General features: G+C 66.9%; 54 protein-coding genes, 1 tRNA gene and 1 pseudogene. 28 read left to right on the top strand and 28 right to left on the bottom strand.

Annotation, left to right across the window (positions count from 1 at the left end):
• Nucleotides 1–147 precede the first annotated feature (147 nt).
• Nucleotides 148–918 carry a diphthine synthase gene (gene dph5, locus D3261_RS14815; protein ID WP_120073661.1) on the bottom strand — a complete coding sequence of 257 codons (771 nt, stop codon included), beginning with the start codon at nt 916–918 and terminating at the stop codon, nt 148–150.
• Between the two features lie 37 nt (nt 919–955).
• A complete protein-coding gene (locus D3261_RS14810) occupies nt 956–1447 on the bottom strand; it encodes a pyridoxamine 5'-phosphate oxidase family protein (protein ID WP_120073659.1) in 492 nt (163 codons plus the stop codon).
• Between the two features lie 87 nt (nt 1448–1534).
• Between D3261_RS14810 and D3261_RS14805 the strand changes: the two genes are divergently transcribed.
• Nucleotides 1535–2512, top strand: coding sequence for a class I SAM-dependent methyltransferase family protein (locus D3261_RS14805; protein ID WP_120073657.1), 978 nt, complete (start codon nt 1535–1537; stop codon nt 2510–2512).
• 67 nt (nt 2513–2579) lie between these two features.
• Nucleotides 2580–2654: transfer RNA gene (locus D3261_RS14800), tRNA-Thr, on the top strand.
• A gap of 437 nt (nt 2655–3091) precedes the next feature.
• Here D3261_RS14800 and D3261_RS14795 read toward each other — a convergent pair.
• From D3261_RS14795 to D3261_RS14775, 5 genes are all read right to left on the bottom strand, one after another.
• Entirely contained in the window at nt 3092–4552 is a 1461-nt protein-coding gene (locus tag D3261_RS14795) for an HPP family protein (protein WP_120073656.1), read from the bottom strand.
• A 62-nt stretch (nt 4553–4614) separates the two neighbouring features.
• Nucleotides 4615–6627, bottom strand: coding sequence for a DUF2079 domain-containing protein (locus D3261_RS14790; protein ID WP_120073654.1), 2013 nt, complete (start codon nt 6625–6627; stop codon nt 4615–4617).
• 13 nt (nt 6628–6640) lie between these two features.
• A complete protein-coding gene (locus D3261_RS14785) occupies nt 6641–8677 on the bottom strand; it encodes a DUF2079 domain-containing protein (RefSeq protein ID WP_120073652.1) in 2037 nt (678 codons plus the stop codon).
• Complete coding sequence (locus D3261_RS14780) at nt 8670–9158, bottom strand: GtrA family protein (protein ID WP_120073650.1); 489 nt, start codon at nt 9156–9158, stop codon at nt 8670–8672. Before D3261_RS14780 ends, D3261_RS14785 begins: the two co-directional genes overlap by 8 nt.
• On the bottom strand, nt 9155–10198 hold the full coding sequence (locus D3261_RS14775; protein ID WP_120073648.1) for a glycosyltransferase family 4 protein: 1044 nt from the start codon (nt 10196–10198) through the stop codon (nt 9155–9157). The genes D3261_RS14780 and D3261_RS14775 overlap by 4 nt, the downstream gene beginning before the upstream one ends.
• 309 nt (nt 10199–10507) lie before the next feature.
• Between D3261_RS14775 and D3261_RS14770 the strand changes: the two genes are divergently transcribed.
• Nucleotides 10508–11854 carry a sulfatase gene (locus D3261_RS14770; protein WP_120073646.1) on the top strand — a complete coding sequence of 449 codons (1347 nt, stop codon included), beginning with the start codon at nt 10508–10510 and terminating at the stop codon, nt 11852–11854.
• 12 nt (nt 11855–11866) lie between these two features.
• Here the strand turns inward: D3261_RS14770 and D3261_RS14765 are convergent, their stop codons facing one another.
• The 4 genes from D3261_RS14765 to D3261_RS14750 form a co-directional block, all read right to left on the bottom strand.
• Entirely contained in the window at nt 11867–12052 is a 186-nt protein-coding gene (locus tag D3261_RS14765; RefSeq protein WP_120073644.1) for a hypothetical protein, read from the bottom strand.
• A gap of 139 nt (nt 12053–12191) precedes the next feature.
• Complete coding sequence (locus tag D3261_RS14760) at nt 12192–12587, bottom strand: hypothetical protein (RefSeq protein WP_120073642.1); 396 nt, start codon at nt 12585–12587, stop codon at nt 12192–12194.
• A gap of 87 nt (nt 12588–12674) precedes the next feature.
• Nucleotides 12675–14015 carry an arylsulfotransferase family protein gene (locus D3261_RS14755; protein ID WP_120073640.1) on the bottom strand — a complete coding sequence of 447 codons (1341 nt, stop codon included), beginning with the start codon at nt 14013–14015 and terminating at the stop codon, nt 12675–12677.
• A gap of 67 nt (nt 14016–14082) precedes the next feature.
• The gene (locus tag D3261_RS14750; protein WP_233554008.1) at nt 14083–14883 is read right to left on the bottom strand and encodes a polyprenol monophosphomannose synthase; all 801 of its coding nucleotides are present in this window, start codon (nt 14881–14883) and stop codon (nt 14083–14085) included.
• Between the two features lie 235 nt (nt 14884–15118).
• Between D3261_RS14750 and D3261_RS14745 the strand changes: the two genes are divergently transcribed.
• Entirely contained in the window at nt 15119–15655 is a 537-nt protein-coding gene (locus D3261_RS14745; protein WP_120073638.1) for a PH domain-containing protein, read from the top strand.
• Nucleotides 15656–15669: 14 nt separating this feature from the next.
• Here D3261_RS14745 and D3261_RS14740 read toward each other — a convergent pair whose 3' ends face one another.
• Nucleotides 15670–16482 (bottom strand): heme ABC transporter ATP-binding protein, encoded by an 813-nt coding sequence (locus D3261_RS14740; protein ID WP_120073636.1) that lies wholly within the window; start codon nt 16480–16482, stop codon nt 15670–15672.
• A complete protein-coding gene (gene btuC / locus D3261_RS14735; protein ID WP_120073634.1) occupies nt 16479–17543 on the bottom strand; it encodes a vitamin B12 ABC transporter permease BtuC in 1065 nt (354 codons plus the stop codon). The genes D3261_RS14740 and btuC overlap by 4 nt, the downstream gene beginning before the upstream one ends.
• Before the next feature lie 61 nt (nt 17544–17604).
• On the opposite strand from btuC, the gene D3261_RS14730 reads away from it, so the two are divergent.
• Entirely contained in the window at nt 17605–18861 is a 1257-nt protein-coding gene (locus D3261_RS14730) for a PGF-CTERM-anchored ABC transporter substrate-binding protein (RefSeq protein WP_233554007.1), read from the top strand.
• A gap of 147 nt (nt 18862–19008) precedes the next feature.
• Nucleotides 19009–19782 (top strand): hypothetical protein, encoded by a 774-nt coding sequence (locus tag D3261_RS19805; RefSeq protein WP_147464984.1) that lies wholly within the window; start codon nt 19009–19011, stop codon nt 19780–19782.
• Nucleotides 19783–19787: 5 nt separating this feature from the next.
• On the opposite strand, the gene sucD is transcribed toward D3261_RS19805, so the two are convergent.
• From sucD to D3261_RS14715, 3 genes are all read right to left on the bottom strand, one after another.
• Nucleotides 19788–20657 carry a succinate--CoA ligase subunit alpha gene (gene sucD / locus D3261_RS14725; protein ID WP_120073630.1) on the bottom strand — a complete coding sequence of 290 codons (870 nt, stop codon included), beginning with the start codon at nt 20655–20657 and terminating at the stop codon, nt 19788–19790.
• Nucleotides 20654–21814 (bottom strand): ADP-forming succinate--CoA ligase subunit beta, encoded by a 1161-nt coding sequence (gene sucC, locus D3261_RS14720; protein WP_120073628.1) that lies wholly within the window; start codon nt 21812–21814, stop codon nt 20654–20656. Before sucC ends, sucD begins: the two co-directional genes overlap by 4 nt.
• 79 nt (nt 21815–21893) lie before the next feature.
• The gene (locus tag D3261_RS14715) at nt 21894–22553 is read right to left on the bottom strand and encodes a glycerophosphodiester phosphodiesterase (protein ID WP_120073626.1); all 660 of its coding nucleotides are present in this window, start codon (nt 22551–22553) and stop codon (nt 21894–21896) included.
• An 88-nt stretch (nt 22554–22641) separates the two neighbouring features.
• Here D3261_RS14715 and D3261_RS14710 point away from each other — a divergent pair, with 88 nt between their 5' ends.
• A complete protein-coding gene (locus D3261_RS14710) occupies nt 22642–23622 on the top strand; it encodes an NADPH:quinone reductase (RefSeq protein ID WP_120073624.1) in 981 nt (326 codons plus the stop codon).
• Between the two features lie 90 nt (nt 23623–23712).
• Nucleotides 23713–25074 carry a sodium-dependent transporter gene (locus tag D3261_RS14705; RefSeq protein WP_120073622.1) on the top strand — a complete coding sequence of 454 codons (1362 nt, stop codon included), beginning with the start codon at nt 23713–23715 and terminating at the stop codon, nt 25072–25074.
• A gap of 10 nt (nt 25075–25084) precedes the next feature.
• Here D3261_RS14705 and D3261_RS14700 read toward each other — a convergent pair whose 3' ends face one another.
• Entirely contained in the window at nt 25085–25696 is a 612-nt protein-coding gene (locus tag D3261_RS14700) for a hypothetical protein (RefSeq protein WP_120073621.1), read from the bottom strand.
• A 124-nt stretch (nt 25697–25820) separates the two neighbouring features.
• Here D3261_RS14700 and D3261_RS14695 point away from each other — a divergent pair, with 124 nt between their 5' ends.
• The 5 genes and pseudogenes from D3261_RS14695 (at nt 25821) to D3261_RS14680 (ending at nt 32517) form a co-directional block, all read left to right on the top strand.
• Entirely contained in the window at nt 25821–27383 is a 1563-nt protein-coding gene (locus tag D3261_RS14695) for an acyl-CoA carboxylase subunit beta (RefSeq protein ID WP_120073619.1), read from the top strand.
• Nucleotides 27383–27652: an acc operon protein gene (locus D3261_RS14690; protein WP_120073617.1), complete on the top strand. Its 270-nt coding sequence runs from the start codon at nt 27383–27385 to the stop codon at nt 27650–27652. The genes D3261_RS14695 and D3261_RS14690 overlap by 1 nt, the downstream gene beginning before the upstream one ends.
• A gap of 117 nt (nt 27653–27769) precedes the next feature.
• A pseudogene (locus D3261_RS14685) lies at nt 27770–29709 on the top strand (PQQ-dependent sugar dehydrogenase).
• A 267-nt stretch (nt 29710–29976) separates the two neighbouring features.
• Nucleotides 29977–30576: a hypothetical protein gene (locus tag D3261_RS19800; RefSeq protein WP_147464983.1), complete on the top strand. Its 600-nt coding sequence runs from the start codon at nt 29977–29979 to the stop codon at nt 30574–30576.
• Between the two features lie 111 nt (nt 30577–30687).
• Nucleotides 30688–32517 carry an acetyl-CoA carboxylase biotin carboxylase subunit gene (locus D3261_RS14680; protein WP_120073615.1) on the top strand — a complete coding sequence of 610 codons (1830 nt, stop codon included), beginning with the start codon at nt 30688–30690 and terminating at the stop codon, nt 32515–32517.
• Between the two features lie 34 nt (nt 32518–32551).
• Here D3261_RS14680 and D3261_RS14675 read toward each other — a convergent pair whose 3' ends face one another.
• The 3 genes from D3261_RS14675 to gatD form a co-directional block, all read right to left on the bottom strand.
• The gene (locus tag D3261_RS14675; protein ID WP_120073665.1) at nt 32552–32794 is read right to left on the bottom strand and encodes a glycerol ABC transporter substrate-binding protein; all 243 of its coding nucleotides are present in this window, start codon (nt 32792–32794) and stop codon (nt 32552–32554) included.
• Between the two features lie 75 nt (nt 32795–32869).
• Entirely contained in the window at nt 32870–33778 is a 909-nt protein-coding gene (locus tag D3261_RS14670; protein ID WP_120073613.1) for a GNAT family N-acetyltransferase, read from the bottom strand.
• Entirely contained in the window at nt 33775–35037 is a 1263-nt protein-coding gene (gene gatD / locus D3261_RS14665) for a Glu-tRNA(Gln) amidotransferase subunit GatD (protein ID WP_120073611.1), read from the bottom strand. The genes D3261_RS14670 and gatD overlap by 4 nt, the downstream gene beginning before the upstream one ends.
• A 97-nt stretch (nt 35038–35134) precedes the next feature.
• Between gatD and D3261_RS20400 the strand changes: the two genes are divergently transcribed.
• A complete protein-coding gene (locus tag D3261_RS20400; protein WP_007692799.1) occupies nt 35135–35272 on the top strand; it encodes a hypothetical protein in 138 nt (45 codons plus the stop codon).
• Here D3261_RS20400 and D3261_RS14660 read toward each other — a convergent pair.
• Entirely contained in the window at nt 35248–36582 is a 1335-nt protein-coding gene (locus D3261_RS14660; protein ID WP_120073609.1) for an NADH:flavin oxidoreductase, read from the bottom strand. The genes D3261_RS20400 and D3261_RS14660 overlap by 25 nt on opposite strands.
• Nucleotides 36583–36824: 242 nt before the next feature.
• Here D3261_RS14660 and D3261_RS14655 point away from each other — a divergent pair, with 242 nt between their 5' ends.
• The gene (locus D3261_RS14655) at nt 36825–37892 is read left to right on the top strand and encodes a zinc-dependent alcohol dehydrogenase family protein (protein ID WP_120073607.1); all 1068 of its coding nucleotides are present in this window, start codon (nt 36825–36827) and stop codon (nt 37890–37892) included.
• Nucleotides 37893–37983: 91 nt separating this feature from the next.
• Nucleotides 37984–38556: a hypothetical protein gene (locus D3261_RS14650; RefSeq protein WP_120073605.1), complete on the top strand. Its 573-nt coding sequence runs from the start codon at nt 37984–37986 to the stop codon at nt 38554–38556.
• A gap of 33 nt (nt 38557–38589) precedes the next feature.
• Here D3261_RS14650 and D3261_RS14645 read toward each other — a convergent pair whose 3' ends face one another.
• Together D3261_RS14645 and D3261_RS14640 are read right to left on the bottom strand one after the other, a co-directional pair.
• The gene (locus D3261_RS14645; RefSeq protein ID WP_120073603.1) at nt 38590–39276 is read right to left on the bottom strand and encodes a metalloregulator ArsR/SmtB family transcription factor; all 687 of its coding nucleotides are present in this window, start codon (nt 39274–39276) and stop codon (nt 38590–38592) included.
• 75 nt (nt 39277–39351) lie between these two features.
• Nucleotides 39352–39972, bottom strand: a complete 621-nt coding sequence (locus D3261_RS14640; RefSeq protein WP_233554006.1) for a transposase — start codon at nt 39970–39972, stop codon at nt 39352–39354.
• A gap of 119 nt (nt 39973–40091) precedes the next feature.
• Here D3261_RS14640 and D3261_RS14635 point away from each other — a divergent pair, with 119 nt between their 5' ends.
• The 5 genes from D3261_RS14635 to D3261_RS20395 all read left to right on the top strand — a co-directional run bounded on the left by D3261_RS14635 (nt 40092) and on the right by D3261_RS20395 (nt 44184).
• The gene (locus D3261_RS14635) at nt 40092–40442 is read left to right on the top strand and encodes a DUF5802 family protein (protein WP_120073599.1); all 351 of its coding nucleotides are present in this window, start codon (nt 40092–40094) and stop codon (nt 40440–40442) included.
• A gap of 50 nt (nt 40443–40492) precedes the next feature.
• Entirely contained in the window at nt 40493–42415 is a 1923-nt protein-coding gene (gene thrS / locus D3261_RS14630; RefSeq protein ID WP_120073597.1) for a threonine--tRNA ligase, read from the top strand.
• Between the two features lie 78 nt (nt 42416–42493).
• Entirely contained in the window at nt 42494–42772 is a 279-nt protein-coding gene (locus D3261_RS14625; protein ID WP_120073596.1) for a hypothetical protein, read from the top strand.
• Between the two features lie 68 nt (nt 42773–42840).
• A complete protein-coding gene (locus D3261_RS14620; RefSeq protein ID WP_120073594.1) occupies nt 42841–43935 on the top strand; it encodes an aminopeptidase in 1095 nt (364 codons plus the stop codon).
• An 84-nt stretch (nt 43936–44019) separates the two neighbouring features.
• Nucleotides 44020–44184: a hypothetical protein gene (locus D3261_RS20395; RefSeq protein WP_199694022.1), complete on the top strand. Its 165-nt coding sequence runs from the start codon at nt 44020–44022 to the stop codon at nt 44182–44184.
• Here D3261_RS20395 and D3261_RS14615 read toward each other — a convergent pair whose 3' ends face one another.
• Complete coding sequence (locus D3261_RS14615; protein ID WP_120073592.1) at nt 44185–45171, bottom strand: M57 family metalloprotease; 987 nt, start codon at nt 45169–45171, stop codon at nt 44185–44187.
• Between the two features lie 173 nt (nt 45172–45344).
• Here D3261_RS14615 and D3261_RS14610 point away from each other — a divergent pair, with 173 nt between their 5' ends.
• The 3 genes from D3261_RS14610 to D3261_RS14600 all read left to right on the top strand — a co-directional run bounded on the left by D3261_RS14610 (nt 45345) and on the right by D3261_RS14600 (nt 47514).
• Nucleotides 45345–46016, top strand: coding sequence for a DUF4166 domain-containing protein (locus D3261_RS14610; protein ID WP_120073590.1), 672 nt, complete (start codon nt 45345–45347; stop codon nt 46014–46016).
• Nucleotides 46013–46996: a YndJ family protein gene (locus D3261_RS14605; protein ID WP_120073589.1), complete on the top strand. Its 984-nt coding sequence runs from the start codon at nt 46013–46015 to the stop codon at nt 46994–46996. Before D3261_RS14610 ends, D3261_RS14605 begins: the two co-directional genes overlap by 4 nt.
• Nucleotides 46997–47058: 62 nt before the next feature.
• A complete protein-coding gene (locus tag D3261_RS14600) occupies nt 47059–47514 on the top strand; it encodes a ferritin-like domain-containing protein (RefSeq protein ID WP_120073587.1) in 456 nt (151 codons plus the stop codon).
• Nucleotides 47515–47578: 64 nt separating this feature from the next.
• Here D3261_RS14600 and sod read toward each other — a convergent pair whose 3' ends face one another.
• On the bottom strand, nt 47579–48190 hold the full coding sequence (sod, locus tag D3261_RS14595; RefSeq protein WP_120073585.1) for a superoxide dismutase: 612 nt from the start codon (nt 48188–48190) through the stop codon (nt 47579–47581).
• A gap of 354 nt (nt 48191–48544) precedes the next feature.
• Nucleotides 48545–49951: a deoxyribodipyrimidine photo-lyase gene (locus D3261_RS14590; RefSeq protein ID WP_120073583.1), complete on the bottom strand. Its 1407-nt coding sequence runs from the start codon at nt 49949–49951 to the stop codon at nt 48545–48547.
• A 282-nt stretch (nt 49952–50233) separates the two neighbouring features.
• Between D3261_RS14590 and D3261_RS14585 the strand changes: the two genes are divergently transcribed.
• The gene (locus tag D3261_RS14585; RefSeq protein WP_120073581.1) at nt 50234–51808 is read left to right on the top strand and encodes a long-chain fatty acid--CoA ligase; all 1575 of its coding nucleotides are present in this window, start codon (nt 50234–50236) and stop codon (nt 51806–51808) included.
• On the top strand, nt 51805–52425 hold the full coding sequence (locus D3261_RS14580) for an enoyl-CoA hydratase/isomerase family protein (protein WP_120073579.1): 621 nt from the start codon (nt 51805–51807) through the stop codon (nt 52423–52425). Before D3261_RS14585 ends, D3261_RS14580 begins: the two co-directional genes overlap by 4 nt.
• Before the next feature lie 324 nt (nt 52426–52749).
• Here the strand turns inward: D3261_RS14580 and D3261_RS14575 are convergent, their stop codons facing one another.
• Nucleotides 52750–53070 (bottom strand): transcription factor S, encoded by a 321-nt coding sequence (locus tag D3261_RS14575; protein WP_120073577.1) that lies wholly within the window; start codon nt 53068–53070, stop codon nt 52750–52752.
• 50 nt (nt 53071–53120) lie between these two features.
• Complete coding sequence (locus D3261_RS14570) at nt 53121–53888, bottom strand: enoyl-CoA hydratase/isomerase family protein (RefSeq protein ID WP_120073663.1); 768 nt, start codon at nt 53886–53888, stop codon at nt 53121–53123.
• A 194-nt stretch (nt 53889–54082) separates the two neighbouring features.
• On the opposite strand from D3261_RS14570, the gene D3261_RS14565 reads away from it, so the two are divergent.
• Both D3261_RS14565 and D3261_RS14560 read left to right on the top strand, forming a co-directional pair.
• Nucleotides 54083–55054, top strand: coding sequence for an ABC transporter ATP-binding protein (locus D3261_RS14565; RefSeq protein ID WP_233554005.1), 972 nt, complete (start codon nt 54083–54085; stop codon nt 55052–55054).
• Nucleotides 55051–55754 (top strand): ABC transporter permease (locus D3261_RS14560; protein WP_147464982.1); only part of this gene is annotated, 704 nt, incomplete at its 3' end. The genes D3261_RS14565 and D3261_RS14560, both read left to right, overlap by 4 nt.

The raw sequence follows: 55754 nt of genomic DNA, 5'->3' as shown, positions 1-55754 counted from the left end.
CCCCGCCACCAGCAACGCGAGCAGCGATGCCAGCCGGAGGAGGACGCTCATACAACCACCGGGGCCGCTCGGCGAATTTGAAGGTTCGGGTTCACCTCACGGTCTGTACCGGTCGATACTGGACGATCGCTCCGGTCGAACCGATCGTTACGAGCCGTCGGCGAAGAGCCGGTCGGGCGCGTTCGCGAGCGCCGACAGCGCCTCGCGTTCGAGGTCGTGCAGGGCCCCCGGAACCACGAGGAGGTGGAGCGGGTCGCCGAACTCGCGGTCGGCGAGTCGGGCGAGCGTGTCGGCGGCGACCTGTGGCTCCGGGCTCCCGGCCCGCGCGACGACCACCCCGATGGCGTCTTCGAGGGCGGGCGCGAGGCGGTCGGCGGCGGCGCTCGCGGTCAGGTAGCGGTCTTCCGCGGCCTTGATATCGAGATAGCAGAGGGTGTGGAGCCCACGGTCGCGGTTGTCGTCGATCGTATCGACGACGCTCTCGGGGATCGGGCGGTCGCCGTAGGCGAACGGCACGGTTGTAGCCTTGCCGAAGCGGTAGTTCTGGAGACCCGTGAGCGAGCTCGCGGCGGTCTGGGCGGTCGTACCGTGGACGATCCGTGTCTCGATACCGCGGTCGTGGGCGCGGAGTCGGAGGTCGACGTGCGTGGTCGAGACCATCGGGTCGCCGACGACGAGGAAGGCGACGTCCTCGGTTTCGGCCGCGTCGAGGATCGCCGCCGGGTCGCGCTCGACGCCTGCGCGGTCCCGGGCCTCGATCTCGATATCGTGGTAGGCTTCGAGGTCGGCGACGCTGGCCCCGCCGAGGGTCGAGGTGTAGCGCTCGACGAACGCCCGGTCCGCGCCGCGAACGGCGTCGCGGCCCTCGATGGTTATCGAGCGCTCGTCGTAGAGTCCGAGGCCGACGAAGGTGAGCATGACCCGACTCGGGAGGCGGACGGATTAAGAAATCCGGTTACGCGAACGTCCATCGGGTCGCGTCGTCCGGGTAGTCGTGCCACGCCAGCACGCGCTCGGGACGGATGGCAAAGAAGGGCGTGCCGTGTTCGATGCCGTATTTCTCTCGATAGGCGGCGTTCAGTCGGTCGACGAGACCTGGGTTGCCGGTCCCGTCGTCGATCCGGTTGGCGGTGCCCTCGACGATGACGACCTCGTCGCCGCTCTCGCCGTGGACGACGGCCGCAGGGTTCGTGGCGAGGTTCCGCACCCACCACGTCCGCTCGCCACCGCCGCAGTAGAACGTCCCGTCGACGAACACGCCCCAGACGGGTCTGGCGTGTGGGGTGCCGTCCGGACGGGTCGTCGAGAGCCAGACGGTTCGGTGTTCTCGAAGCCGTGTCGCGACGAATTCCCACGGGAGGAGCCCGTCCTCGTCCTCGGGGATGCCGTAGCTGGATTCGGTGTGTGGTCGCTCGCGGGTGGCGTTCGTCGGTGGTTCGGGCTCCATCGTAGGGACCGGGAGGCGGGAACTGGGGATGACGTTTCCGGCGACGAAGCGCCACGCTTAGGCCCGCCCGCGGTCGAGTTTTACCGTATGGAGGTACCGTGTGTCCGGGTCGCGCGCGAGGCGGGCGAGGAGACCCGCGAACGCCTCGACGACCGCGGACTCCTCGACCACGACCACGAGATCACCGTCGCCGACGGCCGGATCTACCTCCCGGTGACGGACGCGACCGCGGTCGCGGACGAGTACGCGGTCGTCACCCACGACGTGCCCACCCGCGAAACACAGGTCATGCCCGCGGACCTGCTTGGGTTCGAACCGAGCTACGAACGCCTCGGGGAGATCGTCCTGCTCCACGAGGACGACGTCGAACGCGCGAGGCGGATCGCGACCGCGGTGATGGACTCCTCGCTCCCGGTCGCGACGGTCGCGAACCGCGCCTCGAAGGTCACCGGCGAGTTCCGGACCCGGGACTGGACGGTGCTCGCCGGCGACGGAACGACGACCGTCCACCGCGAGTACGGCTGTTCGTTCGCCCTCGACATCGCCGAGGTCTACTTCTCGCCGCGCCTCGCCACCGAGCGCCACCGCGTGACCCAGCAGGTCGACGCCGACGAGCGGGTCGTCGACATGTTCGCCGGCGTGGGCCCGTTCGCGATCCCCGCCGCGAAGCAGGGCGCGGATGTCGTCGGTATCGACCTGAATCCCGTCGCGGTCGAGTATCTCCGGGAGAACGCCCAACGAAACGACGTCACGGAGCGCGTGACCGCCATCGAGGGGGACGTACGGGAGGTCGCCGGCGACGACACCGACCGGGCCGACCGGATCGTGATGAACCTCCCGCACTCCGCCGACGCGTTCCTCGACACCACGGTCGCGCTCGCGAGCGACGACTGTACGATCCACTACTACGACATCCAGCACGAGGACGACCCGTTCGGACCCGGCGAACGCGCCATCCGCGCGGCCGCCGAGGGTTACGAGGTCACTGTCGAAACCCGGCGAACGGTCCGGTCGTACGCCCCCCACGAACAGAACGTCTGCCTCGACGTCCGGCTTCGGGCGTGAGTCGCGGGGCCGGATCGTCGGTCGGATTCGCAACGATTATAGCCGTGGTGAGTCGAAGTTGAAACGCGCCGGTGTAGCTCAGACTGGCTAGAGCGAATCCTTCGTAAGGATTAGGCCGAGGGTTCAAATCCCCCCACCGGCTTCTCACCGCTTCTCATCGGAAAGCCACACTGGCTTGTTTGCACAAGCCGGTAGAAGGGCTATGTGACCACGACACGGAATCACCGAACATGGCAACCGTGACCTGCAGTGAGTGTGGGAACGAGACCGAATACGACGACTCCGGTGCTGCGGACCGGGTCCCCTGTACGCACTGCGAGAACGAGATACAGGTCTGAATCGGGCTCGGAACCACCCCGATTTTCCCGTCGGTGTTGCACGATTTTGCTCGGTAGAAGACCGCGAGCGCCGCCGGGTACGGGCCGCACGCGACGTTCAGCGGAACCGTACAGCGTTCTGCCATGACACGAAAGTGTTTATACCAGGGTGCTGAACAACGGGATGGAGGGTTCGACGGACTCTCCGAGATGCCACGCAGCGGACCACGTCCCTTGGTCCCCGCCTTTTGCGAGAAGGACGTCAGTTGTGGTCGAGCGGTCGGTACCGACGGTCGACGATCGCCACGTCACACTCGATGTCGTGGAGCCGTTCGAACGTCGCCGGCGCGAGCAACCGCGAGACGGTGCTCCGGTCGGTGCTGGCCCCGAGCATCACGAGGTCGGTGTGGGACGAGGCGGCCGCGAGGAAGTCCTCGGCGGGGCCGTGTGCCACCCGGGTCTCGATGCGGGTCGAGAAGGTCTCGACGAGGTCGGCGAGCATGCTCTCGGCGTCGCGGCGCTCGGCGGCCGTCGAGATACAGTGACAGACCCCGATCCGTCCCGACGAGCTCGCGAGCCGGCACGCGAAATCGAGCATACTTCGGGCGACGTCGCTGGCCCGCCGGACCGACACCAGGATCCGCCCCCACTCGGTCCGTCCATCGATCGACCGGTGGACCACCACGTCCATATCGGTCCGGAACAGGGAGGTCACGAACGACGACAGCCCCCCGTCGCCCTCCTCGTAGGGGGTGACGACCAGGTCGCAGTTCGACTCGCGTGCGGTCCTGAGCGTGGTCTTGGCGGGTGATTCCGAGCCACGCTGGGCGACGACGACCTCACACGGGATCCCGACGGTGGTCTCGACGGCGTCCGCACACCGTTCGAGCCGGCCAGCGTGGGGTTTCGTCGACGCCGGTGCGTCGGCGTTCGTCCCACCGTCGGTGGCGACGGTTCGTCCGTCGGAGTCCGGTTCCGCGGCACTCGCCCCGGTCTCGTCGGAGTCAACGAGGTCGAACAGCACCACCTTGCCGGCGTCGTGGGCGGCGGCGAGGCGACCGCCGAACATCGCGGTGGCGTCGGCGTGGTCGCCGCGCATCGGCACGAGGACGTGGTCGTCGCCCTTCGTCGACTGGTAGAGGTAGCGGGCCCGGTGGGAGTAGACGTGACGGTGCCAGACGAGGAACACGCCCGCGACGATCATGCTCGACACCGCAATGGAGACGACGTAGGTGAACCCCGAGGCCCGCTCGACGACCGCGAGGAGCGCGGTCGAGAACGCCGCCGGCTCCTCGATGTCGAACGCCCACGTCGCCGCCCCGGTCAGGAACATCGCGAGCGCCGCGCCACCGGCGTGGATCTCCTGGGCCGCCGAGGGCGCGTAGTAGAACTGCGAGAGGGTCGCGACCGCGATCCAGCCACACGCCGCACCGGCGGTCAACCCCGAGACGAACCGCCAGGGGGCGGCGTAGCGCTCCTCGGGGTGGGCGAACAGGAGATACGCGCCGGCGGCCAGCGGGGGAAAGAGGAGGAAAGAGAGGTCGGCGACGTTCGAGATCAGCGTCACGAGGCCAACTAAGAGCGGCACGAACAACAGGACGGAGAGGTGGATCAGGTTTCTAGAACTCTCGATCCACCGGCGGAAATCGTGGACCTCCCGGCGCTCGAATCGCCGGGACCGCGAAAGCGCGGCGCGGAGATACGCCCGCGCGTCATCGAACATACCAACTGAAGGCGGCGAAGCGGAAAATGTGTTCTCATCGCCCCGCCGTCGTCCGGGTCGAACTACCCGCGCGTCGCGGACGCGTTCGGGGTGTCGTTCCGGGCGGAGACGGTGACGTTCTCGAAGGCGAGCCGGCCCGTCCCGCCGGCCCGCTTCGCCCGGAGTTCCACGTTCGGTTCGACGCTGTCGAGCGAGAAGTCGACGGTGACGTTCGTGAGCCCGTCGGTGGTCGTCACGTTCTCGCTCGCGATCGGCCGGGGGGTCGCTCCGGTCGCGGCTTCGAGCGTGGCGACGGGCTGGTCGCCGGTGCTCGTGGCGTTGACCTGGAAGGTCGCGGTGTAGTCGCCGGGCGGGAGCATCGCCCCCGGACCGTACCAGTAGTAGGTCCCGTCCTGGCCGCCGGTGCCGACGAGCTGGCCGTCGATGATGATCGCCTCGTTCCGGACGATGTCCGAGAGCTCGTAGGTTTTGGGGTCGAACCCGTAGTCACCGCCGATACCGCGGGTCGTGCCGGTGTAGCCCTGCCTGAACACCCAGACGTCGTCGTCGTAGGCGTAGAGACCGTACTCGTCACCCAGCTGGCCCTCGAAGATCGTTCGCAACGGCTGTGACCACTCGATGCCCTGGGTTTCGAGGTCGGTGTCCATCAGGATGTACTCGGGCTGTGGCGGGGGGTTCTCGCGTTGGTACCGATAGTAGAGCGTGCGGTTCGCGGTGAAGGTGACGTTGTCGCGGGTAGCGACGTGCGGGAAGATGTCGTTCTGGGTGATCAGCGAGGCGTTCTCCGGGACCACCTCGATCGCCTCGTTGATCGTCTCGACGTCGTCGCCGCCGCGCGGGATGGCGTCCTTCTCGGCCCCCATCGCCACCCCGACGGCGAGGTTCACGACGAGGATCACCGCGAACAGCCCGGAGAGCATCCCACGGGTCGTGTTCCACCACGCGTCGGTGTCGAACTCGGGCCGTCGCGAGAGGTCGACCCGCGAGAGCACTCTGATGGCCCCGATGTAGACGAACGGCAGGAGGTAGAAGGGGTAGTGTGCGCCGAAGGTGTAGTAGACGTCGCGCCCGGCGAAGACCCACGCGAACCCGAGGAAGGGAACCAGCGAGAGCACCGTGACCTCGTCGGCCACGGCGAGGAACAACACCGGCAGGAGCAGGAGGACCAGGAAGACCACCTTGTCGAAGAGGTCGATCGCGACGGCGTCGACGAAGAGGGAAGGATTGGCGAACAGGATGCCGACGAGGTTGCCGATCGTGACCCGCGAGCCCGTGATGTAGGCCTGGAACGCCGGCGAGACGACGTCGGTCGGCAGACCCGAGGAGTCGGTGTAGACCCCGATCGCCCAGCCCGCGATGATCCGGGAGACGACGAGGATGACGGCGCTGACACCGAGCATGGGTGCCTCCTGTCGGAGGCGGTTCCCGCGGTAGGCGATGACCGCGAGCGCCACCAGGAAACCGCCGACGAGGATCGCGGTGAACTCGTTGGTGAACAACACCAGCGTGAGGAAGACCACGAACGTGACGTACCGGCGCTTGGTGTAGGCGTAGTAGCCGGCGAACAGGAGGATAGGCAGGAGGATCTGTTCCTGGAAGTCGAAGAGCCAGGCGTTCCAGAGGAAGGGGTTGAGGGCGTAGGAGGCGGTCACCAGCCCCGCGATCCACGTGCTATCGAGCTGGTCGCGCGCGAGCTTCCAGCACATCGGAACGCTGGCCGCGAGCACGAACGCCTTCGAGACGATGAGGGTGTACGGCGATTCCACGAGGGCGTACAGGGGGAGGAACCCGAGCAGGGTGGCGGTGAAGTGGCCGCCCCAGTACGAACTCTCGGGCCCGCGGGCGGTGTACTTGCCCTGTTCGAGGAACCCGTTCCCCCCGACCGTCTGTGCGAACATGTGGACGTAGGTCCCGAAGTCAGCGCCCGTGAGCCAGTAGCTCCGGTAGAGCAGCGACATGTAGACCGAGAACCCGACGAAGAGCAGGAGGGCGAACCCGAGGACGTACCACGCCGGGTCCCCCCGGTCGGGAACCCGGCGGTCGACGGCGGTCCTGACGCGGTCGGCGGTGCTCATGCCTGCTCCTCCATCACGCCCCACCCTCCGTGGTGTTTGCGGTTTCCGGGTAGGATATCTCCACCCGGTCCAACACGACCCGACCCTCGCCCCGTCTGACCCCGCGGTACTCGAGCTCCGAGGTGCTCTCGGTCAGGCGGAACGGCACCGAGACGTTCTGCCAGCCGTCGCCGGGAGCGACCGTGGTGTTCGCGATCTCCGCGTGGTCCTCGCCGCCGGCGACCTGCGTCAGCAGTACGGGGTCGTCGCCGTCGCCGGAGACGTTGACCCGGAAGGTCGCGGTGTACTCGCCCGGCGCGAGGGTGTCGTAGGGACCGAACCAGATGTAATCGCCCGAGGAGCCCTCCTCGCTCACGAGGGTGGCGTTCTCCTCGGTCCCGGCCTCGGTCGCGGATTCGCTCGCGAACTCGCTCGCGTCGTAGACCCGCGGGCTCGGGTCACGCTGTGTCACCCCGTAGGTCCGGCCCTCGTAGCCCCGCTGGTAGACTTGGACACCGTCCTGATAGCGAAGCAGTCCGTACTCGTCGCCGAGGCGCTCGCCGAAGCTCCGCTGGACGGTTCGCCCCCAGGACGCGTCCGGGTTGAGGTTCGTATCGATCAGGACGTACTCCGGCGAGACCGGCCCGTATCGCTGTTCGTAGGCCTCGAACGTCGGCTGGCTCACGATGAAGGTCGCGTTGGGACGGGTGGCCACGTGGGGGTAGATGTCGTTCTGTGCGAGCAGCGTCGCGTCCGCCGGTATCGAGTCGATGGCGGTCTGGAGGACGGCGTCGTGGTCCTCGTCCGCAGGCGGCGGGGCGCTGAAGTGACCGCCGCCGGAGGCGATGCCCGCCACGAGACAGAGCACCAACACACCGGTGGCGACCCCCGAGAACGCCGCCCGCGACGGTATCGAGACCCCGCCGAACCGGGTCGAGAGCCGCGCGAGGAGGTGGATGACCCCGATGTAGACGAACGGCAGGAGGTAGAGCGGGTAGTGGGCCCCGAACTCGAAGTAGACCGCCTTCGACGCGCCGGTGAAGATCCAGGCGAAGCCGAGGTACGGACCGAGCGCGAACAGCGAGAGTTCGTCGAACAGCGCGAGGAAGAGGACGGGGAGCATGAACGCCGCGAAGAAGAGGAGTTTGTCCTCGACCGCGAACGTCGCCGAATCGATCAGGACTGTGGGGTTCGTGAGCACGACGCCGAGGAGGTCGAGGATCGACACCCGCGTCGCGCCCTGGACGTACGCCTGAAGGGGTTCAGCGATCACGTAGACCGGGAGCCCGCTCGCCCGACTGAAGTGTTCGATCACGGTGCTGGAGACGAACCGCGCCACCCCGAGAGCGACCACCGCGCCGACGATGGCCGGGGCTTTCTCGCGTGCCCGACCCGCGAGGAGCGCCGCGACCGCGAGCCCTGCGGTGAAGCCGATCGCGGGGAAGATCACGAACTCGTTGGTGAACAGTACCAGCAGGAAGAGGACGAGGAAGGCGACGGTTCGGTCCTTCCGATAGCAGTAGTAGGCCGCGAAGAGGAGGGGCGGGATCAGGATCTGTTCCTGGAAGTCGAACGACCACGCCGACCAGAGGAACGGGTTGAACGCGTACGAGAGCGTCACGACCCCGCCGAGACGGGCACCGAGCCGGTCGCGGGCCAGCACCCAGAGCACCACGACGCTCGCGGCGAGCACGAAGCACTTCACGACCAGGAGAGTGTAGACCGAGGGCACCAGCGCGAACAGCGGGATGAAGGCGAGCAGCGTCAGCGAGAAGTGCGCGCCCCAGTACGACGACGAGAGGAGTTCGACGCGGTACTTGCCGTTGTCGAGCCAGCCCTCGCCGTTGAGCGTCGAACTGAACATGTGGGTGTAGGCCCCGAGGTCGGCCCCCGTGGTGGCGAAGCGGAAGTGCTGGAGCGAGGTGTAGATCGAGAAGCCGACGAACAGCGCCAGCGCGAGCAGGACGACCAGCCACGTCGGGTCGTTGCGGGCTGGCAGCGCGTCGGTCACGCGGTCGGTGAACGATCTCTCACCCGTCTCGCGGCCGATCGATTCCGAGAGCCTACTCACGTTTGTCCTCGCCGAAGTACTGCTTCACGGTGTCGAACGACCAGGAGGAGTCCTCCGTACTCCAGACCCACTTCTCGCTCGCACCGAAGCCCCAGAGCAGGCCGAGCGCCATCGAGAGGAGGTTCGCCCAGAACAGCGGGATACCGAAGATCTCATAGAAGACGAACAACCCAGCCGTCCCGATGGCGATCCCGACGAGCCGGGTCGCGACGTACTTCACGCCGCGCCAGCACCACTGACCGAAGCCCGCCGCTCCGCGACCGCGCCACGTCACGCTGTCGTTCATCACGTAGTTCGAGAGCGTACTCACGATACGTGCGATGAGTCCCGCGAGCACCGGGGCGATCCCGAACCTGGGCAAGCCGATGGTGATAGCCTGATTTATCACCATGCCAACGGCTCCGACACCGAGATACATCACGAGCCGTTTGTTCTGTGGGTCGAACAGCGAACGCTCGCGGACCTCGTCGAGCACGCTCACGCGTGGACCTCCGTTCGGTCACCGCCACGTTCGCGGGTCGGTGGCGAGAGCAGCAGGTCCTTGAGTTTGGGGTAGACCGCTTCGATGGCGTGGGACTCGCCCTCCGCGCGGGCGCGGTCACACCGCTCGGCGTAGCCGTCGTCGTGTGCCCACTCGCTGTGCAGGAGGGCGATCGCGTGGGCCATCCCGCGCGGGGTTTCGGCCTGCAACACTGCCTCGTTCTCCCTGACGTGGGTCGAGAGCGGGGTCGTCACCACGGGGGTGCCGGAGGCACAGGCCTCGTTGATCACCATGCTGTCGGTGTCGACCCGGGCGGGGTGGAGCACGACGTGCGCGCGGGCGTAGGCCGCGGCGAGTTCGTCCTCGTCGAGGAAGCCGAGCCCCTCGACCTCCCCCGCACCCTCACCGGTCGTCACCACTCGGACGTTCGACGGGAGGCGTTCGGCCACGTCCTGTATCGTGTCCCAGCCCTTCTCGCGAATGTGGGCGGCGGTCGTGAGGACGGTGAACTCGTCGTCGAGCGGTGCGTTGTCGGGCGAGAACCGGTCGGTGTCGACGAAGTTCGGGATGTGGACCGTGTTGGGATGCGGGGAGTCGTAGGCCGGGGTCACGGAGTGGACGACGTCGAACCGCGAGAGGTCGCGTTTGCCGACGGTCCGATAGAGGAGTTTGACCGCCGTGGGTACCGCGCCGTAGTGGGCCTCGTAGAGCTTCCGCGAGACGAACACCCAGGAGTGGACGCCCGCGATCCGGGTGCCGCCGCCGGAGAAGAAGAGTTCGGAGAGGGGGTTGTAGAAGATGTACGCGGTGTCGAACGCCGAGAGGTCGTGGTGCCAGGCCTCGCGATAGGGGATGTCGGGGTCGAGCACGTCGCGCACCGCGACGCGACGCTCGCCGCCGGGCGCGTAGGGGAGGGCGCGAACCGAGACGTCGACGCCGTCGGCGTTGAGGCGGTTGGCGAGCGAGCAGACCCACTTCTCGCCGCCGCGGTAGTGTTCGACCGAGAGATGCGGACACAGAACGACGCGTGTGCCGGACATCTCAGAACGGGCGACGGGTTTCGCGGGATTCCGTTCGTCGTCGTGGTCCAGTGGAACGAAGAGAGCGCTCGGCGGAGGACGAAATCATTGCGCGAAAGAACAGACCGGAGCCAATTAAGTATTGCCTATCGGATCCTCGGGCGGTCAGACCAACGAAAACGACGGTTTCGGGCGATCCTGCCGTTGGACCCCCGTCGTGCGTTCGGTGTGTGATCACACGTCCATCCCGGCGTGTGGAGACCCATCTCGACCGTCGGGGGACGCCACCGAATAGTAAAACAGTTCACCCGCGAGCGAGCGGATCGGACAATGAAGACGCTGCTGCTCACCATCGACGCGTGGCGTGCCGACCACGCCTCGTTCATGCCGGGATCGGTCGGCGAACACACCCCGAACCTCGACCGCCTCGCGGAACAGGGCACCGTGTTCTCCGAGGCCGTGAGCCACGGCCCGGCGACGCCCTACGCCTTCCCGGCGGTGTTCACGTCGGCGCTCCCGCTCGATTACGGTGGCTACGAGGAGCTGAGCAGCGAGCGAACCCTGGTCAGCGAGGCGCTCTCGCGAAGCGGTTGGCACTGCGTCGGCGCACACGCCAACCCCTGGCTCGGCGAGAAATACGGCTACGGCCGAGGCTACGACGACTATCGCGACGTCGGCGAGTTCGGGCTCCCGGGGTTGGAGCGGGGTCGACAGTTCCTCCTCGAGAACTTCTCGCTCGATAGTCCCGTGTATCGCGCGGTCCAGTCGGCCTACCGCTACGTGCAGGGCCCACTGCGGATGGTGACGGGCGATGCCGCCGAGATCGAGGTCGCACGCGAGGCGCTCGAAGACGCCCGCGACGAGGCCTTCGTCTGGACGCACCTCCTCGAACCCCACGCGCCCTACACCCCACCGAAGCACCACCGCGAGGCCGTCGGCGTCCCCGAGACCGACACCACGCCCTCCCAGCTCGTCACCCGCGCTCAACACGACCCCGAGTCGTTCTCCGAACGCGAGCGCGAGGTCATCCGTGGGCTCTACGCCGCGTCGGTGCGCCACGCCGACGAGAAGGTGGGCAAGCTCCTCCGAGCCGTCGACGACGACACCCTCGTGATCGTCACCGCCGACCACGGCGAGGCGCTGTTCGAACACGGCCAGGTCGGTCACGAGCCCGCCCTCTACGACGAGCTCGTCCACGTCCCGTTCCTCGTCCGCCCGCCCGGCGGCACGAGCACCGAGGTCGTCGAAGATCAGGTCCGTCACGTCGACATCGCGCCCACGATCCTCGATTACGCCGGCGTCGAGGCCCCGGATTCCTACCAGGGCCGGTCGCTTCGACCGGCGGTCGAGGGCGACGATATCGACACGGAGCACGCGGTCTCGGAGGTCGCGTCGTCGCCGACCCAGCCGGGTCGGCTCGACCCCGACGAGCTCCAGGTCGGTGTCAGGACCCCGGCGCGAAAGCTGATCTACACCAATGATGGGATCGAGGGCTTCGACCTCGACACCGACCCCGGCGAGGAAGCGCCGGTCACGGACCTCGAGGGAGAGAAGTGGGCCGACCTGCAGGCTAAGCTTGACGAGCGGCTCGACAGTATCGACGTCGCCGACACCGGCGGTGTCGAGCGCGACGACGACGTCCAGGAACGGCTTCGGAACCTCGGCTACATGGAGTAGGCGTCGGGCGCGCTACAGGCTCCACTCCGGGTCGCGCGGTCGCCAGACGACCGCCGCTGCTTCGACCGGACTGTGGCCCCGGTGGTCGACACACGGCGCGCCGGGGACCGAGACCTCGTGAAGACAGACCCCGTCGGGGGTCGGTCTGGCACACACCGGCGAGCCGTCCTCGTTCGTCGGATACGTTCCACTTGCCATACCGGATGGTGGGCTGACGTACGCATGACGATCGGGCCTGCATGTGCCCGGCGTAGAAGATACCACCCGTATCCGCGTTTTCCCCGAGTACGAGCCGATTCCGGCCGCGATGGGGACGAATCGTTCGTCGACGATCGAATCAGGCCACACGCGAGACGACCATCCCGAGCAACTGACCGACGATCCCGGCTCCCAGCCCGACGACGCCGAAAGCAGCGAAGAGAGCGACCCCGCCAGCGAACGTCAGGTCACCTTGGCTCTCCATCTCCCGCCCGCTCCTGTAAAAGAGAACGGCGAGGCACGTAACGCCCGGTGTAGCCCCGATGAGTAACGACGATCGGAAACCTCCTCCACGGGACCCGTGGACGAAGCTCAACGAGAACGGAAGGACTGTGAAGGGGATTCCGAGAGAGACGGTCTCGAACTGCTCGTCGCTCGCCCTGCCAGCCAGAAGGGAGACCACCGAACCGATAGCGGCGGCCGAAACGAGAGCAACGACAGATCCCGATTTCTCGGCCGTGTCAACGGATGGCATTTGTCGTTCGCTTTCACGCCGTCGACTTATACTGTTCGGCGATGTCACTCGCTCGTCGTTTCGCTCCGAAAATGTGGACTCTTCTGCTCAGGCCGCTCGTCGCCCGCTCCAGACGAGTACACCGCCGACGATGGCGAGCAGCAGGCCGACGACGATGACCGCGATGTGCCACGCGGCGAACCAGACCGGGAGCGAGACCACGTACGAGAGCCCGGCGTAGGCCTCGTCGACGTACGGAATGCTGCTCCCCCCGTCGACGACCGGGGCGTCGCCGCTGGCGTTCATCCGCGGGAGGTCGTTGTCGTTGGCCATCTCCTGATAGGGGAGCCGTTCGGCCTCGTACGGCCACGTCCCGGTATCGGTGGACCAGACGGTGGTGCCGTTCGGGGCGACCTCGACGACGCGGTCCCGTCGTGAGTCCGTGATCAGGGTGTTGCCGTTCGGGAGGCGGTCGGCGTCGCGCGGCCAGCTGTAGGCCACGTCGTTCGAGGAGTCGACGCCCCAGGCGACCTCCCAGCCGTCGCTCTCGTTGTGGAGTTCGACGATCCGGTTGTTGTCGGAGTCGGCGACCAGGATCGCGTCCGGTCCGAGGTACTGCGGGTTGTGCTGGTGGTTCATGACCTCGGAGTCGCCACAGAGCACGTCGCCGTTGGAGTCGTTGCTGAAGTCACGGAGGCCGTTGTTCTCCTTGCAGATCGCGTCGTCCGTGTCGCCGGTGTCCTCGTTGATGACGTCGACGACGCCCTCACCGCGCTGGATGATCAGGAGCTGGTTGGCGTTCCGGACCGACACTAGGAACCGACCCTCGCCGATCCGGTCGACGTCGTTGATGTGGAGCCAGTCGGTGCTGACGGGGTCGTCGGGTGCGTCGTAGCGCTCGCTCGCGTTCCACTGCCACGTCGTCGTACCGTTCGGCGCGACGGTGAAGATCCGCTCGTTCGCCATGTCGGTCATGACGAACTCGCCGGAGGGGAGCGGCTCGACGTCGTGGACCTCGTTGTTGAGCATCTCGGGAACGGGGAACGACCACTCGCTCGTGACCTGTGGGTCGGGGTTGGCGTCGGGGCCGGGGTCGATTATCTGGAAGCCCGTCCGCGCACACGGGGCTTCGTACTGGCCGCACTCCTGTTCGCCTTCGGTGATGTAGCCCGTGAGCACCGAGCCGTTGTCGAGCACCGTGACGTCGAAGTAGTCGGTGTCGGGGGTGCCGAAGGTCCAGAGTCGGCTGCCGTTCGAGTCGAACATCGAGACGCGGCCGGCGGCCTGCATCCCGACGACGGTTTTGCCGCGGTCGGCGCTATCGTTGGTATCGGCGTTCGAGGCGGTCGACGGCCCGGTGGCGGCGCTCACCGCGAGCGAACCCACGACGGCGACGACGGCGACGAGGACCAGGGCCACCCCGAGACGTTGGCGCGAGAGGGAGGGCATTTCGGTACCGGGAAATACAGGTTGCCCGGCTTAGGGTTATTGGTTCGCCTCGGGGATCCCGACCGAGTCAGTGCTGGTTTCGGTCGGCCGAGACGGCGGCGTGTGGGTTCCGGCCAGCGTAGCCGCCCCGCCGGAGGTCGTAGACGTGTTCGAGGAACCCGAGGTACTCGCCGGCCGAGAGCTTCGACTCGCCGCGCTCGCGCTCGGTGAAGACGTACGGTACCTCGACGACGCGGTCGTAGTCACACTTCAACAGGATCTCGAGCAGGATCTTGTAGCCGGTCGGCGCGAGCGAGACTCCGGTGAGGATCTCGCGTCGGACCGCGAAGAAGCCGCTCATCGGGTCCGAGATACCGCGCGTCGGTGGCAGCGCGAGCTTCGCGATCGTCATCGCGCCGCGGCTGACGAGCCGCCGGAACCGCGACCAGTTCTCGACGCCGCCGCCGGGGACGTGGCGGCTCCCGATCACGATGTCGGCCCCGGAGTCGAACGCCGCGATGAGTTCTGGGAGCTTCTCGGGCGGGTGCTGGAGGTCGGCGTCGATCACTGCACAGAGCTCGTAGGTCGCCTCGTCGAACCCCCGCGAGACCGCGGTCGCGAGCCCCGAATCCTCCGTTCGGCGGACCACCCGCACCGCCTCCAGCCCCTCGTACTCGTCCTCAACGAACCGCCAGGTCCCGTCGGGCGAGTCGTCGTCGATCACGACGATCTCGAACCGATACTCGGCGAGCGCGTCCCGACACCGCTCGACGACCTGTTCGATGTTCTCGCGTTCGTTGTACGTCGGGATGATGATCGAGACCGAGCGCTCGTCGGCGTCGGGTCCCGCCACCGTCGCGCCCGCGGGCACACCGCTTCGGTCGGTCACGTCGTCGGATCCGGTTCCGCCACCGGAGCCCGGTGGTTGGCACTCCCTACTCCTGCTCCCCCGAGAACCGGGCTGATCACTCACGATACCTGAGCCTCGACGGTGGAGAATAAAAATCATCGTACTCGCGGCGGCAACCATCACGAACGTAACCGATCCCCGTCGGTCGTCGACGACCGACCGGTCCCGCTCGGGTTCAAAACCGGTAAGACGATGCCGCGCCTACAGGAGCGACATGAGTTCGGCGGCGGGGTCGGTCGAGTGGGTGCACCTCACGGGCGACGAGCGCGTGCTCTGGGCCGGCACCCCGAGCACCTATCCCGCCCTCCCCGCGGTCGCGGTCGGCTTCGTGCTCTGCATCGCCGGGGTCTGGCTCTCGCGGCTCGGGTCGCTCCCCGGCCCGTCGTGGCTCCCGCTCGTTTCGGTTCCGGTCGGGCTCTGCATCGGCTCCTGGGCCTACCTCACCCGCTGGAGTACGCGGTACGTCTTCACCACCAAAGCGGTCTACGAGAAGACGGGTCTGTTCTCGCGGACGGTCACGCAGGTCCGGTTCGACCGGGTGCAGAACACCACCTTCGACCAGTCGACGGTCGAACGGCTGCTGTCCTACGGCGACATCGCGGTCTACACCGCGGGCACCGGCGGGGTCAACCTCGCGCTCCGAGACGTCCCCGACCCGAAACGCGTCAACGCCCTCGTGACCACCTGCCTCAGCAACGTCGCCGGGTCCACGACCGACCCGCCGGCCGCCGACGAGCAACTGTCGGTGTAGCGTCCACCTCGAATCTAGCGGTCGTCCACGGTGAGCGCGTCGAGCCGTCGGTCCGCCGCATCCGCGAGCGCCGTGACGTCGGGGGTTCCCGTGACGGGGTGACGCGTCACCGCGACGCGAGTGTCGAACGCGCGCTCGACGTTCGATTCCGTCAGCACGGCTTCGGGGCTTCCGCTGGCGAGCACCGTCCCGCCCGCGAGCAACACCAGCCGGTCACAGAACCGGGCGGCGAGCGAGAGGTCGTGGATCGCACACAGCGCCGCCCGACCCTCGGCGACGAACGCCCGGAGAAGCGAGAGCAGGCGCACCTGATGGTTGATGTCGAGGCTCGCGGTGGGTTCGTCGAGCAACAGTCCGTCCGGATTCTGGCACAGCGCCCGCGCGAACACCACCCGCTGGCGCTCGCCGCCGCTGACCTCGTCGATCCGGCGGTCGGCGAAGCGTGCGACGTCCGTGCGTTCCATCGCGCGTCGGGTGTGGTCGCGGTCCTCGTCCGTGACGCGCTCGAACCGCGACCGGTAGGGCGTTCGACCCATCGCCACGACCTCCCGAACCGGAAACGAAAACGAGAGGTCGGTCTGCTGGGGCACCGTCGCCACCCGGCGGGCGAGCGCGCGCGCCGACAGTTCGGTGACGTCGTCGCCGCCGACCGCGACGGTGCCGGTCGTGGGGGTGACAAGCCCGTTGACCGCGCCCAACAGCGTGGTCTTGCCCGCACCGTTCGGGCCGACGAGGCCGACGACCTCGCCGGGTTCGACGGCGAGGTCGACCCCGGACAGCGCGTTCACCTCGCCGTAGGATACCCCCAGGTCGCGGACCTCGATCACAGCGCGCGCACCTCCCGACGACGCAGCAAGTAGAGGAAGAAGGGCGCACCGACCGCCGCCGTCACGATCCCCACCGGGAGTTCGGCGGGCCCCGAGCGCGCGAGGGTGTCGGCCGCGACGAGGAAGACGCTGCCCGCGAGCGCGCTGGTCGGGAGCAGGATCCGGTGATCCGGTCCCACGAGGAGGCGCATCACGTGGGGGACGATCAGCCCAACGAAGCCGATCACGCCCGAGACGGCGACCGCGGCGGCGGTGAGCACGCTCGACAGCGCGAGGAGGATACGTTTGCTGCGCTCGACCTCGATCCCGAGCGAGTGGGCCTCGTTCTCCCCGAGGAGGAGGACGTTGAGGTCGCGGGCGTAGGCGAGGAGACCGAGAAAGACGACGAGGGCGAGCGGGAGCGTCGTCGTTACATCGCCCCACGAGGCGTTGTGGAGGTGGCCCATCAGCCAGTAGGTCACGCGTTCGAGGCTCTCGCCCGAGTTGATGAGGAGGTAGGAGATGACGGCCCCCAGAAAGGTCTGGACCGCGACGCCAGCGAGCAGGAGGGTGGCGACCGGTGTTCTCCCACCCTCGGTGGCGATGAGGTAGACCCCGAAGGCCGCGATCAGCGCGCCCGCGAACGCCGCGCCCTGGAGGCCGAGCCCGAACGGGATCACGAACGGAACCACGATCCACGCCACCGCGCCCGTCGCCGCCCCGGTCGAAACCCCGATGATCGAGGGGTCGGCCATCGGATTGCGGAAGAAGCCCTGCATCACGGTGCCGGCGGCTCCGAGCGCGAAGCCGACGATCGCGGCGAGCGCGATCCGCGGGAGCCGGATCCGCAGGACGATCGTCGCGGCGGTGTCGGGGACCGAAAACGAGAGCCGGGGGAGGGCGTCGAGAAGTATCATCGCGACGACCGGATACTCGATACCCACCGGACCGAGCGCCGCGCTCGCGATGACGACGGCGAGGAGTGCGACCACGAGCCCGGCCGACCACGCGACCGCACGGCTCCCGACACGAGCCGGACGGATGGCGGTCGGCTCGTCGCGCGTCGTGGACGTCTCTGCCACGAGACCAACTCGGGTTGGGTTAGATAAATATTTATTGAGTACCGCCGCACGTTCCGAGGACATGAGACACACGATGGTGGGGGCGCTGCTCGTCCTCGCAGTGACGATGGCCGGCATCGCGCCGGTCGCGGCGGTATCGACGGGACCGAACGCCGCGCTCGGTCCCGCACCGGCACAGACAGCGACCGAGACCTGCTCGTTCCCGGTTTCGGCGACCGACGCGACGGGGACCAACGTCACGGTAGACGGTGAACCCGAGAGCGTGGTGGCGATCGGCGCGAGCACCGCCCAGATCATGTGGTCGATCGGGGCGAGCGAGAAGGTCGTCGGGATGCCCCAGGGCCCGACGACGTCGTACCTCGACGGGTCGCAGAACCGGACCGACGTCTACCAGGCCGACGGCTACACCGTCGCCACCGAGCGGGTCGTTGGCACCGACGCGGACCTCGTGATCGCGGCGAACATCATCCCGAACGAGACGGTTGAGACCCTCCGCGGTGCTGGGCTGACGGTCTACAAATCCACCGAGGCGACCTCGATCGACGACGTCTACGACGACGTGAACACGACGGGTCGGCTCGTCGGATCCTGCTCGGAGGCCGCCGAGACTGTCAACGAGACCCAGGAGACGGTCACTGCGGTCGAGCGGGCTGTCGAGGACGAGGAGAGCCCGCGCGTGCTCTACCCGCAGTCGGGCGGGTTCGCGGTGGGCAACAACACCTTCATCAACGACGTGGTCGAGACCGCGGGCGGCGACAACATCGCGGCGAACGCCGGCATCGAGGGCTACCAGCAGATCAGCAACGAGACGATCGCCGAGCGGAACCCGCAGTGGATCGTCACGTCGACGCCTTCGACGATCCCCTCCGGTGAACCCTACGCCAGCACGGCCGCCGTGCAGCGGAATCAGACTATCACCGTCAACGCGAACTACATCAGCCAACCCGGCCCGCGACTGGTGGCCCCGCTGGTGACGGTCGCGAGCACGCTCCACCCCGAGGCGGTGCAGCAGGCGAACCTCACGACCGTCGAGAACACCACGGCGGGCACGTCGATGACGGCCAGTGAGACGGCGAGCACGGCGGCTACGAGCGCCGGGACGGCTGCGGCGACCGACGACACCGCCGTCAGTGCGGCTACGTCGGATGAAGCGACGACCGGCGCGGAGTCCGGCGGTGTGACCGCGGCCGGAACCAGCGGGTCCGGAAACGCGACCGCTGGCGGCGAGACGACGTCGAGCAACGGTCCCGGATTTGGGGTCGTCGGGGCGGCCATCGCGCTGCTCGGTGCGGCGCTGTTCGCTCGCCGCCGGCCGTAGTACTAGATAGGTATTTTAGAAACCACTTAATTTGTATATTATTTAATTCCGATATAAACCAGAATCTCCGAACAGACTCGCTAAGACAGACCAAATCTGTGAGAGATGCCACAGATTTAAATAATTGTAGATTCATTTTAAGTAACCATGGAGCAGTCAGATGGAACGGTACCGCTAAGAGCAGAAAACATCTACTCATATCAGAGGGACCTAGAGGATTTGTCTGACGAGCTGGGCAGTCGAATACCGAACCATCAGAAAGTCATCGAACTACTCGGAGACGTTGCTAGATTGAAGAATATGCAGAATTTTACGGATATTGGTGAAGAAGCCGCCTCATGGGAGAGCGAATTCAAGGATAACGAGAAACAAAGACCAATTTATAAGTCAGCTATTTCCGTTGATGAAGAATCAGAATTAACGGATCGGGTATCGATATGGATCTCGAAGTATGAGCAGTCAGTTTCTGAAATGGTTGTTTTCAGTCCAGAGACAGATCTTTCTACAGAAAAATTATCTCAAGGACCAGAAACTTTCTTAGATATTGATATATCTGATCCATATCTGTCTGTGCTAAGAGATCTAGGAGAAGCTTGCGATAACCTTCTGGTTGGAACGTACACCTCTTCAGAATTTATGTCTCTCAGAGCGATAGAAGGGCTTCTTAGACAGTGGTACGAGAGTGAGAAAGGAGAGAATCCGGGAAACATGAATTGGAACAACGTTTTTGAAGCACTGGATGCCTCCGAAGATGTTGACACATTCTCAGGAATGGGATTTTTGAGCCCTCTCCGAAAACGTCGCAATGAAGTAGCTCATCCCGACGCACATTCAACCAAGCGGGATGCAGAGATGACACTACAGCGTGCGTTTGACATTACTGAGAAAATAGTAGCACGAATCGAATCGGCTACGAACTAATAGACCTACAGCAGGTCTTCGACGTTCTCGGCGACTTCCTCGGGGGTGTCGCCAACGGGAACGCCGGCGTCGTTGAGCGCGTCGATCTTGCTCTCCGCAGTACCAGTCCCGGAGCCCGAAACGATCGCGCCAGCGTGGCCCATCCGCTTGCCCGGCGGGGCGGTCCGCCCGGCGATGAAGCCCGCGACGGGGGTGCTCATCTCGCTGTCGATGTACGCGGCGGCCTGCTCCTCGTCCTCGCCACCGATCTCACCGCACATCACGATCGCGTCGGTGTCCGGGTCCTCCTCGAAGAGTTCGAGCGCGTCCGTGAACCCGGTCCCGATGATCGGGTCGCCACCGATACCGATCGCGGTCGACTGGCCCAGTCCGCGGTCGGTGAGACTGTCGACGACCTGGTAGGTCAGGGTGCCCGAGCGCGAGATGAAGCCCACGTTGCCCGACGAGAAGATGTCGCCCGGCAGGATCCCCAACTTCGCCTCGCCGGGGGTGATGATACCGGGACAGTTCGGCCCGATGAGGTGGGTGTCGACCTCCGAGAGGCGCTTGTTGACCTTCGCCATGTCCTGGGTCGGGATCCCCTCGGTGATCGCCACCGCGAGGTTGAGGTCCGAATCCAGGGACTCGAAGACCGCGTCGGCGGCGAACGCCGGCGGCACGAAGATGACGGAGGCGTCGGCGTTCTCGGCCTCGACGGCCTCGTCGACGGTGTCGTAGACGGGCACGCCTTCGACTTCCTCGCCACCGCGTCCGGGCACCGCACCCGCGACGACGTTCGTTCCGTAGTTCTGCATCTGGCCGGTGTGGAACTTGCCCTCGCCGCCCGTGATGCCCTGCACGACGACGCGCGTGTCGTCGTCGACGAGCACGCTCATCGCGACCCCTCCGTGACGGAGGCGCTGTCAGCATTCTCGACGGCGCGTTGCACGGCTCCTTCGAGGGTCTCTTCGACCTGGACGAGGTCCGCGTTCAGGATCTCCATACCTTCCTCCGAGTTCGTGCCGGCGAGCCGCACGACGACGGGTTTCGGGATCTCGTCGAACTGTTCGAGCGCGTTGTTGATGCCCTTCGCGACTTCGTCGCCGCGGGTAATGCCTCCAAAGATGTTGAAGACGACGCTCTCGACGTTGTCGTCGGAGAAGACCATGTCGAGCGCGTTGGCGATCCGTTCGGCCTTCGCGCCACCGCCCACGTCGAGGAAGTTGGCAGGCTCGCCACCGTAGTAGTCCACCAGGTCGAGGGTGGTCATCACGAGACCCGCGCCGTTGCCGATGATGCCCACGTTCCCGTCGAGGCGGACGTAATCGAAGCCGTACTCGCCGGCCTTGGCTTCGAGGTCGTTCTCGTAGGCGGACTCCTCGATATCGGCGAGGTCGGGCTGACGGAACAGCGCGTCGTCGTCGATATTCATGACGGCATCGGCCGCCACCACTTCGTCGTCGCTGGTGATCATCAGCGGGTTGACCTCGACGTCCGATCCATCTCGATCGTCCCAGAGCTGGTAGAGCGTCGTGAGGACGCTCGCGACGTCGGTCGCGACCTCCTGGTCGACGCCGGCGTCGAAGACCGCACGGCGCGCCTGGTAGGGATGCATCCCGAAGGCGGGGTCGACGTGCTCGCGCGCGATCGCTTCCGGTGTCTCCTCGGCGACGGTCTCGATCTCGACACCGCCCTCGGAGGAGACCATCGCGACGGGCTTGCCCTCGCCGCGGTCCATCGTCACGCCCACGTAGAGCTCGTTGACGAAGTCGACGGCGGCCTCGACCAGCACGCGGTCGACGGTGTAGCCCTTGAGGTCCATCCCGAGGATCGACTCGGCGGCCTCGCGAGCCTCCTCGTCGTTCTCGACGAGCTCGATCCCGCCGGCCTTCCCGCGGCCGCCGACGTGGACCTGTGCTTTCACCGCGACCGGGTAGCCGACCGATCCGGCCGCCTCGACGACCTCGTCGGTGGTTTCGGCGAGTTCGGAGTCCGGGATCGGCATCCCGGCCTCGGCGAACACCTCCTTTGCCTGATACTCGTGCAGTCGCATCGCTAGGACGGCCGGGCGCGGCCCGCATAAAACCGCCACTTTCGCTGTCGTCGGCGCGCCGACGTCCCCGGCGGGAGCGTCACCGCACGTCGGGCGAGTCGGCGATCACGCCATCGATCCCCTTTCGTCCGAGGAGGCTGGCGACGAACGCGGTGTCGATCGTCCAGACGTTGACCTTCATGTCGGCCTCGTGGGCGCGGTCGACGGCGTCCGTCAGGAGCAGGTGCCCCCAGTGGGGGTGGAGGTAGGCGCAATCGAGGTCGAGCGCCTCCTCGAAGTCGCGGTCGGGGTTCAGCCCGAGAAGGTAACCGAGGTCCACGGTGGGGTCGTCGACGGTGAGCTGGTCGAGCGCGTGGGCGTCGAACGACGAGACGATGACCTCGTTTTCGACCGTGGAGGCGGCCGCCACCGCGTCGTCGGCGATCCCGCGTTCCTTGAGTTCGAGCACGATCCCGGTGTCGGCGGGGATCGCCGCGGCGGCCTCGTCAAGCGTCGGGACGCCCGCGCCGGTTTCGAGCACGTCGAGTGCCGAGAGGTCGGCGCTGGAGAGCTCGTCGACACGACCCACACCCTCTGAGATCCGGTCGACGACTTCGTCATGGACCACCACGAGCTCGCCCGAGCCACACCGTCGAACGTCGAGTTCGATCATGTCGGCGTCGGGAACCGCTCGCTCTATCGCGACGAGGGTGTTCTCGGGGTAGCTGCTGGCGAACGCACGGTGGGCGATCAACCGCATCGACGCCGGTAGCCCCCCGCCCCGGAAAGCGCTGACGGACCCGACCCGACGCCGATGGCTTTTCCTCGTCCGCCATCCATTGGGAGCCATGCGCGCAGTCCGCTTTCACGACCACGGTGGTCCCGACGTGCTCGGGGTCGACGAGGTCGACCGACCCGAGCCAACGAGCGAGGAAGTACTGGTCGAGATCCACACAGCGGGCGTGAACCCCGTCGACACCTACTTCCGGGAGGGGTCGTACGAGCCGTTCACCCTCCCGATGACGCCCGGGATCGACGTCGCGGGCGAGGTGGTCGCCGTCGGGGAGGATGTCGAGGAATTCGAGGACGGCGACCGGGTCTACGGTACCGGGATCGGCCGGAGTCACCAGGGAAGCTACGCGGAGTACGCGACGGTACCGGTCGAGTATCTCGTGGGGCTCCCCGACGGGGTGGACGCGACCGAGGCGGGCGCGGCGGGGGTCGTCGCGGCCACCGCGTGGCGCGCGCTGGTCGACCACGCGGGCCTCGAACCCGGCGAAACCTGTCTGATCCACGGCGGTAGCGGCGGGGTGGGCCACGTCGCGATCCAGGTCGCGGCCGCGGCGGGTGCGCACGTCGTCACGACCGCCAGCCCCGACTACCACGACCGACTGGCCGACCTCGGGGCGGACGTCGTGCTGGACTACTCGCGGGAAGACCTCGCGGACGCGGTGCGCGGGGCCGCGACCGACCGCGCCGGCGCGACCGAGGGAGTAGACGTAATTCTCGACCACCGGCTCGACGACTACCTCCAGTTCGACGCGGAGGTCGCGGCGACCGGCGCGCGAGTGGTCGGGATCGGGGAGAACGATCCACAGGTGGGGTTCGAGCACGACGGCGTCGCCCGGAGCAAGGACGTCTCCTACCAGTTCATGTCGATGTTCAACACGCCGGACCTCCGGGTCGCGCTTCGACGGCTGGCCTACCTCATGGACGAGGGCGAGCTGACGGTCGACGTGGCGCGGGAGTACGACCTCGACGAGGCGGGCGAGGCCCAGCGCGCGGTGCTCGAGGACAGCTTCTTCGGCAAGCTCGTGTTGGCTCCCTGATTCGACGGGGGCGAACACGCGCACCGACGAGGCCGAACCACGCGATCGTTTCACGAACGCTTTTGTTCACGGGTTTGGAACCCGGCATCCATGGCAACACGTGAGACCTGGACGACCCGGGCGGGGTTCATCCTCGCGGCGGTCGGGAGCGCGGTCGGACTGGGTAACATCTGGCGGTTTCCGTTCCAGACCTCGGCGAACGGCGGGGCGGCGTTCCTCGTCGTCTACCTCTTCGCGGTGCTGTTGATCGGGATCCCGGTACTGCTCGGCGAGTTCGTGATCGGCCGGCGCGCGAACACCAGCGCGATCGGCGCGTTCAAGAAACTCAACCACCCCGCGTGGTGGGTGGTCGGCGCGCTCGGTATCCTCGCCTCCTTCTGGACGCTCTCGTACTACAGCGTGATCGGTGGCTGGGTGATCCGATACATCGGCGGTTCGATCACCGGGGCCGCGCTCGCCGCGCCCGAAGGCTACTTCGGGATGATCTCCGTGGGGTCGTCGTCGGTCATCACCCACGTGGTCTTCATGGCGATCACAGTCGGGGTCGTCGCGCTCGGGATCGAGGACGGCATCGAACTCGCGACCAAGGTGATGGTGCCGGCGATCGTGGTCCTACTGGTGGGCCTCGCTATCTTCGCGGCGACCCTCCCCGGCGCGGGCGAGGGCTACGCCTTCTTCCTGGAGCCCGACCTGAACGCCATCGTCTCGAACGCCGGGACGGTGCTGCCGGCGGCGTTCGGCCAGGCGTTCTTCTCGCTCTCGGTCGGGTTCAGCGTGATGATAACCTACGCCTCCTACCTCGGCGAGGACGACAGCCTCCTCGCCGACGGCCTCACCATCGGTATCGCGAACACCGCCATCGGCGTGATCGCGGGGCTCGTGGTGTTGCCGCTGCTGTTCGCCCAGGGTGTCTCGGCCAGCACGAGCGGGCCCGGCGCGGTGTTCGTCTCGATCCCGACCGCGATGGCGAACCTCCCCGGCGGAGGCATCGTCGGCCGGGTCGTCGGCATCGTCTTCTTCGGCGTGGTGTTGATCGCGGCGCTTTCGTCGTCGATCAGCCTGCTCGAAGCCGCCGTGGCGTTCCTCGTCGACAACTACGGGTTCCTGCGCGGACGGACGGCGGCGGCGCTCGGCGGTGTGGCCTTCGTTCTCGGGATCCCCTCGGCGTGGGACACTGCGTGGCTGAGCTGGTTCGACGGCGTGGGCGTCTCGCTGTTGCTCCCGGTCACCGTGCTCGGCGTCGTGGTCTTCGTCGGCTGGGTGCTCGGCAAGGACGCCGTCGCGGAGTTCCGAACGGGTTCGAGCGCCGATTCGCTCGCGACGGTGTGGCTCTGGGGTCTCCGAACGGTGATTCTCGCCGTCGTCGTCGTCGTTGTCCTCCTCAACTTCCGGGACCTCTTCCTCACGCCGGAGGCGGGCGACTACTTCATCATCCCCGGGCCGCTTCGGTAGGCGGTCCGGCCTACTCGTTCCCGTCGGGCGCGTCGGTATCGCTCGTCGCCCGCGGGTCGTCGGCGTCGAGCGCCGTCGTGGCGTAGTACGTTGCGTTCTCGGGGACGTAGACGGTGAGACCGACGTCGCGGCGTTCGTCCGAGTCGAGCCCCACTTCGTGGCTCTCGACCTTCCGAACCGGAGCGCCGTCGTTGTCGTGAAAGGCGAGCGAAACGACCGCCGCACGTGCGTCGCCCCCGTTGACGAGCGTGCCGACCAGGTCCACGGTTTCGCCCGCGTGGTCCACGACGCCAGCGCGATCCCCCGACCCGTCGCGGAGTTCGGCTCCCGACAACGAGAGGGTGGTCGAGGCGTCGTGGAGCGCGTCGCGGTAGGTTCGGAGGCGGTTCTGGACGCCCTCCGCCCGGCGGTCGGCTTCGCCGTCGAGCGATTCCCGGAGCCCGAGCACGAGCCCGTCGATGTCGTCGACCACCGACTGGTCGTCCGCGCGGCCACGGTCATCGAGTTCGTCGAGCCGCGCCCGGATCGCGTCGAGGTCGTCGCCGACGTCGGCGTCGGTGTTGGTTTCGATGTCGTCGAGCGCGTCCCGGACGTCGAGTATCGGGGGGAGGTCGTCGCTCATGGGGCCCCGTTCGACCCCGACCTATTACTACCTGTGGCCAACGGCAGCCCCGTCCGGGGTATCGCAATCCCTTTTCCACCCCGAATCGATGATGGAGTATGGCTAGGTCCGACGGGGTGTGGCGATGAGCGACGATTCGGACGACAGGAGCCCCATCGAGGAGCTCCGGGAGCGAAAACGGGCGGCGGCACTGGGTGGCGGCGAGGAGCGTATCGAAGCCCAGCACGACCGGGGGAAGAAGACCGCTCGCGAGCGGATCGAGTACTTCCTCGACGACGACACCTTCCACGAGTTCGACCAGCTCCGCACGCATCGCTCGACCAACTTCGACATGGACGAGCGCAAGCTGCCGGGCGACGGGGTGGTCACGGGCTACGGCGACGTCGACGGCCGGACGGTCTTCGTCTTCGCCCACGACTTCACGGTGTTCGGTGGTTCTCTGGGAGAGGTGTTCGCCGAGAAGGTCTGTAAGGTGATGGACGAGGCGATGGAGGTCGGTGCGCCGATCATCGGGCTCAACGACTCGGCGGGCGCACGGATCCAGGAGGGGATCGACTCGCTGGCGGGCTACGCAGAGGTCTTCCACCGCAACCAGCAGGCCTCCGGTGTCGTGCCGCAGATCTCGGCGATCATGGGCCCGTGTGCGGGCGGGGCGGTCTACTCGCCCGCCATCACGGACTTCATCTTCATGGTCGAGGACACCAGCCACATGTTCATCACCGGCCCGGAGGTCATCGAGACCGTCACCGGTGAGGAGGTCTCCTTCGAGGAACTCGGTGGTGCCTCGGCCCACACCGAGGACAGCGGTGTCGCGCACTTCTCGGAGGCCGACGAGGAGCAGGCGCTCGACGACATCCGGCGGCTCCTCTCGTACCTCCCGCAGAACAACGTCGAGGACCCCCCGAGAGTCGATCCGTGGGACGACCCCGAACGGGCCGACGACGACCTCTCGGACCTCGTCCCCGACGCGCCGCGCAAACCCTACGATATGACCGCGGTGGTCGACCGGATCGTAGATGAGGGGTCCCTGTTCGAAGTCGCGGACTCCTACGCCCGCAACCTCGTGACGGCGTTCGCACGGCTCGACGGCCGCGCAGTGGGCGTCGTGGCGAACCAGCCCCGCGTCAACGCGGGCACCCTCGACATCGACGCCTCGCTCAAAGGTTCGCGGTTCGTCCGCTTCTGTGACGCGTTCAACATCCCCATTCTCACGTTCGTCGACGTGCCGGGATTCATGCCAGGGACGGAACAGGAGAAGGGCGGGATCATCAAACACGGCGCGAAGCTCCTCTACGCCTACTCCGAGGCCACAGTTCCCCTCCTCACCACGATCACGAGGAAAGCGTATGGGGGTGCCTACGACGTGATGGCCTCGAAGCACATCGACGCCGACGTCAACTACGCTTGGCCGGGGGCCGAGATCGCCGTGATGGGGCCCCAGGGCGCGGTGAACATCCTCTACGACGACGAGTTGGAGGAGGCCGACGACGTCGAGGCCCGCCGCGACGAACTCATCGACGAGTATCGCGACACCTTCGCGAATCCCTACATCGCCGCCGAGCGTGGCTTCGTCGACGACGTCATCGAACCCAAGGAAACTCGTTCAGTACTGATCGAGGACCTCGAAGTGCTGTCGAGCAAGCGCAAGTCGGGCCCCGACCGGAAGCACGGCAACATCCCACTCTGATGGAGCGGGACTCACTGGCCGAGGCCCTCGCGCGAGCGATCCCCGACGACGCCAGCAGTGAGGAAGCCGCCGCCATCGCGGCCGCGCTCGGGACCCACCTCGGCGACCAGGAGCGCGCGGCGGCCGCCGGGAGCGAGGACGAGACCTGGGAGGGCAAGCGGTGGGCGTTCGCGGGGCGGGTCGCGGCGCTCCAGGGCCGACGGGTGCGCGTACCGAGCGCCGCGCCGCTCGACGGCTGGGCGGCCGCCGGGCGGTCGGACCGGTTCTGAGGCGGTCGTCGTCCGAACATCGTCGGAATTAACCCGTTTCGGCGGCCGATCCGAAACAAGCGATCCGGTGTGGGAGGGCGGTCGGTGGCCCGCAACCGTATCGAACTCCGTTCAGCCATGTTATCCAAACGACGAACGTCGGATGAGGGATCGTCGCGACGACAGTTCCTGCGGACCACCATCGCGGCCGCCGGGGTCGCGGGAGCGGCGAGCCTCGGTAGGGTGAGCGCCCAGTCGCGGGAGACGATCCGGTTGGGCGGCGAGATCGACGGCTGGCAGGGACGCGCGCCCGACTCGATCGCGGGCGAGACCAACCCGACTCTCTCGCTCGATCCCGGCACCGAGTACCGGCTGGTCTGGGAGAACCTCGATGGGCAGGGACACAACGTCGCGCTGCTCGACGCCGACGGGAACGTGCTGCAACGGACCGACATCATGAGCGAGGAGGGCGCAACACAGACGGTCGAGTTCACCGCGAGCGAGGGGATGGCCGAATACGTCTGTGAGCCACACATCACCTCGATGCGCGGGACGATCGAGGTCGGGGGCGGGTCGAGCACGCAGGCCTCCGCCACCGACTCGGAGGACGAGGAGGCGACCGGCTCGCGGAGATCAGCGGCGAGATGGGGCTGCTCGGGATGGCGCTCCACCCGAACTACGGGGAGAACCGGAAGTTCTACCTGCGCTACAGCGCGCCGCGCCGCGAGGGCACGCCCGAGGAGTTCGACCACACGGAGGTCCTCTCCGAGTTCACCGCCAACGACGACGGCCTCACCGCGGACCCCGATTCCGAGCGGACGGTCATGGAGTTCCCCTCGCCGTACGACACCCACAACTCGGGGGCGATCGCGTTCGGCCCGGACGACGGCTACCTCTACGTTGGGATGGGCGACGGTGGCGGCGGGTTCGACGTCGGCCTCGGTCATGTCGCGGACTGGTACGAGCGCTTCGACGGTGGCGAGGGGCCGGACGTCTCCGGCAACGGGCAGGACGTGACCGAGAACCTCCTCGGGAGCATCCTCCGGATCGACGTCGACACGCAGGAGGGTGAGAAGGCCTACGGCATCCCCGAGGACAACCCGCTGGTGGGGCAGGAAGGTCTCGACGAACACTTCGCGTGGGGCTTCCGCAACCCCTGGCGGATGGGCTTCTCGAACGGTGAGCTCTACGCCGTCGACGTCGGCCAGTCGCTCTACGAGGAGGTCAACCACGTCCAGAAGGGCAACAACTACGGCTGGAACGTCCGCGAGGGGACCGGTTGTTTCGAACCCGGACCGGAGGAGAGCCGGGACCCGCCGGACTCCTGTCCCACCCACACCCCGGACGACGTTCGCGGTGGCGAACCGCTCGTCGACCCAGTGATCGAGTACCCCCACTCCGTGAACGACGACAGCATCGGGGTCGCGGCGGTCGGCGGCTACCTCTACACGAACGACGCGATCCCGGCGATCCAGGGTGCATTCGTCCTCGGCGACTACCGGCTTCCCGGGGCCGACAGCGGTCCGACCGGCCGGCTGATGGCCGCGACGCCGACCGAGGAGGGACAGTGGCCGCTTCGGGAACTCCGGATCGAGAACACCGACTCGCACCGTCTCCCCGGTAGCATCCTCACGCTCGGCCGGGACAACGCGAACCGGCTCTACGTCCTCACCACCGCCGAACCCGCCGAAGGCGAGACGGGTGCCGTACATCGAATCGTCCCCCCGGAGTCGGCGAATCAAGCGAGTGCGAACGCGTCCGCAGCCAACACGACCGCCGGCGGCACGAACGTGAGCGGCTCGACGGCCGTCGAAGCGACCGGGACGAACACCGGCGCAGCGACGACGAGTGCCGGGACGACCGGGGCCGCCACGTCGACCGGCGCGACGAGCGCGGCGACCGAAGCCGGCACGGCGAGCGGGTCCGGGTCGGCCACCGACACGGCCGCCGACGCGAACGCCTCCGGGGCCGAGACGGGTGGCGCGACCACCAGTACGAACGGTCCCGGGTTCGGTGTGATCGCCGGGGTGGCCGGTCTCGCGGCGGTCGCCGCGCGCCGCCTCCTCGGCGACGACTGAGCGGTCCGGGTCACACGACGCTCGGCGAGGAGCGGGATCATTCAGAAATGTCGGCTATCGACCGCTTCTCGCGCAGCGTCCGGTGGATCTCGTTGATAGCTTCAGGTCATTCCGTGTCGGCAGTTTCGAGTTCGTCTTGGAGGTGTCTCGTGAGATCGTTGAGTACGACCTATCGATTAACGGGAACTCGTGAGTGATGGCACTATTACAGAAATATTATGTAGATCTCTACAAGATTCAAGTCATCAGAAATTAGTTACATGGCGTATGGTTGACCGACCCGACGATCGAGAGTATGCAAGACTTCAACTGAATGAGGCGGTTCGCCGCCTCAATTTTATGCGAGAACGCATCTCTGAAGTAGAAGAAGAAGAGGTGATTGCGCTATATAGCGAAGAAAAGAACGAGATCGTTACCGGTGGTGACGCTAACAATGTTGCCAACCCAGAAAAATGGACTACAGTACTGCTTCCACGACAGCAGAAAGTAACCGACATTGAAGGACATATTCAGAATATCTTAATTGACTGTCAGATGTGTGTTGAGCTATCTGTAAAATGTATGTTCAAGGCCATAGGGTGTGATTTTGACTATAGTCATGGCATCAATTATGAATCTGGTAAAACTCAAGCATTTTACCACACTATCCCATCAGATTATGAAAGGCGAGACGACATTGTACGTGCTATATTCCTCACCCAACTTTGGAGCATTTTCTATGAAAAGGCAAAATATGGTGCTCCAGAATTAGATACTGACCCTTCGATAATATTCGAAATAGAGGACGGTGAGCGGGCAATCAATGATGCGTCATTCTGTATACATCTGGCTCAAGACTTTCTCAAGTATGTCGAGGATAATTCATAATTCCACTCTGGGAAGAGCATACAGAGGGTGATGAACAGTTTCGCCCGCCGACACAACTCCCGACCCGGAGTGTATAGTTTTAAGCGCGGAGTCGGTCTACCATGCGAACGAATGTTCGAGAAGGTTCTCGTCGCCAACCGAGGGGAGATCGCCGTGCGCGTGATGCGTGCGTGCGAAGAACTCGGGATCGGCACAGTGGCGGTCTATTCCGAGGCGGACAAGAATTCGGGCCACGTCCGGTACGCCGACGAGGCCTACAACGTCGGTCCAGCGCGCGCTGCCGACTCCTATTTGAATGGGGACGCCATCGTCGAGGCGGGTGAGAAGGCCGGCGCGGACGCCGTCCACCCGGGCTACGGCTTCCTCGCCGAGAACGCGCGCTTCGCCGCGTTGGTCGAGGACAGCGAGATGACCTGGATCGGCCCGTCGAGTGATTCGATGGAACTCCTCGGCGAGAAGACCAGCGCGCGCAAGGAGATGAGCGCCGCCGGCGTGCCCACAGTACCGGGCACCGACGACCCCGTCGAGTCCGCCGACGAGATCCGGGAGTTCGCCGAGGAGGCGGGCTACCCCGTGGCCATCAAGGCCGAGGGCGGCGGTGGCGGGCGCGGGATGAAGGTCGTCGAGGAGGAATCGGAGATCGAGGACAAGTTCGAGAGCGCCCAGCGCGAGGGTGAGGCCTACTTCGACAACGACTCGGTCTTCGTCGAGCGGTTCCTCGAAGCCCCGCGCCACATCGAAGTCCAGATCATCGCCGACCACCACGGGAACGTCCGCCACATCGGCGAGCGCGACTGCTCGCTCCAGCGACGCCACCAGAAGGTCATCGAGGAGGGCCCGAGCCCCGCGCTCACGGACGACCTCCGGACGGAGATCCAGGAGTCCGCCCGCGACGGTGCCGACGCCGCCGACTACTACAACGCCGGCACCTTCGAGTTCCTCGTCGAGGACACCGACCGCAACGAGGACGGACTCCTCGACGCGGGCAGCGACTTCTACTTCCTCGAAGTCAACACAAGGATTCAGGTCGAACACACCGTCTCCGAGGAACTCACGGGCATCGACATCGTGAAACAGCAGATCCGGGTGGCCGACGGCGAGGAACTCCCGTTCGCGCAGGACGAGGTGGAACTCGACGGCCACGCGATGGAGTTCCGGATCAACGCCGAGAACGCCGCGAACGAGTTCGCACCCGGGACGGGGACGCTCGAAACCTACGACCCGCCCGGTGGGATCGGGGTGCGCCTCGACGACGCCCACAAACAGGGCGACGAGGTCGTCGGCGACTACGACTCGATGTTCGCGAAGCTGATCGTGTGGGGCGCGGACCGTGAGGAGTGCCTCGCGCGGAGCAAGCGTGCGCTCGCCGAGTTCGAGATCGAGGGCGTCACTACTGTCATCCCGTTCCACCGTCTGATGCTCGACGACGACGCCTTCTCGGCAGGGACACACACAACGAACTACCTCGACGAGGAGCTCGATCCCGAGGAAATCGAGGAGGCCCAGGAGAAGTGGGGCCCGACGGGCGGGACCGAGGGCGGCGAGGACGAGGAGGTCACCGAACGGGACTTCGTCGTCGAGGTCAACGGCAAGCGCTTCGAGGTCAACCTCGAAGAGCGCGGCGCGCCGCCGATCCAGGCCGCGAACGGCTCCGGGAACACCCAGCAGCTCGGTTCGGCCGGGCCGAGCGACGGTGGGAGCGACGAGAGTAGTACTAGTACGGCGGAGGGCGAGCAGGTCACCGCCGAGATGCAGGGCACCATTCTCGACGTCAACGTCGAGGAGGGCGACGAGGTCTCCTCCGGCGACGTGCTCTGCGTGCTCGAAGCCATGAAGATGGAGAACGACGTGGTGGCCTCGCGCGGCGGCACCGTCGTCGAGGTCGCCGCGACCGAGGGCGAGTCGGTCGACATGGGCGACGTGCTCGTGGTGCTCGACTGAGTTCTCACGCAGTTCTGCCTGGATGGCCGACCGGTCAGCGTTCGTTCATCGGCCCGCTTCGTTCGTTCCGCACTTCGAGTGCGTCCGCGATCCGTTCGTGCGCCCGGACGAATCGGTAGACGAGATAGAAAATGCACAGGAAAACGAGGAACCCAAACCCGAACCCGATGAATAGTGGATCGGCGATAAAGAGAATGTAGATCAAAAGCGGAACACCAACGACAACGACCGCGACGGTCAATACGTATTGACGACGATCGCTCACCTGTGCAGACATATCACCGATCGCAAATGCGGGCAATATCATATTACCGGACCGAACGTCGGCAGCAAGGCGGGGACGATATTCGATTCAGGTGAGGTCGGCTTCGAGCACGAAGTCCGGCTCCTCGCTCACGCCGATGCGGAGCGCGGCGACGTCCGAGACCGCCGTGACGGTCTCGGGGATCAGCACCCGGGTCCGGTCCGCGCCGAGGTCGGCGGCGTCGGCTCCGATGGCACCGAAGAGCGCCCGCGCGGCGTCGAGGTCGGCCCACGCGCCGACGCCGTACTCCGCGACGCGTTCGGCCTCGTCGCCGTCACCGTACTCGAAGTCGCGTGTCCGATACGCCATCGCCCGGGTTCCCTCGTCGGGCCGCTTGACCGCGAAGGCCCGCGTCTCCTCGGTGGCGCGGTGGAGCGTCTCGCGGGTGAGTTCCGAGACGGCCCAGGATTCGTCCATCGCGAGGGTGAGGTCCGCGAGGTCGCGCCGTGCCGTCGAGCGCTGCCAGAAGCTCCAGGCCGCGTCGGGGTCCGAGACGACCTCGTGGTCGTCGGGGTCCGCCGTCTCGGGTGTCGGGTGTGCCCACCGGAACTCGGTTCGGGGGTCGTAGCCCGCGGCGCGCGAGATACCGAGCCCCGCGACGTTCCACGAGAAGACCATGTTCCGACAGACGGTCGCGCCCTGCTCGCGCGCCCACGCGAACAGCGCGTCGTTGAGTCGAACACCGATGCCCTCGCCGCGGTAGGCGGGGTTGACGCGCATCCCCTGGGCCCACGCTTCGTGCTCCGAGAGGAACACGACCTGGCAGAGGCCGGCGATGTCGTCGCCCGCGTCGGCGACCAGGGTTCGCTTTCGGTCGGGGTCGCCCGCGATCCAGTCGTGATAGACGTCGGGGAGGTAGTCGCTCGTCTCGCGGTCGGCCCAGGTCTCGCTGGTGAAGGCCACGACGTCGTCGTAGTCGTCCGGTTCCGCCTCGCGGAGGTGGATCCCGGCGCTCACGGCCGTCCCTCGGGGGCGTTTTCGAGCGGGACCGAGCGCTCGGAACACTCGCCGGCCACCGGGGTTCGCATCGTCTCCTCGGGGTCGTCGGCGTTCGCGAGCGCCCACATCAGTTTGACTTTCGTGGTCCCCGGCAGGGTGTCCTCGGTCTCGACGACCCCCGCATCGAGCAGGTCGCGCCCGGTGTCGTAGACCCGGTCACAGACTCGGCCCCCGAGACACTGGCTCGTCATCGCGACGGTCGTTCCGTCCTCGATCAGTTCCCGGATTCGTGGGATCCAGTCGGTGTGGACGTGACCGAGCCCCGTTCCCTCGACGACGAGGCCGGCACTCCCCGAGACCGCGTCGAGCACCGCCTCGCTCGTGCCGGGCGTGAACTTCACCAACTCGACGTCGGTCTCGAGGTCGGGCGCGATGGCGAGGTCCACGCCGTCGCGCTCGCGGTACTCCCGTCGGAAACCCACCTCCTCGGCGTCGTAATCGACCCACCCGAGCGGACGCGCACCCACCGTCTCGAAGGCGTCGCGACGCGAGGTGTGGTTCTTCCTGACCCGGGTTCCGCGGTGGAGCGCACACCGGTCGTCCGAGTCCGTCGCGTGCATACAGACCATGACTTCCGCGCAATCGGATTTGGCTGCCTCGACGGCACAGACCGCGTTCATCACGTTGTCGGAGGAGGGCCGGTCGGCCGAGCGCTGGCTGCCGGTGAAAACGATGGGAACGGGGGTGTCGAGCATGAACGCCAGCGCCGAGGCCGAGAACTGCATCGTGTCGGTGCCGTGCATCACCACGACGCCGTCCGCACCCGCCTCGATCTCCTCGTGGACCGCGTGTGCGAGGTCCTGCCAGATTCCCGGGGTCATGTTCTCGGAGAGGATGTTCGCCACCACTCTCCCTCGGTAGTTCGCCCGCCCCGCGAGCTCCGGCACCGCCCGGAGCACGTCCTCGGCGTCGAACTGGGCGGTCACCGCGCCGGTTCGGTAGTCGACGGTGGAGGCGATGGTGCCGCCGGTCGAGATCAGCGCCACGGTCGGAAGGTCCTCGTCGAACTCCACTTCCGAGGCGTCGTCCTCGTCGGCGCTCGCGATGTCGTAGACGTCGGCCTCGACGACCTCGGTCTCGCTTCCCGCCCGTTCGATGCCGACGTTGTAGCCGCCGTCGAGCTTGAGGACGACGTGCTCGTCGGTCGAGGAGGGCAGGAGGACGCCCTCGTGGGTTCGGCCCTCGCGCGTGAGTCGGACGCGGTCGCCCGGGTTCATATCCCACCTATCGAGCCGTCGGACTTCAACCCATCCGTTCGAGACGCGTTCGTCGGGGTTCAAAGGTGATTTGAGCACCCCCATCCGATAGGTGGGAATGACCGAATACTACGTCACCGTCGGCGACGACGTGGTCGAGGGGCCGTTCGAGACCCGAAAGGAGGCGAAGCGACGCAAGGACGAACTCAGCACCAACGAGGTCGGGGTCCGCTACCGAGTTTCGGCGCGGTCGTAGGCCCCCGCTTTCTCGAACTCGCCACGCTTTCGGAGCACCGACGGGGTCCGACAGACCCCCGGTGCGCCGGTCGCCTGCGGGATGGTACAGTTGTTACAGCTCTCACAGACGGCGCGCGGGTCGTTCGGGAGATCGGTGTCCCCCTCACCGGTGTCGAGCAATCGCGCGGGGAGCCGCGGTTCGGCGTAGAACGGCCGGCCGACCCCGACCATGTCGCAGTCGTCGCCGAGCAGGTCGTCCATCGTCGAGCGCCGACGGAGGCCGCCCTCGCACAAGACGGGGATCGAGACGGCGTCGCGCACGCGCCGGCAGAAGTCGGCGTTCCAACCGGCTTCGCGGTCGTACTCGTGGGCCTGGAGACGGTTCGCGAGCGCGACCGCCCGCGCCCGCCACTCGCTTCCGAACGCTGCCGCATAGCCCTCGCGGAAGGCTGAACCCTCCCAGCCGCGGTCGGGGTACTCGCCGCGGACGATGCTCATGTCCCAAAACGTGGAGGCCCGAACCGGGACGAGGCCGTCGAATCCGATGGCTTCGAGTCGGCGCGCGATCTCGACCCCGTCGGCCGTCGAGAGCCGCGGCCGGACGAACGGCGGGGCGGCGGCTTCCGAGGGGAACTTCGTCAGCACGGGAACGTCGCCGACCCGGTCCCGGATCTCCTCGTGAACGAGTTCGAGGAAGTGCTGTCGACTCTCGAACGACCCGCCGAACGCGTCGGTACGGCGGTTGTAGTAGGGCGAAAGGAACTGCTGGATGATACCCATGTTCGCCCCGGCGAGATGGACCCCGTCGTAGCCCGCGTCGATGGCGTGGGCGGCCGAGCGGCCGAAATCGGCGGCGAGATCGTGAACCCCCTCCGTCGTGAGGACCTCGTAGTCGAGGTCGAGAAACCCGGCGCGCGCGGCGAGTCGTAGGAGACGTGGCGGTTCGGAGACCGCGAGCTGTCGAACCTCGGGATGAGCCTCGCCGTAGGCGTGATGCCAGGCTTCGAGCGAACGAAGGCCGCCGTGGTCGATCTGGGCGAATATCCGCGCGCCGTGGTCGTGGATCGCGTCCGTAAGCCGTTCGAGGTCGGGTCGCGGGGCGGCGAGACTCGTCATGTTCGGCGCGACGTGGCCGGTTTCGCGGTGAACGGGCATCGCACCCTGGAACAGCAAGCCCGCACCGGCGGCCGCCGCGGGTTCGAGCTGGCCGATGAGCCGGTCGACCGTCTCGGGACCGTCGCCGGCACATTCGAGCAGCGGCGCGCGGTACAGTCGGTTTTTCACCCGACGACCCCCGATCTCGATCGCCGTTTCGAGTCGGGGTGACATGCAGTGGCGTTCGCCCGTAAGTCGTTTAGCGGTTTGGTTCGTGCTTCTTGCCCACTCGAACGAGTCGCGGATGTACTCGGAGTCATGGATCGGCCCTTCGAACCGCGAATCGGTGGGATGGGCGATAGTTCGTATCTCCTGTACTGCCCCCGAAAGCCCTGACTGGCTGAAAATTACCTATCCTAAATATAATAAATAATAAGTTAAACTGATTGCAACAGCCGTCGTTGTTTGTGAATGCCATGCAGGCAGTCGTACTGGAGGAGTTTCAGGAGCCGTTGACCGTCCAGGACGTGGATCGTCCCGAACCGGAACCCGACGGAGCCGTGGCCGAGGTCGTCGGCTGCGGCGTGTGCCGTTCGGACTGGCACTGCTGGCAGGGCGACTGGGACTGGTTCGGCTACCGTCCCGACCCGCCGCACGTCCTCGGTCACGAACCGACCGGCCGCATCGTCGCCGTCGGCGAGGACGTCGAGACCGTCGAGGAGGGCCAGGCGGTCGCCATCCCGTTCAACTTCGCATGTGGCATCTGCGACCGATGTCGGAACGGGCGCGAGAACATCTGTGACAACCACGTCGGCCTCGGGTTCATGAACGAGGCCCCAGGCGCGTTCGCCGAGGAGGTCCACATCCCACACGCCGACATCAATGCCGTGGCGCTCCCGGACACCATCGACGCCGAGACCGCTGCGGGGTGTGGCTGCCGGTTCATGACCTCGTTCCACGCGATGGCCCACCGGGGGCCCGTCCACGCCGGCGACGACGTCGTGATCCACGGCTGTGGCGGCATCGGCCTCTCGGCCGTCCACATCGCGAACGCGCTCGGCGGCAACGTGATCGCGGTGGACCTCATGGACGAGAAACTCGAGAAGGCCGAGGAGCTCGGAGCGGTCGCCACCGTCAACGCCAGCGAGGTCGACGACGCCGCGGGCGAGGTCCGGGCCATCACCGACGGCGGCGCGGACGTCTCGGCCGACGCGCTCGGGATCGAGACGACGTGTCGGAACGCGGTCAACAGCCTCCGAAAGGGTGGTACACACGTCCAGATCGGGCTGACCACGTCCGACGAGGCGGGAATGATCCCGCTGCCGACCGACGACTTCGTCGCGAAGGAGATCGACTTCCACGGCTCGCTCGGGCTCCAGCCGTCGCGCTACAGCGAGATGCTCGACATGATCGAATCCAGCAAGCTCGACCCCGCGGCGCTGGTCGAGAAGACCGTCGACATCCACGGCGTCCCCGACGAACTCGCGGCGATGACCGACTTCAACACGCTGGGGATACCGGTCTGCACCGACTTCAGCAGCTAACCGACCGCGCGGCTCGTACTCGCTGGGTGAAACGAGACCCGTACCCGGCGCACGGGGAAAAACCCATGCCGTTCGGGCCCCGAGTCGGAGTATGGCTGACGGTGGCGGCGAGGGTACGAAGACCAAGACTCGCGACGTCGACGACCTCCTCGCCGAGGTCGACGACATCACCGGGGAGGACGACGAGTCCCGGCGTCGCGGGTCGAGCGACCGCGCCGGAGCGACGACCACCGAGACGACGACCGCTGGACCGACCACGACGGAAGCCGACGCGACCCGTTCGGGGAGCGGATCGACGCTCCGCCGGCGGATGGACGGCGTGTTCTCGCTCAAGGCCTTCGTCGTCGCGCTCGTGCTCACGGCGGTCGGGAGCGGGCTCGGCGGGTTCATCCCGCTCATCGGGGGCCCGCTCGCCTTCCTCGGGCTCTTCCTCGCGACGTTCGTTCTCGGGGTGATCGGCAGCCGTCGATACTACGCCGAGGCCGGCCTCGCGGCGGGGCTGGTTGCGGGCGGGAGCGCGCTCCAGAACCACATCTACCTCGCGTTCGTCGACGGCAGCGGGCCGGTCTTCATCGCCGGGTTCGCGGTCATCGGGCTGGTCTGTGGGGTGCTCGGCCACTACTTCGGTCGGGACCTCCGCGACGGACTCACGCGCGACCTGTAGGCGTGTCCGACCGTCACCGTTCGACTGGCTCGGTTACTCGACCGTCCAGCGGCCGTTCTCGCGGCTCGCGAGCCCGTGGGTCATCAGCAGGTCGAGCGCGTCCTCGACCACCGGGAGGGGCACCCCGAGCCGTTCGGCGAGTTTATCGGCGGTGCGCGCGCCCGCCTCGATCCCGGCGAGTACCTCGGCACAGAAGCGCGCGTCGCCGTGGTCCGCGGTGCCGGGGCGGTCGTCGACGGCGAGTCCGGCCTCGACCTCCTCGGTGAGCGCGTCGTGGAGCGTGGCGAGCCGACCCTGGACCCACCGCTGGGCGAGCGAGAGCTCGTCCTCCAGCTCCTCGAAACGGTGGAGGTCGGCGGCGAGGTCGGCGAGGTCGCTGGTGTCGTCCGTCGCGACGTCGATCGAGACGTACCGACACGACGCGATGTCGAGGCTCGAACTCGCCGGATAGGCGCTCTTCGCCCCGAACCCGTAAGGTGAGACCGTGACTTCGAGCCGGAGGTTTCGGGAGATCCGGAAGTACTTCCGACGGCCGTCGTCGACCCGACTCTCGACCAGCCCGGCCTCGTCGAGCTTTCGGAGGTGGCCGATCACCGCCTTCGGACTCACCCCGAGCGCGTCGCTGATCTCGGTGACGTAGCAGGGCCGTTGGGCGAGGAGTCTGAGGATGCGCCGACGGTTTTCGTTCCCCAGGAGATCGAGCAGCGCCGCGGAATCCATTCACCTCTCGTTAGTGCTCAGAGCGTAAAACCTCGCCGGTACCACGGGACGTACCCCGAGACCGGCCGTCGGTCCCTACGGACCGCTGTAGGTCGTTCCCGACCGGCGGGTGACCCCCGCGAACCGGACGTCGTCGGCGGTCGCGGCCGAACCGTTCGGGGCGGTGGCGTTCGCGCTGGTGGTGTCGGTGGCGGCGCTGGCGTTCGAACCGGGGGCCGGTATCGTCAGGTTCTCGATCCGGCCGTCGAGGTCGTCGAACGTCGTCGCGTTCACGCCCTCGCTCGCCGCGGTGGTCTTGGCCTCGCTCACCGCGTTCCGGAGCGCCTCGCGTTCGGCGACCAGCCGAACCCGGTGGCTCCGGAGGGCGAGCGACGTCGCGTTCTCGGGCGGAAACCGCTCGGCCCGGGTTTCGAGTCGGTCGAGCCGTTCGTCGAGGGTCGCGGCGCGGTGCTGGACGAGCGTCTGCTTCCGGGAGATGTTGTTGGCCGTCTCGAACGCCGCGAGCCACATCCCGGCGTCGACGGAGCCGTTGGTCGCGACGACGCCGCGCTGCATGAACGTCGAGACGTCGTCGAACGTCCCCCCGTCGACGTCGCGCTGGGTGGTGGTCCCGGTCGGCTGCGCCTGTGAGGTCATGCCCACGACCCCACCCGCCAGTACGAGGAGGGCGACGACGACCGCGGCGTTCGTGTTCACTGCCACCCGGTTGACGAGGCCGGGATAAAAACTCGCTGGCCGTTCGTGCCGGCTCCCCGCCCGCTCGGTCGGCGGGCCCGAAACGTTTAGTACCGGTGTGTGGCATGTATCACCATACCATGTTTGAACGGTTCTCGCGCGCCTACTACGTCGGCCGGCTCTCCATCGAACCGACCCCGGACGAGGGGTCGGGTGCGTTCATCCAGCGCACCACCCACGAACGCCTCAACCGCGAACTCTACACGACCGAGGAGGGGGTCGAACGGACCGACCTCCCGCTGGTGATGAAACTCGAGACCAGCCACTTCGCGGTCCACGGCGACGACGGGGTGCCGCGCGACACCCTCTGGCTCCCCGAGTCGGTGATCGCGGGGTCGCGAGTCGAAGCCCCGCCGACGCTTCGGGAGGTCTTCCTCGCGAAGGCCGACCGTGCGGCACAGCTCCTCCGGGTCGCGGGGCGCGCGGTCTGACCGACGACCGTCTCAACAGGCTTATGCCGCGCGTGGGACCTATTCGGCCCATGAGCGATGTCGTCGTGACGCTGCCGGACGGTTCCGAACTGGACGTCGAGCGGGGCTCGACGGTCGAGGACGTGGCCTACGAGATCGGACCTGGGCTCGGCCGGGACACCGTGGCGGGCGTCGTCGATGGAGATCTAGTCGACAAGACCCAGCCACTCCTGTCGGACGTCGAGATCGAGATCGTGACCGACCAGTCCGAAGAGTACCTCGACGTGCTCAGGCACTCCGCGGCCCACGTCTTCGCCCAAGCCCTGACTCGACTCTACCCCGAGGCGAAACTCACCATCGGCCCGTGGACCGACGAGGGGTTCTACTACGACATCGCGAACGTCGACCTCGACGAAGAGGACTTGGAGGCGATCGAGGACGAGGCCGAGTCGATCATCGAGGCGGACCTCGCGATCGAACGAACCGAGTGGTCGCGCGAGGAGGCCTTCGACGCCTACGACGACAACCAGTTCAAACGCGAGATCCTCGATACGGAGGTCGCGGGCGAGGACCCCGTGAGCGTCTACGAACAGGGCGACTTCTTCGATCTGTGTCGCGGCCCGCACGTCGACTCGACGGGCGAGATCGGTGGGTTCGCGCTGCTCGAGATCTCGGCGGCCTACTGGCGTGGCGACGAGGACAACGAGACGCTGACCAGGGTCTACGGTACGGCCTTCGAGTCCGAGGGCGAACTCGACGACTACCTCGAACGGCGTGCGGAGGCCGCCGAACGCGACCACCGGAAGATCGGTCGGGAGATGGATCTCTTCTCGATCTCCGAGACCGCGGGACCCGGTCTGCCGCTCTACCACCCGAACGGGAAGCGGGTCCTGGATTCGCTCTCCGAGTACGCGCGCTCGCTCAACCTCGATGCGGGCTACGAGCCGGTCGAGACCCCGCACCTCTTCCGGACCGAACTCTGGAAGCAGTCGGGCCACTACGACAACTACGTCGACGACATGTTCCTCCTCGACGTCGACGACGAGGAGTACGGTCTGAAGCCGATGAACTGTCCCGGTCACGCGATGATCTTCGAGGATCAATCGTGGAGCTACCGCGACCTCCCGGTTCGGTACTTCGAGGACGGCACCGTCTACCGGAAGGAGCAACGCGGCGAGCTCTCGGGGCTCTCGCGGACCTGGTCGTTCACCATCGACGACGGCCACCTGTTCGTTCGTCCGGACCAGATCGCCGCCGAGATAGAGACGATCATGGAGACCATCTTCGAGGTGATGGAGGTCGTGGACCTCGACGCCGAACTCGCGCTGGCGACGCGCCCGGAGAAGTCCGTCGGCAGTGACGAGCTCTGGAACCAGGCCGAATCGCAGCTCAGGGACGTCCTCGACGAGGGGGGCTACGACTACGAGGTCGAGGAGGGCGACGGTGCGTTCTACGGCCCGAAGATCGACTTCTCCTTCGGCGACGCGCTCGGGCGGGTCTGGGACGGCCCCACCGTCCAGCTGGACTTCAACATGCCCGAGCGGCTCGACCTGCAGTACACCGGCGAGGACAACGAGACCCACCGACCGGTGATGATTCACCGCGCGCTCTACGGCAGCTACGGGCGCTTCTTCATGGTGCTCATCGAGCACTTCAACGGCAACTTCCCGCTCTGGCTCGCGCCCGAGCAGGTCCGGATCCTCCCTGTGAGCGACGACAACATCGACTACGCCGAGTCGGTCGCCGACGAACTCGATGGCTTCCGAACCTCGGTCGAGACCCGGTCGTGGACGGTCGGCCGGAAGATCCGGGCGGGCCACGACGACCGGCTCCCCTACATGCTCATCGTCGGGGGCACCGAGGAGGAGGCCGGGACGGTCTCGGTCCGCGACCGCGAGGAGCGCGAGCAGGACGGCGTCTCTGTCGAGGAGTTCCGCCAACACCTCGAAGCCGAACGCGACGAGAAGCGGACGACCCCCGACTTCCTCGACTGAGGGCGATCGAAACGGTCCGGTCCCGGAATCGGTTGCTCCCGCCCGAGGAGCGATGAGGGAGCGACGACGAGCGTTGGCATGGACGAGTGCGTGATCTGCGAGCGCGAGGTCGAGACCACGAGACATCACCTGATCCCGAAGAACCGGAAGGAGAGTCCTATCGTTCCCGTCTGTGGACCCTGTCACCGCCAGATCCACGCGGTGTTCACCAACCACGAGCTCAAACACCGCTTCAACACCGTCACCGCACTCAAGGAGTCCACGGAGATGGAGAAGTTCGCGGCGTGGATTCGGAAGACGAACAAGCGACACGTCGCGGTCGACGAGACGAAGCGCGTCAGCGACTGGCGCGGGTAGCGGGGCGAGGGAAAGGGGATCGTAGTCCGATAGTCGGAGTTTTTGCTTACGGCGGGCGACGACCCTGTATGGACGACCGGATCGAAGAGCATGCGAGGGTGTTGGTCGACTGGAGCGCGCGGATAGAGGCGGGCGACGACGTCGTCGTGAGCGTTGCTGAGGGTGCACACGACCTCGCGGTCGCGGTGGCCCGCGCCCTCGGCGAGCGCGGTGCGAACCTCGTGACCGTCTACGGCTCCGCGGAGATGAGTCGGGCCTATCTCGACGGCCACGACGGGACGTTCGACGCGGACCCCGACCACGAACTCGCGCTCTACGAGAACGCCGACGCCGTGCTCTCGCTCGGCGGCGGACGGAACACCAGCGCGATGGCCGACGTGCCCGGCGAGCGGCTCGAAGCCGCCTCGAAGGCCACCACCGGGATCCGCGAGGCGCGACTGGACACCGACTGGGTCTCGACCGTGCACCCCACCCGATCGCTCGCCCAGCAGGCCGGCATGAGCTACGAAGGGTACCAGGAGTTCGTCTACGACGCCGTGCTCCGGGAATGGGAGTCGCTCGCCGAGGAGATGGCCGGGATGAAGGAGCGCCTCGACGAGGGGGACGAAGTCCGGATCGTCTCCGACGGGACCGACCTCACGCTCTCGATCGAGAACCGAACCGCAGTGAACTCCACGGCGTCGGTCGTCGACGATTCGCACAACCTCCCGAGCGGCGAGGTGTTCACCGCGCCCCACGCTACCGAGGGCGAGGTCACCTTCGACGTCCCGATGACCCTCCGGGGAAAACAGGTGCGCGACGTCCGGCTCCGGTTCGAGGACGGTGCGGTCGTCGACTTCGACGCGGGCCAGAACGCCGGGGTGATCGGCGAGATACTCGACACCGACGAGGGATCCCGACGGCTCGGCGAGCTCGGGATCGGGATGAACCGCGGTATCGACCGACCGACCGACAGCATCCTGTTCGACGAGAAGATGGCCGGCACGGTGCATCTCGCGCTCGGGCGGGCCTACGACGCCTGTCTCCCCGAGGGCGAGGCAGGCAACGAGAGCGCGGTCCACATCGACCTGATCACCGACATGAGCGAGGGCTCACGCCTCGAGATCGACGGAAGCGTGGTCCAGCGCGACGGTGTCTTCGAGTGGGAGGACGGATTCGAGTGAGCGAGCGAAGCGACCGGTTCGCGTCGCGGACGCGACAAAGTATTTAACGTTTCTGGCCGATCGTCGGATCGGAGCGAACGCCGGATGTGCTATCTCGAACGTCTCAGGGGTCGGATCGGGGCGGCGAACGACGCTGACGAGACGGAGTACGTCTGTCGGAACTGTGAAACGGGCTTCGACGAGCGCTGGCAGGTCTGTCCGGAGTGTGGTGGCTACTCGGTACGGCGGCGCGAGTGGGACTCGGTGTAGCTATCGCCACCACTCGCCCGCCCGGTGGTCGTGGGTAGTCGTGACCGCGAGCGCCGGCGGGTAGGCGGACTCGTTCTCGACACCGAAGCCGAGCCCCAGCCACCGGGCGACGTGCCACCCGACGACGTCGGTCTCGAGGTCGGTGAGGGTGATGTCAACCCGCTCGTAGCGTTCGAGCGCGCCGTCACCGTCGGAGTCCGTCCCGAAGACCGAGCCGCACGACTCCTGTCGGGAGACACACGCCGCGTCCGACGCGAAGCGTATCACGACGTCGGCTTCGCTGAGGTTTCGGGTCGAACGGAAGGAGACATTCTCGGGGACCGTCCCGTCCGCGCCGCGGTCGTAGTACGCGAGCGCGTGGCGGATCTGCTCGCGGGTCGCCGGCGTCGTGTTCACGAGGTAGACCACGAGCGTGGGGTCGTCCCACGCCAGCGCCCGGTCGGTCGCGTTCGGTTGGGGGAGCGCCCGGAGGGTCGTGCGGGATGCCATCACGGACTGTGGGTCGTCGTCGTGGCCGAGCCCGAAGGCGTGGCCGAGTTCGTGTTCGACGACGTGGACGGTCGAATCGTCGGAGAGGTTGTCGAGCGAACTGATCTCGACCGTGTCGGCGGTCTGGGTCGGGTTGGTTATCAGCGGTGCACAGCCGGCGGCGTGGCTGACGTCGCCACACGTCGAGAGCGCGGGGGCGAACGAGACCCGGATGTCGGGGTCGGTCGCGTTCGGAACGACCGTGGCGTTCACCGTGTAGTTGAGGTAGCGTTCGTCGTTGGCCTCCCAGTACTCGAGCGCTTCGCGGACGAGCGGCGCGAAGTCGCGGTCGGTGGCGTTGGCCTCGACCGCCACGGTGAGGTTCTCGCTCGGGTAGGGGTTGTCGGGGTCGCCGGCGAAGCCCGCGATCGGTCTCGGCAACGAGTCCCCGGAGAACCCCACACACCCGGTCGAAGCGATGAGACAGACTACGACCACGACACGCGCCGCCCTACTCATTGTTCGAAGGGTGGACCGTCGGCGGTATCACCCTTGCGCCGTCGGCCTCGACGACCGCGACCGGACCGCACGAACGTTTTTGTCCAGCACGAACCGATCCCGAATATGAGAGGTTTCTCCGGTGACCGGGGCTGGTTTCGCGAGCGGACGAACAGGCCAACGGAGCGACGACGATGACCGGGGTGTACGAACACGCGCTCGGCGCGGCGGCCGACGACCTCCATCCGAAGGTTCGGGAGCGGTACGCGGTCGACGCCGACGACGATACGATCGGGCTCGGGCGCGGTCGGATGGACATCACGCGCGGGACCCACGTGCTCCCCGCGCTCTACCCGATGACGGCGCTCAACCTCCTCTTCCCCGAGGCGGGCCACGACGTTCCGTTCACGGTTCGAACCGCGGGCTTTCGGGAAGGGGGACACGAGGCGCTCGCGACGATCCGCGAGTTCGAGTTCGAGGGTAAGCGCCGACGGTTCGACTCCCTCACCGTCTGGGACAGCGAGCGGGAGCGGTTGTTCGACTTCCTCGGTACCGGCGGGCATCTCGTGAGCGAACTCCAGCCGCGCGTGGAGGCGGGCGTGCTCGTCGTCGAGTCGGGTGCCCAGTGGCTCCGGATGGGTGGCCGGTACCGCCGAATTCCCGACCCGCTCGCCGCGAGCGTCGAGGTCCGCGACCGCTACGACGAGACCGGCGAACGTTATCACGTCGACGCGACCATCGAGAACCCGCTCGCAGGCCACATCCTGAGCTATCGCGGGACGTTCACCCAGGAGAGCGAACCCACTTCGACGGTCCCCGACGACCTGCGGCCGACCAGCGGGCTCGACCGCCTGCCGCCGGGATGACCGACGTCGGGACCGAGCGGTCGTCGGTGGGGTGGCTGCCGAGCGAGTTCGGACGCACCGACGTGAACGCGGTCGTCGGCGGGGCGGCGTGGGTGCTGGCGGTGGCGGTCGCGGACCTCGACGCGATCCAGCGGGCGGTCTCGCTCGCGGTGCTCGTGGTCGTCCCGCTCGGGATGGGGATGGCGGCCACGCCGGCCTTCGAGGGGGCCGCGCATCGGTGGTACACCGCCGCCGTGCTCGGCCAGCCGGTCGCCGGACTACTGGTGCTCGCGTCGTTTCTCCTGCCCTCGGGTGGACTTGGGCCGGCGCTCGCCGCGGTGCCGTGGGTCGCGGTGACGGGGGCGCTCGGGGTCACCGCGATCACACGGATCCGAGAGCGCGGGCTGTGGCCGCTCTCGGAAACTCTGATCGACGCGGGGTTCGCCTACGCCATCGTCGGCGCGGTCGCGCTCGTGCTCCACCACCTCGGGATCACGTTCTGGTTCGACCCGGTGATCGTCTTCCTGACGGCGATCCACTTCCACTTCGCGGGGTTCGTGCTTCCGGTGTTGACCGGGCTCGCGGGCCGGGCGCTCGGCGACCGCGTGGGGTTGGGGCCGGGGTTTCGGAGCCTGGCGGCGGTCGTCCTCCTCGGTCCGGCGTTCATCGCGGTCGGGATCTCCTTTTCGCCCGTCGTCGAAGTCCTCGCCGTCGGCGGCTTCACCGTCGCCGTGGGAGCCCTCGGGGGGTACATCGTCCTCCGGATTGCGCCCGGTCGGCCGCCGGTGCAGCGGGTGCTGGTCTCGGTCTCCGCGCTCGCGCTCCCGGTCTCGATGCTGCTTGCGCTCGGCTACGGGGTCTCGACGTTCGCCGGGTTCGGTCTACGGATCCCGATCGGGACGATGGTCTCGCTCCACGGCTCGCTCAACGCCTACTGGTTCGCGCTGGTCGGGGCGGTCGGGTGGCGACTCGCGGTGCCATGCGCCGCTCGGGTGGAGTGAGGGACCGGGAGAACTGCGTCGACCCACATCGCTAAGACGATGGGTGGAGTAGCGCCCCGCGTATGACGAGCGACGACGTGATCGACCTGCTTCGGACGGCGTACAACGACGAGATCGAGACGGTGATGAACTACCTCACGAACGCGACGGTGCTCGACGGCGTCGCCGCCGAGGAGGTCAAGGCCAGCCTCCGGACCGACGCGACCGAGGAGGAGCTCCTCCACGCCGAGCGCATCGGCGAGCGCCTGAAGGAGCTCGACGCCCAGCCGCCGGCCTCCTTCGAGTTCGAACCCCACCAGGAGAACCTCCAGCCGCCCGAGGACACCGCGGACGTGCTGTCGGTTATCGACGGTGTGATCGAGTACGAGGAGGCGGCGATCGACACCTATCGCTCGCTGATCGCGGCCGCGCGCGAGGCCGACGACCCTGTGACCGAGGACCTCGCAGTGACGCTGCTCTCGGACGAGGAGTCCCACCGGACGGAGTTCCGGAGCTTCCGGAAGGGCTACAAGGAGTAACGACTCGGCGAAACGGCCGCGGCGCTATCGGGTCGAGCGCGCGAAAAATGCGTGGGTTCGGGGATTACTCGTGGTTCGAGACGGTCTTCGCGTAGTTGTCGGCGGCGGCGTCCCAGTCGACGACCTCGAAGAAGGCGTCGATGAAGCTGCCGCGGTCGGGACCGTAGTCGTAGTAGTACGAGTGTTCCCAGACGTCGAGCGCGAGTACCGGATGGGAGCCCCAGAGTGCACCGTCGTCGTGCTTGTCGACGGCCACGTTGCGGAGCTGCTCGGCCACCGGGTCGTAGACCAGCAGCGCCCAGCCCGAGGCCGCGGACGCGGCGGCCTCGAACTCGCCCTTCCAGCCCTCGTAGGAACCGAAGTCCTCCGCGATGCGGTCGGCGAGGTCACCGTCGGGTTCGCCGCCGCCGTTCGGGCTCATGTTCTCCCAGAACATCGTGTGGAGATAGTGCCCCGAGCCGTTGTGGGTCACGTTGTTGAGCGCACCACCCGTCGAGGAGTGGTCGCCGGACTCGCGGTTCTCTGCGAGGGTCTCCTCGGCGCTCTCGAGGCCGTTCACGTAGCCCTGATGGTGGGTGTCGTGATGCCATTCGAGCACCTGTTCGGAGATGTGGGGTTCGAGCGCGTCGTAGTCGTAGGGGAGCGGTGGCAGCTCCGGATGAGAGTGTTCAGGCATTGTATTTCCTCCACGTCATACAACGCCGCGATGACTGTTAAAGCTTGATACAGCATTGATAGCGTTCCACACGGAAACGAATCGTCGATCCTGACCACCCGCCGTGGCGCGCGCTCGCGGTCGGCACGAGCGACGCGAGTGCCGTCCGCGGACATTGTGCGAGGGATGAACGAAACGAGCGAAGCGAGTGAAGTGAATCGGTTGGGGAGGCTCGTGGCTGTCGCGGGGCGGTTCGGGGCGGTGCTGTGCGGTCACTCAGTTGCGTCGGGATTTGTGAACTCGCATCCCCGTGAAGTTCGGGATCATGGAGTGAAGCTACCCGTTCGTGGTATTCGGGATGTCGTCCCGAACAGTTCACTCGTCGTCGCCGCGTGCGCGTTCGAACATCGCGATAGCTTCCTCGCGGCGCTCGCTGTGGTCACAGATCGGATCCGGATAATCGGGAGCCACGTCCGCGCGCTCGTCCGCCCCGAGCTCGTGCCACGAGTGGATGTCGTCGGGGTCCACATCGTCGAGTTCCGGGACATGTTTTTTGATGTACTCGGCGTCGGGGTCGTAGCGCTCGCCCTGGGTCATCGGGTTGAACACCCGGAAGTAGGGCTGGGCATCGGTCCCGGTGGAGGCTGCCCACTGCCAGCCGCCGTTGTCGTTGGCGGTGTCGTGGTCGACGAGCAGCTCCCGGAAGTGGTCGTAGCCCGCCCGCCAGTCGAGCAGGAGGTCCTTCGTGAGGAAGGCGGCGACGATCATCCGCACGCGGTTGTGCATGTACGCTTCCTGACGGAGCTGGCGCATGCCGGCGTCCACGATGGGATAACCCGTCTCGCCCGCCTTCCACGCGTCGAGGTCGTCGTCGCTCTCGCGCCACTCGATCGGGTTCTCGTAGGAGCTGTAGTTCTCCGTGACGACCTCGGGGTTGTACCGGAGCACCTGGGTGTAGAACTCCCGCCACGCGAGCTCCTCGCGGTAGGTCTCGATCGACTCGCGGGCGTCGTCGCCGTCGGCCTGCTCGGCGGCCTCGGCGACCCGTTCGGAGACCTCCCGGATCCCGATGGTGCCGTACTTCAGGTCCTGAGAGAGCCGCGAGGTGCCCGCGCGGGCGGGATACTCACGCTCTGTTTCGTACTCCCCGATCGCCGCCTCGCAGAACGAATCCAGTCGATCCCGCGCCGCCTCGGTCCCGGCTTCCGGGAGGCTCGTGCCGGGTTCGTCGAATCCCAAGTCGTCCAGAGTTGGGAGGTCGTCGCTATCGCCGTCGACGGCCCGGAGGGCGTCCCCATCCGGCGCGGGATACGACGACTCCTTCTCGCGGTCGAGCCACTTCTTCCCGAAGTAGGAGAACACTGCATACGGATCGCCGTCGTTGGTCGTGATGGCCCCGGGTTCGTGGTGGACTGCGTCGTGGAACGCCTCGTGGTCGATGGCGGCGTCGTCGAGCGCGTTCGCGACCCGTTCGTCACGTTCGCGCGCGAGGCCCGTGTAGTCGTGGTTCCAGAACACCGCCTCGGCCCCGTACTCGTCGGCGAGTCGCGGGAGCTCCTCGGCCGGGTCGCCGTGCGCGACGACCAGATCCCCGCCGCGGTCGCGATAGTCCTCGCGGAGCGCGCCGAGCGAGTCGAGGAGGAACGCGACCCGAGCCGGACCCGCGTGATCGAGGACGGTCGGGTCGAAGACGAACACCGGGAGGACCTCGCTCTCGGCGGCCGCCGCGAGCGCACGGTTGTCCGCCGCCCGGAGGTCACGGCGGTGCCAGTGGAGTCGCATGAGCGGGGTACGGCGTCGGGTTTCCTAAGTCATCGGGTCGTGGCACCCCCGACCTCGACCGAAGCGCCTCGTACGCGACGAACCCAGCCCGAGGCTCGTGCCGGTCGCCCTCAAGAACAGTAGGCGGGTTTCGAAGGTATCCGCGAGGTCTCCTTCGGCGGCTGACCCGGACGCGAAACCCCGGCCGATTACGATCGGTAATCAGAGATCGGAAAGCACCGACCACTGTTTCGCGTGAGGGGAACGTTTTAACCGACGGCACGCGTTCCTTCATGGGAATCCATGACGAATCTCGTGACCAACGTCGAGTCCGCGGCGACGGCGCACCCGGACGCGACCGCGATCCACTACGACGGGCGGGACCTGAGCTATCGGGAGTTTTGGGCGCAGGTCGGCCAGTTCGCGGCGGGGCTCGCCGAGGTCGGGATCGAACCCGGCGACCGCGTCGGGGTCTACCTCCCGAACCTCCCGCAGTTCGTGGTGAGCTTCCACGGCGCGCTCCGCGCGGGGGCGGTCGTGGTCCCCATGAACCCGCAGTACAAATCCCGCGAGATCGGCCACCTGCTCGACGACAGCGGTGCGAAGCTCGTCGTCACGCTCGCGGACCTCGTCCCGGTGGTCGGGGAAGTCCGCGACGAGACCGAGGTCGAGACGGTCGTGAGCCTCGGGGAGGCGGACGGTGCGACATCGTTCGAGGAATTCCTCGTCGACGAGTCACCCGCGGTCGTCGACCGTGCGGACGACGACGTGGCGTGTCAGCCCTACACCTCGGGGACCACGGGCCAGCCGAAAGGCGTGCTGTTGACCCACGACAACCTCGCGTCGAACGCACGAATGGCGGTCGACCTCCTGCCGGGGGGCACCAAACCCGACGACCGCTCGCTCGGCGTGCTCCCGCTCTTTCACATCTACGGCATGACGGTGACGATGAACACCTCGCTGTTCTCGGGGGCGGCCTACTACCCGTTGCCGTCGTGGGACGCCCAGCAGGCGCTCTCGCTCATCGAGTCCGAGGAGATCACCATCATGCAGGGCGTGCCGGCGATGTACAACGACGTCGTGAACCAGCCGAACCTCGACGAGTTCGACTGCTCGTCGCTCCGGTTCGTCAACGCGGGCGGGAGCAGCCTCCCGATGGAGGTGCTCCGGCGGTTCGAGGACCTGTTCGACATCGAACTCTACGAGGGCTACGGCCTCACCGAGACCTCGCCGGTAACCCACTTCAACAGCCCCGACGCGCGGCGGCCGGGGTCGATCGGACAGACCCTACCGGGCGTGGAGGCGAAGATCGTCGACCGGGAGTTCGAGCCGGTCCGCAAGGTCGACCGCGGCCCGGTCGACGAGGGCGAGACCGACCTCGACGAGATAACTGGCGAGCTCGTCGTCAGCGGCCCGAACGTGATGAAGGGCTACCACGACCGGCCCGAGGCGAACGAGGCGGTCTTCACGGAAGAGGACGGAAAGCGGTGGTTCCACACCGGCGACGTGGGCTACTGGGACGAGGACGATTTCTTCTACATCGTGGATAGGGAGAAACACATGATCGTCACCGGCGGGTACAACGTCTACCCCCGCGAGATCGAGGAGCTGCTGTTCGAACACCCCGACGTGGCCGACGCCGCCGTCGTGGGGATCCCGGACGAGCGCCGGGGCGAGACGGTGAAGGCGTTCGTTGTGCCGCGACCCGATTCGGACGTGACCGAAGACGAGGTACGGGAGTACTGCCTCGACAGCCTCGCGGCGTACAAACACCCCCGGGAGGTGGAGTTCGTCGAGGAGTTGCCGCGGACGACGACCGGGAAGGTCCAGAAGTTCGAACTGCGTGAGCGCGAGCAGGGGACGGGGGCGGCACAGTGAGCGACGATGACGCGGTCCTGCTCGACGTCGAGGACGGTGTGGCGACGCTGACGGTGAACCGACCGGACGTACGCAACGCGCTCACGCACGAGGTGTCCCAGGGGATCCTCGACGCGCTCGACGAGGTGGAGGGGAGCGACGCGCGGTGTCTCGTGGTCACGGGCGCGGGCGCGAACCTCGCGGTGGCCTGCGACGTCCAGCTCGCGAGCGAGGAGTCGAAGATCAGTTTCGGGTTCAGGCAAGTGGGACTGGCGGTGGACACGGGAACCTCGTACTTCCTGCCGCGGATCGTAGGTGAGAACACCGCGAAGGAGCTGGTCTTCACGGGCGAGCTCGTCGAGGCCGACCGCGCGGAATCGCTGGGGTTGTTCAACCACGTCTATCCCGAGAGCGAGTTCGACGAACAGGCCGACGAGTTCGTCGAGGAGATCGCGACCGGACCGACGGTCGCCCTCAAGACCTCGAAGCGGCTGGTCGGGCAGGGGTTCGAAAGCTCGCTGGATCAGGCGATGGAGAACGAGGCGGCCGCGCAGGCCGCGGTGTTCGAGACCCACGACCACCGCGAGGGCGCGGAGTCGTTCATGGGTCGCGAGGAACCGGATTTCGAGGGCCGGTAGGCCGCCGCGGTGCGGTGCGGCCGGCGGCCGCGGTGGTGCGGTTGCGGGGTGGTGTGGTGTGGTTTCCTGGTGTCTCGGCGAGCGCCGAAGGCGCGAGCCGAGGCTCAGGAGAGCACCGCTCTCCTGGTGGATGAAGGGCGAACGAGCGAAGCGAGTGAGGGCTTCGGCGGTGCTGTGCGGAGAGGTTAGTGATCGTACCGCGAGCGAACGGAGTGAGCGAGCGGGCCGACGACTGACCAGCGGGAAGGAGGAGGCTTTTGATCCACATTTTGCCAGCGAAGGAGCGAGCGCTAGCGAGCGACTGAGCGCAGCAAAAGGTGGGGACTAGTGATCGTCCTCGCGCCAGCGGTGCTCGCACTCGGTACAGACGAAGAATCGGGTCTCGGACTCGTCGGCCGAGCGGATCTGTTGCATGTACCAGTAGGCCTCGTCGTTGCCACACTCGTCGCAGTGGACCTCGGTGGTCGGCAATCCCCGGTCGTCGACGTCGCTGACGTCGATGACCTCGGTTTCCTCTTGACCTTGCGTCGTCGTCATCGCGGCCTCCGTTTCGGCGTTTCGGAGCTTGGTGAACCCGCAGCTCCCACAGACCCACTCGTCGCCCTCGGTCTTCATCATCGAACCGCACTCGTCGCAGAATTCCATGCCCGCGGTATGAAGCTGGTCGGATTTAAGCCCCGGGTTCGTGTCCGAGGTCACTCGAAATCGGGTTCGCGGTCCTCGACGAAGGCGGTCATGCCTTCGTGCTGGTCGGCGGTCCCGAAGAGGCCGCTCCAGAGGCGGCGCTCATAGGTCAGCCCGTCCGACTGGTCGGACTCGTGGACCTGGTTCAACGACTCCTTCGCGGCCTGGAGGGCGTACTTGGGTTTGGCGGCGAGCTCCGCGGCCATCTCCGCCACGTGGCTATCGAGTTCGTCGTGAGCGACGAGCTCGCCGACGAGGCCGAACTGGTGGGCGTCCTGGGCGTCGAGGCGCTCACCGAAGAAGACCAGCCGACGGGCGAGTTCGTCGCCGACCAGTCGCGAGAGTCGCTGTGTGCCGCCCCAGCCGGGGACGATCCCGAGGTCGATCTCGGTCTGGCCGAGCATCGCACGCTCGCTCGCCACCCGGAGGTCGGCGGCGAGCGCGAGTTCGCAGCCCCCGCCGAAGGCGTAGCCGTTGATCGCCGCGATGACGGGCGCGGGGAAGGTCTCGATGGCGTCGGTGACGCGGTGGCCGAGCTCCGCGTAGGCCTGGGCCTCCGACACCGAGAGATCCGCCATGTAGCCGATGTCCGCCCCCGCGACGAACGCCTTCTCGCCCGCGCCGGTGAGCACCAGTGCGCGGGCGTCGCGGGCCTCCGAGAGCGCTTCCTCCAGCGCCTCGAGGGTTTCGACGTTCATCGCGTTCAGCCGGTCCGGCCGGTCGACGGTGATGGTCGCCACGTCGCCGTCCCATTCGAGATCGATAGTCTCCCAGGACATACGCCGGAGAACGGCGGGCGACGGCATAACAGCTCGGTCCAACCGACAGCCCGTACGGATTTCGACCATCGGTCATGGCGGGGTCGGAACATCGATCCGGGCAGCAAACAGACGAGAGAGGCGTTGTTGGTCGAAAATCGGTGTGGGTATATCCACCGATGTCGATGGATGTCGACCTTTGAAGTGGATCGGCTGTGACGGGCCGCACAGAACGCTCGATGTCGGAATCCTCGGCCTACGATGAGTCGAACGCGGTGATCTCAGTCGAGGGACTCACCAAACGCTACGGCGATGTGCTCGCGGTCGACGACGTGAGCTTCGCGGTCCAGGAGGGCGAGATCTTCGGCGTCGTCGGGCCGAACGGGTCGGGGAAGACCACGACCGTCGAATCGGTGATGGGGCTCGGCCCGTTCGAGGGTGAGGTGCGCGTCCTGGGACTCGACCCCCGTCGGGAGCGCACCGCGCTCGCCCAACGGATCGGGATGCAGCTCCAGGCCGCCGAACTCCCCGCCCGGCTCACGGTACTCGAACTCCTCGACCTGTTTTCGACGTTCTACGACGAGCCGGTGGCCTACGAACCCCTGCTCGAAACGTGGGGGATCGACGATGAGCGCCACAGCCGGTTCGAGGCGCTCTCGGGCGGGCAGAAACAGCGCCTGTTCATCGCGCTCGCGCTCCTCAACGACCCCGAAGTGGTCTTCCTCGACGAACTCACCACCGGCCTCGACCCCGAGGCCCGTGAGGCGGCGTGGGCACTGGTCGAACGCATCCGTGAGGCGGGGACGACCGTCGTGCTGGTCACGCACTACATGGCCGAAGCCGAAACCCTCTGTGATCGGGTGGCGATCCTCGACGACGGCGACCTCGTCGCGCTCGACACCCCACGAAACCTGCTCGCGGAGCTCGATACGGGTCGTGGCGTGGTGTTCGACGACCATCCCGACCTCGATCTCGATGGGGTTCGTGGCCTCGCCGCGGTCGAACGGGTCGAGCGCGACGATGGCGTGATCCGGGCGTTCGGGGCTGCCGACGACCTCGTCTCGTCGGTGGTGCTCGAGCTCGAAGGGCAAGCGACACCGTTGCGAAACCTCCGAACGCTCCAACCGGACCTCGCCGACGTGTTCATGGAGCGCACGGGCCGGGTAGAGGAGGCGCGCGGGAGATGAACCCCCGGAGCTATCGAAAGCTCGTCGAGGCCCACGCCAAACGCCTCGCGCGCGAACCGACGACGCTGTTCTTCACGCTCGCCTTTCCTTTGTTGTTTCTCCTGCTCATCGGAACCGTCTTCGACGCCGGAGCGGGCGGTGCAGCAGGTGGAGCGGGGGGCGGTGCAGCCGACGCCTACTCCTACGGGATCGACCAACTCGTGCCCGCGCTCGTGGGAGTCGTGCTCGGTTCGATCGCACTCACTACGATCCCCGTCTCGACCGCCAGCGACCGCGAACAAGGTGTGCTGCGGCGGTTCAAAGCCAGCCCGATGCCCGCGTGGCGGTGGGTCGCCACCGAGGTCACGACCTACTTCGTGGTCGCGTTGCTCGGGGTGCTCCTGTTGGTGATCGGCGGGCTGGTGGTCTACGACGTTCGGTTTTCGGGTAGTTGGGCGGCCGTGTTCACGGGCTTCTCTCTGAGCGCATTCTCGTTCATCGCCTTCGGCTATCTGGTTGCCAGCCTCTCACCCACGCCACGGGTCGCCAGCGTGGTCGGCCAGGTACTCTACATGCCGATGCTGTTCGTCTCGGGTGCGGTGATGCCGCTCTCGGCACTCCCCGACTGGCTCCATGCCGTCGCCGAGGTGCTCCCGATGACCCACGTCGTGCGGGTGATGCAGGCGCTCAGCGGGAAGGAGGAGGCTTTTGATCCACCGGC

This window comes from Halococcus sp. IIIV-5B, from assembly GCF_003602035.1.
Classification (GTDB): Archaea; Halobacteriota; Halobacteria; order Halobacteriales; family Halococcaceae; genus Halococcus; species Halococcus salsus.
The sequence above is the reverse complement of the archived record's forward strand: the minus strand, read 5'-3'. Positions and strand labels throughout refer to the sequence as shown.

Bases quoted from the DNA above. Each gene is read 5' to 3' on its own strand.
- dph5 (WP_120073661.1), bottom strand. From the start codon at position 918: ATGCTCACCTTCGTCGGCCTCGGACTCTACGACGAGCGCTCGATAACC.
- D3261_RS14810 (WP_120073659.1), bottom strand. From the start codon at position 1,447: ATGGAGCCCGAACCACCGACGAACGCCACCCGCGAGCGACCACACACC.
- D3261_RS14805 (WP_120073657.1), top strand. From the start codon at position 1,535: ATGGAGGTACCGTGTGTCCGGGTCGCGCGCGAGGCGGGCGAGGAGACC.
- D3261_RS14795 (WP_120073656.1), bottom strand. From the start codon at position 4,552: ATGTTCGATGACGCGCGGGCGTATCTCCGCGCCGCGCTTTCGCGGTCC.
- D3261_RS14790 (WP_120073654.1), bottom strand. From the start codon at position 6,627: ATGAGCACCGCCGACCGCGTCAGGACCGCCGTCGACCGCCGGGTTCCC.
- D3261_RS14775 (WP_120073648.1), bottom strand. From the start codon at position 10,198: ATGTCCGGCACACGCGTCGTTCTGTGTCCGCATCTCTCGGTCGAACAC.
- D3261_RS14770 (WP_120073646.1), top strand. From the start codon at position 10,508: ATGAAGACGCTGCTGCTCACCATCGACGCGTGGCGTGCCGACCACGCC.
- D3261_RS14765 (WP_120073644.1), bottom strand. From the start codon at position 12,052: ATGGCAAGTGGAACGTATCCGACGAACGAGGACGGCTCGCCGGTGTGT.
- D3261_RS14760 (WP_120073642.1), bottom strand. From the start codon at position 12,587: ATGCCATCCGTTGACACGGCCGAGAAATCGGGATCTGTCGTTGCTCTC.
- D3261_RS14755 (WP_120073640.1), bottom strand. From the start codon at position 14,015: ATGCCCTCCCTCTCGCGCCAACGTCTCGGGGTGGCCCTGGTCCTCGTC.
- D3261_RS14745 (WP_120073638.1), top strand. From the start codon at position 15,119: ATGAGTTCGGCGGCGGGGTCGGTCGAGTGGGTGCACCTCACGGGCGAC.
- D3261_RS14730 (WP_233554007.1), top strand. From the start codon at position 17,605: ATGAGACACACGATGGTGGGGGCGCTGCTCGTCCTCGCAGTGACGATG.
- D3261_RS19805 (WP_147464984.1), top strand. From the start codon at position 19,009: ATGGAGCAGTCAGATGGAACGGTACCGCTAAGAGCAGAAAACATCTAC.
- sucD (WP_120073630.1), bottom strand. From the start codon at position 20,657: ATGAGCGTGCTCGTCGACGACGACACGCGCGTCGTCGTGCAGGGCATC.
- sucC (WP_120073628.1), bottom strand. From the start codon at position 21,814: ATGCGACTGCACGAGTATCAGGCAAAGGAGGTGTTCGCCGAGGCCGGG.
- D3261_RS14715 (WP_120073626.1), bottom strand. From the start codon at position 22,553: ATGCGGTTGATCGCCCACCGTGCGTTCGCCAGCAGCTACCCCGAGAAC.
- D3261_RS14710 (WP_120073624.1), top strand. From the start codon at position 22,642: ATGCGCGCAGTCCGCTTTCACGACCACGGTGGTCCCGACGTGCTCGGG.
- D3261_RS14705 (WP_120073622.1), top strand. From the start codon at position 23,713: ATGGCAACACGTGAGACCTGGACGACCCGGGCGGGGTTCATCCTCGCG.
- D3261_RS14700 (WP_120073621.1), bottom strand. From the start codon at position 25,696: ATGAGCGACGACCTCCCCCCGATACTCGACGTCCGGGACGCGCTCGAC.
- D3261_RS14695 (WP_120073619.1), top strand. From the start codon at position 25,821: ATGAGCGACGATTCGGACGACAGGAGCCCCATCGAGGAGCTCCGGGAG.
- D3261_RS14690 (WP_120073617.1), top strand. From the start codon at position 27,383: ATGGAGCGGGACTCACTGGCCGAGGCCCTCGCGCGAGCGATCCCCGAC.
- D3261_RS19800 (WP_147464983.1), top strand. From the start codon at position 29,977: ATGGTTGACCGACCCGACGATCGAGAGTATGCAAGACTTCAACTGAAT.
- D3261_RS14680 (WP_120073615.1), top strand. From the start codon at position 30,688: ATGTTCGAGAAGGTTCTCGTCGCCAACCGAGGGGAGATCGCCGTGCGC.
- D3261_RS14675 (WP_120073665.1), bottom strand. From the start codon at position 32,794: ATGTCTGCACAGGTGAGCGATCGTCGTCAATACGTATTGACCGTCGCG.
- gatD (WP_120073611.1), bottom strand. From the start codon at position 35,037: ATGAACCCGGGCGACCGCGTCCGACTCACGCGCGAGGGCCGAACCCAC.
- D3261_RS20400 (WP_007692799.1), top strand. From the start codon at position 35,135: ATGACCGAATACTACGTCACCGTCGGCGACGACGTGGTCGAGGGGCCG.
- D3261_RS14660 (WP_120073609.1), bottom strand. From the start codon at position 36,582: ATGTCACCCCGACTCGAAACGGCGATCGAGATCGGGGGTCGTCGGGTG.
- D3261_RS14655 (WP_120073607.1), top strand. From the start codon at position 36,825: ATGCAGGCAGTCGTACTGGAGGAGTTTCAGGAGCCGTTGACCGTCCAG.
- D3261_RS14650 (WP_120073605.1), top strand. From the start codon at position 37,984: ATGGCTGACGGTGGCGGCGAGGGTACGAAGACCAAGACTCGCGACGTC.
- D3261_RS14645 (WP_120073603.1), bottom strand. From the start codon at position 39,276: ATGGATTCCGCGGCGCTGCTCGATCTCCTGGGGAACGAAAACCGTCGG.
- D3261_RS14635 (WP_120073599.1), top strand. From the start codon at position 40,092: ATGTTTGAACGGTTCTCGCGCGCCTACTACGTCGGCCGGCTCTCCATC.
- thrS (WP_120073597.1), top strand. From the start codon at position 40,493: ATGAGCGATGTCGTCGTGACGCTGCCGGACGGTTCCGAACTGGACGTC.
- D3261_RS14625 (WP_120073596.1), top strand. From the start codon at position 42,494: ATGGACGAGTGCGTGATCTGCGAGCGCGAGGTCGAGACCACGAGACAT.
- D3261_RS14620 (WP_120073594.1), top strand. From the start codon at position 42,841: ATGGACGACCGGATCGAAGAGCATGCGAGGGTGTTGGTCGACTGGAGC.
- D3261_RS20395 (WP_199694022.1), top strand. From the start codon at position 44,020: ATGTGCTATCTCGAACGTCTCAGGGGTCGGATCGGGGCGGCGAACGAC.
- D3261_RS14615 (WP_120073592.1), bottom strand. From the start codon at position 45,171: ATGAGTAGGGCGGCGCGTGTCGTGGTCGTAGTCTGTCTCATCGCTTCG.
- D3261_RS14610 (WP_120073590.1), top strand. From the start codon at position 45,345: ATGACCGGGGTGTACGAACACGCGCTCGGCGCGGCGGCCGACGACCTC.
- D3261_RS14605 (WP_120073589.1), top strand. From the start codon at position 46,013: ATGACCGACGTCGGGACCGAGCGGTCGTCGGTGGGGTGGCTGCCGAGC.
- D3261_RS14600 (WP_120073587.1), top strand. From the start codon at position 47,059: ATGACGAGCGACGACGTGATCGACCTGCTTCGGACGGCGTACAACGAC.
- sod (WP_120073585.1), bottom strand. From the start codon at position 48,190: ATGCCTGAACACTCTCATCCGGAGCTGCCACCGCTCCCCTACGACTAC.
- D3261_RS14590 (WP_120073583.1), bottom strand. From the start codon at position 49,951: ATGCGACTCCACTGGCACCGCCGTGACCTCCGGGCGGCGGACAACCGT.
- D3261_RS14585 (WP_120073581.1), top strand. From the start codon at position 50,234: ATGACGAATCTCGTGACCAACGTCGAGTCCGCGGCGACGGCGCACCCG.
- D3261_RS14575 (WP_120073577.1), bottom strand. From the start codon at position 53,070: ATGGAATTCTGCGACGAGTGCGGTTCGATGATGAAGACCGAGGGCGAC.
- D3261_RS14570 (WP_120073663.1), bottom strand. From the start codon at position 53,888: ATGTCCTGGGAGACTATCGATCTCGAATGGGACGGCGACGTGGCGACC.